A 57,671-nucleotide genomic window follows, 5' to 3' on the forward strand; every position below is an offset into this window, starting at 1 on the left:
CGGCATTGACCAGATAGACGTAGTCCCCTGGCGCGCCACTCTGCACGGCGGGTGTCGGCACCAGCACCGCGTTCTGCAGCGTGTCGACCAGCAGTTTGACGTTGACGAACTCGTTCGGAAACAGTACCTCGTCGTCGTTGGGGAACGTCGCGCGCAACGTCACGGTACCGGTACTGGTGGCCATCTGGTTGCCGAGTGCGTACAGCGCGCCGGTGCCCAGCTGCGTGGTGTTGTCGCTGTCATAGACCGTGACCGGCAACTTCGCGCCGGCAGTATTGAAGCGCTTCAGCACCTGGCTCAACGAGTTCTGCGGCACCGTGAATTGCACCGTGGTCGGCTTGATCGTGGTGATGGTCACGATGCCAGGCGAGGTCGATTGGGTGACGTAATTGCCGGGATCGACCAGGCGCAGGCCGACCCGCCCGGCCACCGGTGCGGTGATGTGGCAATACGCGATGTCGAGATCGAACTGCGCGATGTTTGCCTGATCGGCCTTGACCGCGGCCTCGTCCTGCTGGACCGTGAACTGCTGGTCGGCATAGGTCTGTTCGGCAATCGATTTCTGCGCGTGCAACTGCGCGTAGCGGGCGAGGTCGGCACGGGCCTGGGCCAGGCTCGCCTGATCCTTGCCGGCCTGGGCCTGGGCCTGCTGCTTGTCGATTTCGTACTGGCGCGGGTCGATCTGGGCGAGGAACTGTCCCTTGGTCACGTCCTGGCCTTCCTGATAACCGACCGCCGTCAGATAACCGCTCAGCTGCGGCAACACGTTGACGGTGGCGATCGGCGTCACCGTGCCCGGCTCGCTCAGGATTTCCGGCATGTTGCCCAGGGTGGCAGTGGCGGCGCTGACCACTTGCGCCGGTGTGCCGACTTTTGTGGTCTTGCCACTGAACAGATGGAACACGACCAGGGCGACCAGCGCGACGATGACCACCACAACGATCAGCCGGCCACGCTTTTTGTGCGAGTGTCCCGCTGCTTTCGGGGTGTCGGCACTCATAAACCATCTCCCGGGTGTTCATTACTCCACCACGTAGTAGAGCACTTTCACTTGTCAAAACGGCGTCGTCCCGGAAGACAGAATCGCCCGTCACCATAAACGGCAAGATGCTTTCTAACGCTTCGCTGCGCGTGTGGTTGACGCAAGAATTTGCATCGTGCCGCTGGTGAATCTGCCGGCCTGCCATTCCAGCGGACCGGCGTTGCCGCGGCCACGGTGCTTTGAGATTGCCTTGGCCGCACGACGGCCGGTGCGTTTCAAGGCTCGCGCCGTTTCACCAGCTTGATCTCGAACAGTTTCGGCCAGCGCTTGCCGGTGACAAACAGGCGATCGTGCGCGGCGTCATAAGCAATGCCGTTGAGCACGTCGTTGCCGGGGTCCGGCAACTTGCTGACGTCGAGCAGGCCACTGAGGTCGATCCAGCCGACCACGTGGCCAGTGGCAGGATCGATCCTGGCAATCCGGTTGGTCAGCCAGACGTTCGCGTAGATCTCGCCCTTGACCCATTCCAGCTCGTTGAGATTGGTCACCGGCTGGCCATCGGCCATCACCATGATGCTGCCGGTGGTGGCCAGGCTTTCCGGGTCGAGGATGCGTATCACCGTCGAGCCGTCGCTCATGTACAGATGCCGGTTGTCGCGGGTGAGCGCCCAGCCTTCACCGGGATAGGTGAAGGTGTGCTGCAGTTTGAAGCTGGCCAGGTCGTAGACGAAACCGAGCTGGGTCTGCCAGGTCAGCTGCACAAGCCGGTCCTTCCAGTCCACGATGCCTTCGCCGAAATACTGCGACGGCACGTTGTAGCGTTGCACCACTTCACCGGTCTTCAGCTCCACCTTGCGCACGGTCGACTGGCCGGTTTCGCCGGTGCTCTCGTAGAGATAGCCGTCCTTGTAGAACAGGCCCTCGGTATAGGCGCCGGTATCGTGCGGATAGACGTGCACGACCTTGTAGCCGTAGACCGGTATGTTCGCTGCCCACGTCGTGTGCGTGCAGGCGAGCAGGGCGAATGCGAGTGTCCAGGCGAGCCATCGGTTCATGGGCGGATGCTTGGTGAGAGAGGAAGGGCGGATAGTTTGCAGGTACTCATCGATGGTCCCGCACGATATCCAGCAGAGGTGCCAGCTGTGCTTCGAAGTGCTTCCAGCGTGCAATCGACGATCGATAGATCGGCTTGCGCACCTGGGCGATGCTGGCGGTCCTGACGACGCGTTTGTTCCGGTGGAAGTCGAGGCAGCGTTCGTCCCAGGGCAGGCCGAGGTAGTCGAGCAGCCGCCGCGCCTGGCCCTCGGTATCGGCCACCATGTCTTCGTAACGCAGGTCCAGCATGGTGCCGGCCGGCAGCACGCGATGCCAGTGCTGCATCAGCTGGATGTAGCGTACGTAGTAGCGACCGACGGTGCCGAGGTCATAGGTGAAGTCGAGATGGTTGCCCTCGAACAGGCGCGCGTAGCACGAGAAGCACGAATCCATCGGATCGCGCATGGCATGGATGATCTTCGCCTGCGGCAGCATCAGGTGGATCATGCCCACGTGCAGATAGTTGGCCGGCAACTTGTCAGTAATGCGTTCGGCCTCCGGCGCCAGTCGCCATGCGCGCTCCGTGTACGCTTCGCCCAGGCGGTGGAGTTCATCGGCCGACAGCGTGGTGACGACCTCCGGATAGATGCCTGTGCGTTCGCCTGATTTTGTGTCGAGCGAGTGCACCACGTCGTCCAGGTCGGTCAATTCGCCGGCGCCGTAGATACCCGGATGCGTGGACAGGATCTGTTCGATCAGCGTGGTACCTGAACGCGGCATGCCGACGATGAAGATCGGCGCCTTGCCGGCGCGGCTGGTCGGTGGCCGGTTGGCGAAGAAGGTTGTGCTGAACACCGATTGCAGGTGTTTCACCAGCGCGATCTCGCGTGTCTCGTCGTGCGGTAATTGTGCGTGTTGCAGTCGATTGCCTTCCTCATAGGCGGCAAACGCATCGTCGTAACGGCCAGCATCCTCGCGCATCTTGCCGAGCGCGAACCAGTAGCTGATGCGCCCGCTCAATGGCAACGCGGGGAGCTGTTGTTGCTGGCCTTCGAACAGGCTGAGGTGTGCATCGTCGGCAGCATACGTCCGAAACGGCGCCAGGTTGCAATGCGACTGCAGGAAATCCGGCTTGATCGCTATCGCGGCCTCGAAACACTGGCTGGCTTCCTCCAGCCGACCCTGTTTCTTCAGGCACAGGCCAAGGTTGTTGAGCGCCATCAGGTGACTTGGCTCGATCGCCAGCACATGCCGGTAGCTGCGCTCGGCGTCGAGTTGCCGGTGCTGGTGACGCAGCATGTTGCCGAGATTGAAATGCGCTTCGGCCAGCTCGCCATTGAGCGCCAGAGCCTGGCGATAGCTGGCCTGCGCCTCGTCGATGCGTCCCTGTTCGTGCAGTGCATTGCCGAGGTTGTTGTGCGCCTCGGCGGAGTCCGGGGTGATCGCCAGCGCACGGCGATAGCAGGCCTCGGCTTCGGCCATGCGACCCTGGCCGCGATACACGATGCCGAGGCTGTTGTGCACCTGTGAATCATCCGGTCGGGTCGTCAGTACGCGCAGAAAATGCGCCTCGGCTTCCGCGGGTTGGTCGAGTGCCATCAGGATATGGCCGAGCCTGGCGTGCGCTTCGGTGAAATCCGGCCGAATCGCCAGCGCGCGCCGATAGCTGTCCGCCGCATCCATCAATTGTTCCTGCGCGCCCAGTGCATGGCCAAGGTTGCAGTGGGCTTCGGCGTAGTCCGGCTTGATTGCGGCCGTCTGCCGATAGCTGTCGGCGGCATCGGCGTGGCGCCCGAGTGCCATCAGGCTGTTGCCCAGGTTGTAATGCGTGCTGGCATCGCCCGGCAACAGTGCGGTGGCTTGTTGCTGGGCGACCACGGCTTCGGCGATGCGCTTCTGCGGCTTGAGCGACGCACCCAGCGCCTTCCAGGCGAAACCGCTGCCGGGAAAGCGGGCGATCAGTTTGCGTGCCAGCGCTTCGGCTTCAGCGTGATGTTGCTGGTTGATGAGATTGACCAGCGCGTCCATGTCCTGCCGGCTGGGCGAGTCGACCACGATCGTTGACGCACTTGTATCGTGCGGTCGGTGTGGCGCCTTCTCATCGTGCGGCATGAAAGTCCCTGGCGATACGTGAGGTAAGCCGGCCTGCGTCAGCCCAGCGGGCGCACGCGGAAGTTGCGCCCCTTGATCTTGCCGGCGCGCAATCGTTCCAGCGCCTTGTTCGCCAATGCGCGGCTGATAGCCACGTAGGCGCGGGTGGCGAACACATCGATCTTGCCGATGTCCTTCGCATCGAGTCCGGCGTCGCCGGTAAGCGCGCCGAGGATGTCGCCGGGACGCAGCTTGTCCTGCCGGCCGGCGTCGATCACGAGGGTCTTCATCGGTGCCAGGTGCAGGGTCTTGCCACGCGCCGGCGCGATCTTCAGCGTGCGCCACGGCAATGGCATGCCAGTCAACTCCTCGATGTTCGCTGCCTTCGGCCGTTCGCGTGACGAGCACAGCGTGATCGCCAGGCCCGACTGCCCGGCGCGGCCGGTGCGGCCGATCCGGTGCGTATGCGTCTCCGGGTCGTGCGCGATGTCGTAACTCACCACCAGCGGCAGCGCGACGATGTCCAGCCCGCGCGCGGCGACATCGGTGGCGACCAGCACCGCGCAGCTGCGGTTGGCGAAACGTACCAGCACTTCGTCGCGGTCGCGCTGATCCATGTCGCCATGCAGGGCCAGCGCGGAAAAGCCGCGGCGATCGAGTTCCTGCGCCACCGCATCCACTTCGCGGCGCATATTGCAGAACACCAGCGCATGCTCGCCGCGTTCGCTGCCGAGCAGCTGCGCCAGCGCGTCGAGCTTCTGCGCCGGCTCCACCTCGATGAACTGCTGCTCGATCGCCGGCTTCGCCTCGACCGGCGCTTCCACCGTGATCTCGACCGGATTCTTCTGCACGCGCTGGCTCACCGCGCGGATTTCGTCCGGATACGTCGCCGAGAACAGCAGCGTCTGATGATGCTTCGCGATGCGCCCCACGATGTCGTCGATCGCCTCGCTGAAACCCATGTCGAGCATGCGGTCGGCTTCGTCCAGCACCAGTACCTTGATGCCGCCGCCGTGCAGGCTTTCGCGCTTCAGATGTTCCTGCACGCGGCCGGGGGTGCCGACCACGATGTGCGGGTCATGTGTAAGAGACGCTAGTTGCGGCCCCAGCGGCATGCCGCCGCACAGCGTCAGCAGCTTCACATTCGGGATGTTCGCCGCCAGCTTGCGGATCGCCTTGCTGACCTGGTCGGCCAGTTCGCGGGTCGGGCACAACACCAGCGCCTGCAGCCGGATCGTGTCCACATCGATCGATTGCAGCAGGCTCAGCCCGAACGCCGCAGTCTTGCCGCTGCCGGTCTGCGCCTGCGCAATCACGTCACGACCCTCCAGCATCGGCGGCAGGCTTTGCTCCTGCACCGGCGTCATGGTGGCGTAACCGAGCGTTTCGAGGCTGGCGAGCAGGGCGGGTTTGAGCGGGAGCGTGCTGAAGGCGGTCATTCGCCTATGATCGCACGACCGCCTCGCTGCGCTGCGGCGACTTGCATCCGGCCGCCAGCTCGCCGACCCTGTGCGGCTATCGCCTAAGTGATTACCGTCATGGATATCGTTTTCATCGAAGACCTGCGCATCGATACCGTCATCGGTATCTACGACTGGGAGCGCCGCGTGCGCCAGACACTGTCGTTCGATATCGAGATGGCTTTCGACAACACCGTGCCGGCAGCCAGCGACGACATTGCGCTCACGCTGAACTACAAGGACGTCTCCAGGCGCCTGATCGAGTATGTGAGTGAGTCCAGCTTCGGCCTGGTCGAGACGCTGGCCGAGCGCTGCGTGGCGATCATTTGCGAGGAGTTCGGGGTCAGCTGGGTGCGCCTGAAGCTGTCCAAACCCGGTGCGGTGCGCGGTGCCAAGGCGGTCGGCGTGCGGATCGAACGCGGCACGCGGCCGGACTGATGGCACGGGTTTACCTGAGCCTTGGCTCCAACCTCGAACCGTGGCGCCATCTGCCGGGGGCGATCGCTGCGTTGCGCGAGCGCTTCGGCACGATCACGGTGTCGCCGGCATATCGCAGCAAGTCGGTGGGCTTCGACGGCGCGGATTTCGTCAATCTGGCGGTGGGGCTGGATACCGAGCTGTCGCCCGAGGCGCTGAACGACTGGCTGCACGCGCTGGAAGATAGTCACGGTCGTCGTCGCGACGTGCCCCGCTATTCCGACCGCACGCTGGATATCGATATCGTGTTCTACGATGCGCTGGTGCTCGATGGGCCGGGGCATCTGCAGATTCCGCGCAAGGAGTTGCAGCATGCGTTCGTGTTGCGGCCGATCGCGGATATCGCGCCGGCATTCCGGCATCCGCTGAGTGGCCGCAGCATGGCCGAGTTGTGGGCGGCGTTTCCGGTGGAACACGAGCCGCTGATCGTCGAGCCGCTGACGGACTGAGCGGTCCGCACTGTTGCGGATTGATGGCTAGTGCTAGAAAGACAACTTCACAATCCACGGACGCGGGGGCGACGCACATGGCTGGAAAATTTGCACGCAGTTGGGCTTTGATGAAGGCGAGCGCAACAGTGTTGCGCTCGGACAAGTCATTGCTGGTGTTTCCGTTGCTGTCGGGGCTGTGCACGCTGCTGGTAGCGGCGAGTTTCCTGATCCCGGTCGCGGTGATGGTGATCGGTGGCGAGCATGCCGGGCAGGATTTCCACCAGCGCATGTCGGTGGGTGCGTATCTGCTGATGTTCGCGTTCTATCTGGTGCAATATTTCGTGATCATCTTTTTCCAGACCGCGTTGACCGGTGTGGCCTTGATACATCTGCGTGGCGAACCGACCAGCGTGGCGGCGGGGTTTGCACTGGCGCGTTCGCGGCTGCCGCACATTTTCGGTTACGCGTTGATTGCGGCCACCGTCGGTCTGGTGCTGCGCATGATCCAGGAGCGGCTCGGCCTGATCGGCCGGCTGGTGGTCGGCTTCCTCGGGCTGGCCTGGACCGTGGCCACGTTTCTGGTGGTACCGATCCTGGCCAGTCAGGATGTGGGTCCGGTGGATGCGGTCAAACGCAGCGTGGAATTGCTCAAGCGCAGCTGGGGCGAGAACCTGATCGGCAACGGCGGCATCGGCGTGGTGTTTGGCCTGCTGATGTTGCTGGCGGTGCTGGTGGCAGCCGTACTGGTTGGCGGCGCGTTCGCCTCGCAATCCATCGTGGCAATCGTGTTCGCCGTGGTCGTGGTGGTGCTCGGGTTCATCCTGCTCGGGCTGATCCAGTCGTCGCTGCACGGCATCTATGCCGCGGCGCTGTATCGGTATGCGGAATCCGGCGAAGCCAGCGTGGGTTTCGATCCGGCGCTGCTGGAACACGCCTTCCGCAGCAAGCAGAAGTAAGCGTGATGTGTGGCGATTCCTATATGCAGGGATCGCCACTCACACCGATAGCGTACGGCCGCCATCCACGCGGATGATCTGGCCGGTGACGAACGGCGCATCGCGCAGCAGCCACAGCACAGTGCCGGCCACATCGTCCGGCGAGCCGGCCCGTTGCAACGGCGTGCGCGCCAGCATCGCCTGCTGGTCGGCATAGGGCTTGCCGTCGCTGGGCCACAGCACCGCGCCGGGAGCCACGCCGTTGACGCGTATCTCGGGGCCCAGTTCCAGCGCCAGCGAGCGCGTCATCGCGGCCTGTGCGGCTTTCGCCATGCAGTACAGCGTGTGTTGCGCCAACGGGCGTTCGGCGTAGATGTCCAGCAGGTTGACGATGCCACCGCGTGCTTCGCGCAGTGCCGGTATCGCCGCCTGGCTGAGGAAGAACGGCGCTTGCGCGTTCGAGGCGAACAACTCATTCCATTGCGCCGGCGTCGCGGTGCCCAGCGGCGTGGGATAGAACGCCGAGGCGTTGTTGACCAGCGCATCGAGCCGGCCGTAATGCGCCAACAGTTGTTCGATCAGTGCCGGCAATGCCGGGATATCGGCCAGTTCGGCCTGCAGCAGCAAGGTGCTGCCGCTGCGCTGCTTTTCCAGCTCGTCGGCCAGCGCACGCGCGTCGTCGACCGAACGGCGATAATGCAACGCCAGGTCGTAGCCGGCTGCGTGCAGCGCACGCGCGATCACCGCACCCACGCGGCGACCGGCACCGGTGATCAACGCGACGGGTCGGTCATGGCGTGGCTTCATGCGTCGGCTCCTGCGGCAATCCAGTGGCCCAGCTTGCCGCAAAGCATGCAGTGCGTCATCCGCTGGCGGACAGTCAGTCCGCTTTCGGCTTGCGCGGATTCCTGCTCGCGGCCTTGCGTGCGGCACTGGCGACCTTGCGCGCGGCGCCGGTGGTCGCCTTGTCGACCAGCTTGTCCATTGCACGGCGCACCGGCGAGGTCTTTTTGCGGGGCGCGGCTTTGGCGGGTTCCGCCGTGGCGGCTGCGGCCTCTTCTTCGTTTTCCATCACGACGTCACCACTGAACAAGGCGATCGCAGTGCTGGCGACCTGTCCGGTGTCGTAATACGCGTAGGCGCCGACACCGAGCGCGCCGATCACCGGCAGCCAGCGCGACAGGCCTTCGCTCACCGTGCGCTGGGTCAGCTTCACGCCAATCTGCTTCGCCACGCGTTGGGCGACGCCATAGGACATCCGGCGGAACACCAGTCGATCGCCCATCTGCACAACCAGGTCGCGGAACGCCTGCGCGGCGGTGTGGCGAAACAGGCACCACAGCATCTGTTCGCGGCCCAGGCTGTGATTGCGACCGTAGGCGGCGGCGATATCGCTGACCATCTGGCCCTGGATCTTCCAGATCGCGATCAGCTCCGGCAGCAGGGTCAGCCACCCCAGCGGCCCGGGTGGCAGCGCCAGCGAGCCGGCGGTGAGCGCGGCGCGCTGGGCCGCGCGCTGGGCCAGCCGGCGCGCCTCGGTCGCGGGATCCTTGCTGCTGCCGATCTTGCTGTCCGGCACCTTGCTGACGAAATCGAGGATCGCCTGGGTCACCCGGTTGTGCTCGACCGGTGCGATGACGGCGGGAACTTGCTCGCTGTGCTTGACCATGCGGGGCTCCGTGGAGATTGCCGCCGTGAACTGGCGTGCATCCATGCAGTCTAGATGAGCCGTGTGAAGCTGGACTCAATGGCTGGCGCAGGCCGGTGGGCAGCAGTCTTGCCCGCAGGCATGACTTCTGGCGGTGGCAGATGGAACGGGTGTTTAGTAATGTTATAACATTACACAATTACTCACCCCATTGCTCCTTGCTGGAACCCTCCGATGAAGCCATCCCTGCTTGCCCTGAGTCTTGCCGCTGCGTTGGCCACGGCCGCCGTCCATGCCACGGATACGCCGGCGGCGCCGACGGCTGCCACTGCCACCGGTACCGATGACCCGGCGGACAGCGGCACCGGCAACGATCAGCCCACGACCAGGGATCTGAGCACGGTCGAGGTGTCCGCCAGGCTGGACCAGGCGCGCAACACGTTGTCGCCGGATACCGGCAGCAGCCAATACGTGATCGACCAGAAGGCGATCGCCCAGCTGCCGCTCGGTGCAGCGACGCCGATGAATCAGGTGCTGCTGCAGGCGCCGGGCGTGGTGCAGGATTCCTATGGTGGTCTGCATGTGCGCGGCGACCACGCGAATCTGCAATACCGCATCAATGGCGTGATCATTCCCGAGTCGATCTCGGGCTTCGGCCAGAGCCTGGACGCGCGCACGATCCAGAGCGTGAGCCTGCTTGATGGCGCGCTGCCGGCGCAGTACGGCCTGCGCACCGCGGCCGTGGTCGACATCACCACCAAGAGCGGCAGCACGCTAGGCAATGGCGGCAGCGTCGGCGTGACCACCGGCTCGTTCGGCACGTTCAATCCGAATGTCTCGCTATGGGGCAGCAGTGGTCCGTGGAGCGCGTTCTTCACGGCGAACTACACGGAGAACAATGTCGGCATCGAGAACCCGACGGCCAGTCGCACGCCAATCCACGACCACACCAACCAGACGAAGGCGTTTGGCGATGTCAGCTACCTGATCGACAGCGACACGCGGCTGAGCTTCCTGTTCGGCGTGGCCAACAACCGCTTCCAGATTCCCAACAATCCGGACCAGACGCCGCAGTTCGGCTATCTGGATACGGTCGGCTTCAACTCCGCCAATCTGGACGAGCAGCAGAACGAACAGACCCGCTTCGGCGTGCTGGCCTTGCAGGGCAAGTTCGGCACGACCGACTATCAGGTCTCGCTGGGTCAGCGTTACAGCGGCCTGCAATATCTGCCTGATGACATCGGCGACCTGATGTTCAACGGTGTCGCCGGCGCGATCAACCAGAGCGATCGCGCCAGCACGCTGCAGGTGGATTTCTCCACGCCGATGGGCGACAACCACACCTTGCGCTACGGCTTGTACGGTAGCTTCGACCATGCCAGCACCAACACCAATTCACTGGTGTTTCCGGCCAATCCGGATGGCAGTCAGGCCAGCACGGTGCCGTTCAACATCTTCACCGGCGATCGGATCACCGCCAGGACCTGGTCCGCCTACGTGCAGGACGAGTGGAGCATCGGCCAGAACTGGACGGTGAACTACGGCCTGCGCGGCGACCAGTACCAGGCGTTCAATACCACCGCCAGCCAGTTGAGCCCGCGCCTGGGCATGGTGTGGCAGGCCACCGCCAGCACCACCGTGCATGCCGGTTACTCGCGCTACTTCACGCCGCCGGCGACCGAGCTGATTTCCTCGACGGATCTCGCCGCGTTCGCCGGGACCACCAACGCGGTGAAGAACTATGGCGACAACACGCCGCTGGCCGAGCGCTCCAACTACTTCGACGTCGGCGTCTCGCAGAATATAGGCAGCGACTGGACGCTGGGCCTGGACACCTACTACCGCACGGTGAGTCGCCTGCAGGACGAAGGCCAGTTCGGTGCGGCGCTGGTGTACTCCACCTTCAACTACAAGTACGGCCGAGTCGGTGGCGCGGAGTTCACGGCGAACTACAACGCCGGTCCGCTGTCGGCCTATTTCAACTTCTCCTATACCAAGGCGATGGGCAAGGACGTGATGACCAGCCAGTACAACTTCAATCCGGAGGATCTGGCCTACATCGCCAACAATTACATTTATCTCGACCACGACCAGAAGTTCACCTCGTCTGGCGGCCTCAATTACGCGCTGAGCGATGCCACCAAGGTCGGCGCCGACTACCTGTTTGGCACTGGCCTGCGCAAGGACGGCAGCGTGCCGAACGGCGGCACCCTGCCGGACTACTTCCAGCTGAACTTCAATGTGTCGCACGACTTCACGTTCGATCATTTCGGTCAGCTGCACACCCAGCTGGCGCTGATCAATGCGCTGGACCGGACCTACGAGCTGCGTGACGGCACCGGCATCGGCGTCGGTGCACCGCAGTTCGGTCCGCGCCGTGGCCTGTATCTGAACCTGCAGAAAGATTTCTGATCCAGGCACGGTCGGCTTTTGTGGGAGTGACTTCAGTCGCGATAGCTTTTGGGAGACCACCGAGAGCATCGCGACTGAAGTCGCTCCTACAGGGGATTCGCGGCTGCGGGTATATGCCTAGGATGTGGGATGTTTCCATCCGCTATGCTTGCCGCGCTTTTCACTACCGGCAAGCCCGATGCCTTCCCGCCTCCCCGATCCCAGCGCCGACGAACGCGCGCATTCCGATCATCTGCTGCAACTGCTGCGCGAGCAGATCGCTTCGCACGGGCCGCTGCCGTTTGCGCAGTACATGGAGCGTTGCCTGTATGCGCCGGGGCTGGGTTACTACAGCGCGGGCAAGACCAAGTTCGGCGCGGCCGGCGATTTCGTCACCGCGCCGGAACTGGGCGAACTGTTCGCGCGGTGCGTGATCAAGGCGGTGCAGCCGGTGCTGGCGATGTTCGGCGACGAGGCGGATTTTCTGGAACTGGGCGGCGGCAGCGGTGCGTTTGCCGAAGCGGCGCTCAAGGCGCTGGCCGACGGCGGCACGCTGCCGCGCCAATACCTGATCCTCGAACCCAGTGCCGATCTGCGCGAACGCCAGCGCGAGCGTCTGCACGCGAATCTCCCGGTCGAACTCCACGCCCGCGTGCAATGGCTGGATCGTCCGCCCGAGCAGGACTGGCGCGGCGTGCTGTTCGCCAACGAAGTGATCGACGCGTTGCCGGCCACGCGCTTTGCCATGCGCCATGGCGAGATCTACGAAGAGTACGTGGCACTCGATGGTGAAGGTCGTCTACTGCGTATCGATCGTCCGGCCGATGCACTGGTGGCCGGTGCGGTGCGCCATGTCGAGCGCGACCTCGGCGCCGACTTCCCCGAGGGCTACCGCTCGGAAATCCTGCCGCAGCTGCCGTACTGGATCCAGGCGGTGGCCGGATCACTGACCGCAGGGCTGATGCTGTTCGTCGACTACGGTTACGTGCGCCGCGAGTTCTATCTGCCCGAGCGCGACGACGGCACCTTGATGGCGCATTACCGCCATCACGCGCACAACGATCCGCTGTATCTGCCGGGCCTGAACGATCTCACCGCCTCGGTCGATTTCACCGCGCTGGCCGAGGCCGGCAACAGTGCCGGTTTCGGCGTGGCCGCCTATCTGCCACAGGCACAGTTCCTGATCGGCGCCGGCCTGCAGGAGATCTTCGAAAGCGAGCAGGCGAAGATCGCCGACGAGCACAGCCGCTACCGATTAGCCCAACAGGTGAAGCGGCTGATGCTGCCCGACCAGATGGGCGAGCGCTTCCAGGCGATGCTGCTGGCGCGCGGCCTCGACGTGCTGCCGCTGCCGGCCGAATTGCTGGCTGCCGATCAGGGCGGCCGGTTGTAGTCACAGCGGCGGACCCGGCGTCGTCGGCTGACGGCACCGGGCGATGACTCGCTCAATGCGTGATTGCCGTCGTACCGGCCGTTGCCGGCACTGAGGCCGAGCTGGCAGGCGCTGGTGCCGAAGTGGCGGGTGCTGGTACCGACGTGGCGGGCGCTGGCAACGGCAGCGGCTGCACCGGCATCGAATCGCTCGCTCGGCGTACCAGCTGACCGCGTTTGAACATATCGCTGGCGACCTGGTAGTAGGCGATCGTCTGGTCGACCATCGCCTGGTTCACCGGCTGGATCGGCGTCGCGTCGCCGGTGGCGTAATCCGGTTTCATCTGCTCCAGCTTGCGCCGCGGCTCCAGCACGGTGAGCACGTCGTCGCGCAGGTAGCCGAGCTTCTCGTAGGTGCCGGGCAGGGCATGCCCGCCGCCCGCGGGCAGCTGGAACACGTCCTGGCCGAAGAAGCGCGTGCGGTAGCTGAAGTTGAGCATGCCGAGCAGGGTCGGCGGGATGTCCAGCTGGCCCATCAGGGTGTGCACGCGCTGCGGCGGGAAGTTCTTCGGCGAATAGATCCACAACGGGATGTGGTAGTGGTTGATCGGTATGGCGGTCTTGCCTGCGCTGGAGGCGCAGTGGTCGGCGGTGATCACGAACACGGTGTTGTCGAAGTAAGGCTTGCTGCGCGCTCGCTCGATGAAGTCCTTGATCGACCAGTCGGTGTACGCCACCGCCCCCTGACGCGACGGCGCCACCTGCGACACGCGCCCGGCCGGGTAGGTGTACGGCCGGTGGTTGGAGGTGGTCATGATGTGCAGGAAGAACGGCTTGCCGGCCGCCTGCGCGTCGTCCATCTGCTTCAACGCCAGCGTGTACAAGTCCTCGTCGGCCACACCCCATACGTTCTGGCTGTGGATCACCGCATCCTTCGGGATGTCGCCGCGATCCACCGTCTTGTAGCCGTTGTGGCTGAAGAAGTAGTTCATGTTGTCGAAGTAGCCGTAGCCACCGTAGACGAAGTCCGACTGGTAGCCGCGATCGTTGAAGATGCTGGCTATCGAAAACAGATTCTCGTTGTTGTGCTCGCGGATCAGCGAATCGCCGGGCGTCGGCGGCACCGACAGCGACAGCGCTTCCAGCCCGCGCACGGTGCGTGTGCCGTTCGCGTACAGGTTGTCGAAGAACACACTCTGGCTGGCCAGCGAGTCCAGATACGGCGTGAGGTTTTCGGTGTTGCCGAACGTGCCCAGGTAATCGCCGGACAGGCTCTCCACGCTGATCAGCACCACGTTGAGATGCTTCTCCGGCCCAACGTGGGTGATCGCGCGGGTGAGATCCTTCGGGTCGTCGCTGGTGAAGCTCGCGTTCGGCGCCTTCAGATTCTCGCGCAGGATGCCGAATGCCTTGTCGTCCGGCAGGGTCTGGTAGAACTTCGCATAATCGAGATGGCTGCTGCGGAACGCGGCGAAGAACTGGTAGATGCCGTTGCCGGCCAGCTCGTCGACGTAGCTGTTGCCGGTGCGGTCCTTCATGCCGCTGTTGACCGCAAACAGCGAGAGCACGGTCAGCACCAGCCACCACAGCGCCAGCTTGCTGCGTTGCCAGAAGCGGCTGCCGCCATCGCGCGTGCGCAGACCGCGTTTGGTCAGCAGAAACACCACCAGCGCGGCCACCATCAGCAACGCGAGCCAGCGCCCGATCGGGTAGGACTCCTGGATATTGCCGATCACCTCGGTGGTGTAGACCAGATAATCCACCGCGATGAAATTGAAGCGCACGCTGAACTCGTTCCAGAACACCAGTTCGGAGGCCGCCACGAAGAACAGTCCGTACAGCAGCACCAGGCCCATCACGTACATCGCCCACTGCCCGCTGCGCGCGGAGTACGCCAGTGCCGGCATCGGCAGGAAGAACAGGAACAACACGATCAGCGGCCACGACTCATGCACATGCACATGCCACAGCAGGAACACCAGGCCGAGGCAAGCCGCGTACAGCAGCGCCATGCCGAGCAGGTACAGCAGCCACAGGCCGACGCCGGAAATCGGCGCGCGCCGTGCCGGCACCAGCCACAGCATCAGCACCATCGGCCATGCCACGTAGATGAAGGTGACCAAGTCGTAGCCCAGGCCCACGCCGAAGGCGTACAGCAGGTTCAGCGGCGTGTGCGGCACGTCCTGGCCGGACATCACCAGCAGCGCCACGCGGGTGACGAAGGAGATCGCCACGAAGGTGATCGCCAGCCACCAGAGTGGACGGAAACGCTGACGCAGGGGTGAGACAGGGGTGAATGCGCGGGGCACGGGTAGCTCCAGCAGAACGTGAGATCGACGGATGCCCGCTGCGGGCAATCTTTATCCGGGCTTTATACCGCGGATCAGCTTTTCGAGTGGTTAGTTTTCACGGTGGCGATCGCGTCGGTGCGGGCCGCGGCCATGGCTTCGCCGATCGCCGGACCGGCCAGACCTTGTTCGACAAACGCACTCGCATCGACGGACGCTGCTGCGGCACACGCTTCGCGCAGGTACGCGGCCTGCGGATAAGCGTCGTCTTCGTGACCGAGCCGACCGCGCTTGTCGGCCTCGCAGGCGGCGAGGAAGGTGTCCAGCCGCGTGGGGCGACGCAGTGCATCGAGCGCGCCGAGCAGCTTCAGTACCGTGGCCGGCTTCAGTTCGAACGCGCGGTGCGCATTCAGATGCTCGCGGCAGACCAGCTCGGCCAACGCGGCGTGTTCGGTCGGCACCTTCAGTCGTGTGGCCAGTGCGCGAAGCGGCGCCACGCCGCGATGCTCGTGGCCGACATGGCGCGGCAGTTCGTCGGCTGGCGTCAGCGCCTTGCCGAGGTCGTGCGTGAGCGCGCAGAAGCCGACCAGGTCGTCGCCCGGTGCCAGCCGCGCCGCGGCATCCAGCACCATCTCCAGATGCACGCCGGTGTCGATTTCGGGATGGAACTCGGCGCGCTGCGGCACGCCATACAACGCATCGATTTCGGGAAACAGCACGGCCAGTGCGCCGCATGCGCGCAGCACCTGCAGGAACGCCGATGGCCGCGGTTCGCTTAGCGCCTTGCGCGTCTCCGCCCAGACGCGCTCGGGCACCAGATGGTCCACCTCGCCGTCGTCGACCATCTGTCGCATCAACGCCATGGTTTCGTCGGCCACCGTGAAACCCAACGGTGCGAAGCGCGCGGCGAAGCGCGCCACCCGCAGCACGCGTACCGGATCCTCGACAAACGCGGGCGACACATGCCGCAGCACGCGTGCCTCGATATCGCGCACGCCGTGATACGGATCGGTCAGCACGCCTTGCGCATCTTCGGCGATCGCATTGATGGTGAGGTCGCGCCGCGCCAGATCCTGCTCCAGCGTCACGGTAGCATCGACCTGGAACACGAAGCCGTGATAGCCGCGCCCGGTTTTGCGCTCGGTGCGTGCCAGCGCGTATTCCTCGCCGGTCTTCGGATGCAGGAATACCGGGAAATCCTTGCCCACCGGCTTGTAGCCCAGCGCAAGCAAGTCTTCGGGCAGCGCGCCGACCACCACATGGTCGTGATCGACCACCGGTCGTCCCAGCAATTTGTCACGGACCGCGCCGCCGACCAGATAGGTGTGCATACCGGGATTCTGCCATGCGCGCCGGGGCAGCTGTGCGCATAACCGCTGCGCGCTTTATGCGGCCATCGCCCTCACGTAAGCTGACGCAGGGATTACCACCGGAGGACAGGCGAGAGTGATGGCAGGACCTCCTCATCCGCTGATGCAGGGTCGTGCCGTGGGGCTACCGCCGGCAGCGGCCGCCCTGCTGGAGGCTGCCACTGTTGCGCTGGATCGTCAGGAGCCGGCAGCGGCCGAGGCAGCACTGGCTCGCGTGCTGACACTGCAGCCTGATTGTGCGGAGGTGTGGCGCATGTGCGGGCTGCTGCAGCATTTGCGTGGCGACTACCCGCAGGCGTTGGTGCTGCTGCGACAGGCGCAGGACCTGCGGCCTGCCGACGCGCTGATCCAGATGAATCTTTCAATGTCACTGTATGCCAGTGGCGAATCCGAGGCTGCCGTGGCATGCCTGCAGCGGGCTTGTGCGATGGTGCCGGATTTTGCGCCGGGCTGGTTCAGCCTTGGCGAGATGTACCTGTCGCAGGGACGTCCCGCCGGCGCCATCACCGCCTTGCAACGGACGCTGGATATCGACCCGGGGCATGTGCCGGCGCGGATCATGCTGGCACAGGCCGAGGCTGGCCTCGGCATGGCCAAGCTGGCAAGCGCGAACTACCGCGAGGTGCTGCGTCGCCAGCCCGGCCAGTCGACGGCGTGGTTCGAGCTGGCCAGTCTCGACGTCGAGCCTTTCAGCGCGACCGACGTCACTCGGTTGCAGCGGGCACTGCGGCGGCCCCACGCGACCATCGCCGCACGCGTCGCGCTCGGTTTTGCGCTGGTCCGGGCGCTGGAGGATCAGGCCGATCCGCCGGCGGCGCTGCGTGCACTGCACAAGGTCAACGCCTTGCAGCAGCGACAGCTGAACTGGAACCCCGCGTTGGCGAGTGCGCAGGTCGATGCGCTCACCAAGGCTTTCCCCGAACCCATGCAGGGCGCGGCGGATGCGACGCAGGGTGACGGGGTGATCTTCATCGTGGCGTTGCCGCAATCGGGCTCCCTGCTGACCGAGCAGATCCTTGCCGCGCATCCGCAGGCGGTTGCTGCCGACGAGGTAGTCGATCTGCGGCAGATCCTCGATGCCGAGTCGGCAGGTCGTCGACAACCGTTCCCGCAGTGGGTGGGTTCGGCGACAGCGGCCGACTGGTCGCGGCTGGGGCAGGCTTACTTGGCGCGTATCGAGCGCTGGCGTGGACACAAGCCGCGTTTCATCGACCGGAACTCGCTCAACTGGCAACTGGTGGGCGCGGCCCTGGCGATGTTGCCGGGTGCGCGCGTGGTGAACAGTCGGCGCGAGGCGTTCGAAAGCTGTTTTGCCTGCTATCGACAGTTTTTCGTCAGCGGCAACGACTTCAGTTACGACCTCGATCACATGGTCAGTTACTGGCGTGATTACGATCGGCTCAGCCGGCACTGGCAGCAGCTGTTTCCCGCGCGTTTCCTTGAACATGACTACGAATCTTGGTTGGCCGATCCCGCAGCGCGGGTGCGCCGGTTGCTCGAATTCTGCGACCTGCCGTTTGATCCGGCCTGCGTTCAACCGGCGCGGGCAGCGAATGGCGCACACGTGCCCGGCGGCATTTCGACCGAGCAGCTGCTGCGCCGGGACAGTGCGCGCAGCGCATGGTATGGAGACAGCCTGCAACGGCTGCGTGCCTTGCTGGAGTCGGTCGCTTCACCCTGACCGAAGCCAGCTTGCCCAGCGCCACACTTCGCTTTGGCATCCGTTCAGTCCGGCGACTCTGGCCAGATGACCGCGCTGATATTCTGGCGCGCACCCTCCACGTGGAATCCCGATCATGCGGTTGCATAAATTGTTTTGGGTGTTGTTGCTATGGCCTGTGCTGGTATCCGCGCACCATGCCGACAAGAACGCGCGCGGTCTGCACGATGTCACCGTGCTGATCATCCGGCACGCCGAGAAACCCGACCAGGGCAATGCCCTCAGTCCACGCGGCGAGCAACGCGCGGCAGCCTACGCCAGCTATTTCGATCCGCTGCAGCTCGATGGCAGCACGCTGCTGCCGCAACGCCTGATTGCCACCCGCGACAGCAAGGCGAGCATGCGTCCGCGGCTCACCTTGACGCCGCTGGCCGCACGCCTGCAGCTGCCGATCGAGCAACCCTGGGCCGACGATCAGGTCGACGACCTGGCCAAGGCCTTACGCAAGAAGAACGATGCGCCGGTGGTGCTGATCGCCTGGCATCACGGCCATATCGTGAAACTGATCGAGGCGCTGGGTGGCGATGCCAAACAGTTGCTGGGCCGCAAGACATGGCCGGGCGATGTCTACAACTGGGTGGTGGTGCTGCACTTCGATGGGCAGGGTCGGTTGAGCGAATCCACCAGCCGGCTGGTCCAGGAGCATCTGCTGCCGGGTGATTGAGCGAGGATGGGTGGCGATTCAGTGCCACCGTCGCTTTTCTCGCTCGATGAAGGCGAAATCAGCGCCGGAATGCCCGCGCTTCATTCAATCGCTTTTGCAGCAGTGACCCACCCAGCAACCGCGGCAGCCACGGCGTGAACGGCTGCGGCACGATGCCCAGCGCGGCGTAGCCATCGGTCTTGCCGACCGAGTCGGTGCGCAACGAGCGGAAGTTGTCGAGCGAAAACGGTGTGCCGGGCAACAGGCCGGCGACCTGCGCCTGCAGCTGGCCCAAGCTGTCGTGCAGCGGGATGATCGGCGTACGCAGGCCGGCGGTGTCGCGAATCCGGTGCACGATCTCGCCAAGTGTCAGCACCTCGGGGCCGTATAGCTCAAGGCTGCGGCGCTGGCCGAGCTTGGCGCTGCCGACGCAGCGGGCGATCGCCTCGGCCACGTCGCCGACGTAAGTGGGTGCCATGCGTGCCTTGGCGCGTGCCAGCGGCAGCATCGGCATGCGCCGCAGCAGGACGGCGAAGCGACTGACCAGACCGTCGCCCTCGCCGAAGATCACGCTGGGCTGGTAGATCGTCCAGTCGAGCCCGGATGCCTTGACCAGCGACTCGGCCTCGCCACGCGTCTTCAGATACTGCGAGAGGCCCTGGCCGGCTTTCAGCGAGCTCATCTGATGCAGCCGGCCGACACTGCTGGCATGGCAGGCCGCGATCAGGCGCCTGGTCAGCTCCACGTGCGCGCGCTGGAAGCTGTGCTTGCCACTCGGGTTGAGGATGCCGATCAGGTTGATCACCGCGTCGGCGCCTTCAAGCTCACGGCGCAGCACCTCGTCGTTGTAGACATCGGCGCTGCGCACGCGCACCTGCGGTAGCACGCCCAGTTCACGGTGCTGCTCGCGGTTGCGGCTGAGCAGCACGATGCGATGGCCGTCGGCGGCGAGCCGTGGCACCAGGTGGCTGCCGACGAAGCCGGTACCGCCGAGGATGACGAGTTGCTGTGCGGCCATGCGAATCGATCCTCGGGGCGGGCAGGGCTCTATGGTGAAGCGTGTGGTGTAGAGGCGGCGTTAGCCGGTGCGCTGACCGTCGGGGGTGGCGGACAATCGATCGTCTTGCGCAGCGTTGAGGCGTCTGGCAGTCCATACGGCTGACCGATCGCGGTCAGTCGCGTACTCAGCGGCACCGCGTTGCCGTGCAGGCGCCAGTCGTACATCACGCTGAAGTCCATCACGCGTGCCACGTATTCGCGGGTTTCCTTGAACGGGATGGTGGCGATGAACAGGTCCGGCGCCAGCTGGCTGCGTGCGGCTACCCACTGGTCGACCCGGTTCGGGCCGGCGTTGTAGGCGGCGCTGGCCAGCCATGGCGCGCCGTTGAAGCGCTCGGCCATCTGTGCCAGGTAGCGCGTACCCAGTTCGATGTTTACGCTGGGGTCGTACAGCGAGTCGCCTCCATTCCAGTTCAGCCCGTTGCGCTGGGCGACCAGCTCGGCGGTGGCCGGTACCAGTTGCATCAAGCCGCGCGCGTCGGCGCCGGAGCGGGCGTCGCTCACCCATGCGCTTTCCGCGCGCAGGATGCCGTAGGCCCAGGCGGGGTCGATGCCGGCCTGTTCGGCCTGCGCTACCACGCCGTCCTGGCTGGCGAGCGGGAAGCGCAGCGTGTAGTAGCGCATCGCCTCGCCGTGATTGAGGGTGAATGCCGCGCGGTCGTACCAGCCGCGGGCGTCCGCCAGTTTGACGGCCAGCACTTGCGTGCGTTCGTCGGCGCCATCCAGCGCGCGTGCCCATTCGCGCCGTGCCAGCTTCGGCAGGTCCACCGCGAACAGCTCGAACGCGCGCAGCAGATTGGGTTGAGCAAGCAGCGCCTGCTCCTGCTGCGAGTCGTCGATCGGTGTACGCGGGCAGATCGCGTAGGGCTGGCCGAGCTGGTCGGCGGCGAGGAAGCCGAAGAACGTGGTTTCCCTGGCGAGGTTGGCATACAGCGCCTGTGCCTGTCCGGTCTGGCCGGTGGCAGCCAGCGCGCGCGCGCGGAAGTAGCGCCACTCGCCGTCCTGCTGCTGGCTGGCCGGCATCGCATTGATCGCCGCCAGCACCGCCGGCCATTCCTGCTGCGCCAGCGCCACGCGCACACGCCATTCGCGGCTCGCATCGGATTGCGCGGCGGCGGGCAGGGCGATCAGCCGCGCCAGCGCGTTGTCGTCGAAATCGGTGGCATGGAACAGCGCCAGTGCGTGCAGGATCTGGTTGCGTTGTGGTTCGCTGAAGTTGAAACGTGACTGCAGTTGCTGCCATGCGCTGTCGGCGCTGTCGGACTGGCGTCGCGCCAGCCGGCTCAGCGCCAGCGTGACAGCCTGCGTGTTACGCGGGGTATCGGGCCAATTGACCGCTGCCGCGGCGGCACCGGCCGGATCGCGCAAGGCCTGTGCGAGTTGCTGCGCGCTGCTGCGGTCGTCCGGCGGCAGCCAGTTGGCGAGGCTGGCGACGGTGCCACCTTGACCGGCATCGACGGCACGATCGATCCGCGTCCACAACCGGGCGCTGGTCAGCAGGCCTTGATCGTGTGCGGCGCTCAGTATCGGGTCGCAGGCACTGGGCAGGTTCGGCTTCGTCCACAGCGCGGCCAGATCCTTGTCGAAATCCAGGGTGCTTCCATTCGCCATTCGTGCCTGCAGTGCGTCGCAGCTCAGTGCGTCGTTGAGGCCCGGTTGGTACAGCGCGAGAAAATCGTCCCAGTCCTGGCGCCGTGCCAGTTCCAGCAGGAAATCGCGGCGCAGGTCGGCGGCAGGAATCCAGTCCGGGTATTGCTTGAGGTATGACTCCACGGCGGCGCGATCGATCTGCTGGATGTCGTGCTCGAGCGCGGCAGCCTGCAGGTACGGATACAGCGGATAGTCGCGCAGGTCGGTAGCCATGCTGCGCCAGCCGTCACCGCCCTGCTGGGCGGCGGCATAAGCCTGCTTGAATGCGGCGCGCTGGGCGGCGGTAGGTTCGCTGGCCGCTGCGCCGGTGGCGGCGAGCAGCCAGCCGGCGGTCAACAACAAACCGGCCAGCAGCGTGCGCCGCGAGGGTGAACGAAAAAACATGCGAGCTCCTGCGTCGATCCAGTGGCAGTTTAGTTCATGCCTTCGTGGCGCCAGGTGAACACGGGCCGTCGGCGCAGCGGGAGGCGCCTGTTAAGCTGACGCGCTTCGTCATCAGGATCATCGGAACCGGCATGTCGTCAGCCTCTACGCCCGTCAATCAGCGGCACGCATTCGCCTGGCTGGTGCTGGCCTTGCTGGCACTGGCGGGGGCGTACTGGTGGTGGGCGATCGGTCGTCCGGTGACATTGCCGGATGCGCCGTCGGCGCGCATCGCGTGTGTGTCGTACGCGCCATTCCGCGAGGCGGGCGAAACGCCGCTGGATCCGCACGCATTCATCAGCCCGGCGCGCATCGATGAAGATCTGCGTGCGTTGTCGCAGCGTTTCGATTGTGTGCGCACGTATTCGCAGGGGCAGGGTCTCAGCGCGGTGCCTGAGATCGCCAGCCGCTACGGCATGAAGGTGCTGCTCGGCATATGGCTGGGCGCCAACAAGCAGATGAACGAGCAGCAGGTCCGGCTCGGCATCGCTACCGCGCGCAAATATCCGCAGGTGCTGCGCGGCGTCATCGTCGGCAACGAGGTGTTGTTGCGTGGCGAACTGTCTTCGGCGCAACTGGCCGGTTATCTGCACGAAGTGCGCGCCGCGGTCAGCGTGCCAGTGACGTATGCGGATGTGTGGGAGTTCTGGCTGCGCCATCCCGAGCTGGCCAGCTCGGTCGACTACCTCACCATCCATGTCCTGCCGTACTGGGAGGACACGCCGGTGTCGCCGGAACGCGCGGTGCAGCACGTGGCGACGGTGTACGCGAAAGTGCAGCAGGCGTTTCCCGGCCGTCGCGTGATGATCGGCGAGACCGGCTGGCCCAGCGCCGGACGGCCGCGCCAGGCGGCGAGTGCCAGCGTGATCAACGAGGCGCGCTACCTGCGCGAATTCCTGGTCTACGCGGCCACGGTGCAGATGCCGTACAACGTGATCGAGGCGTTCGACCAGCCGTGGAAACGCGCGCAGGAAGGCACCGCCGGCGGTTACTGGGGCATCTTCGATGCGCAGGCGCGACCGAAGTTCGCGATGGTCGGTCCGGTGACCGAGGAGCCGCGCTGGTGGATCGGCTGGCTGGCCGGTGTGGCGGGCGCGTGGCTGTTTGTGCTGGTCGGCATATGGCGTCGCCGGTGGACGGGCTGGCGCGGTTGGCTCGCCTTGAAGCTGGCCGGGTTTGCCAGTGGCTGCGCATTGGCCTGGCAGGTCCGGCAGATGCTGTACGCCTGTCGTGATCCGTGGGAATGGACGGCGTCGCTGATCGCCTGTGCGCTGGCCCTGTTCAGTGCGTTGTGGCTGGCGCGCTGGATCGCTGCGCGGATGGCCGATGTCATGCTGGTGTCGTTGCCGCGCTGGCTGCGCTTCGGCTGGCTGTTCGTGCTGGCGTTCTACGGCTTGCTGCTGGTGTTCGACGGCCGCTACCGCGATTTTCCGCTGGGCCTGTTCATGCTGCCGTGCGTCGGCTATGCGTTGACTGGCTGGCTGTCCGATCGACGCGAGGCGTCGATGCCGTGGCTGGAGGAGCGTTTCCTCGCCATGTCGGTGTGCTTGCTGGCGACGGTCGTGCTGGCGCAGGAAGCGTGGCTGACACCGGTGGCGTGGCTATGGCTCGGACTGAATCTGTTGATCGCGTTGCCGGTGCTGCTCGAGTGGTGGCACGGACGTCGGCGTCTGCAGACGCAGCAGGCGTAGACAACCGATCAGCAGCGCCAGCGCGCCCGCCTCGTAGCAGTACAACAGCAGCGCGAAAGCACCCAGGGCGGCGGCCAGCCACGCCAGCGACACGCGCCGGCTCAGCAGTGCCATTACGGCGGCGAGCAACGCGACGGCGCCATAGACATCGTGTAGGAAACCCAGCACCAGCCATTGCCGCCACTGGCACCACAGCGGGCTATGGTTGCCACTGCACAACTGGCCGATCGCGCTGGATTCGATCAGGTCATAGCGCAGCCATGCCGCCCCCAGCGCCACTGCCAGCAACGACAACCATGCAAGCAGCGGTCGCCACGCGCGCGCCATCATCGGTGGCGGTCCGACGCGGATGACTTGCCGCCGACATGCGCCGGCAGGCAGATTTCCGCCGCCAGGGGCAGGTGATCGGAGAACGCCTGCGGCAACGTCCAGACCTTGTCCAGCCGCACCGCCGCCGAGGTCAGGATGTGGTCCAGCGCGCGGCGCGGCTTCCAGCTCGGGAAGGTCGGTGTCGATTGTGCCGGCGGCTGCAGGCTGCATTTGTTGAACAGGTGATCCATCTCCGCGCTGCCCGGCTCGGTGTTCAAATCGCCCATCAGCACCGCGTGCGGGAAATCCTGCAGAAGCTCGGCGATGAAGCCGAGCTGGCGCGTGCGCGCGGGGGCGCTCAGCGACAGATGCGCAACCATCACGGCCAGCGCGCTGCCGCCTTCGCCGAACTGCGCCAGCAGCGCACCGCGACCGGGGATGCGGCTGGGCAGCGGGTAATCCAGCACCGAATGCGGTTGCAGCCGGCTGATCAGCCCGTTCGCCGAATGGGCCAGCCGCGCCATCGCGCGGTTCGGCTGATGGCTCCAGTACGGCATGCCGGCGGTTTCGGCGAGATAACGGGTCTGGTTGAGGAAGCCCGAGCGCAGGCTGCCGGCGTCGGCTTCCTGCAGGCCGATCACGTCGAACTGCGGCAACACCTCGGCGAGCCGGTCGAGGTTGTCCATCTTGTTGCGCCCTGGCAGCACTGCATTGATGCTGCGGGTGACGTATTCACTGTAACGCTGCACGCTGGCACCGGCCAGGATGTTGCAGCTCAGCAGGCGCAGACGGCGCTCGGCAGGGGCGGCTTGGAGAATGGCGGCGCGGGTCATCGCAACACACTGCACGGGGAGGGGATGCCGACGGTCACGCAAATGGTGCCGTCAGCGGAACACTGTCATCAGCATGCTCTACACGAAGTGAACCGCGCGCCAGCCGTGTCCTCGCCGGCGCGCGGATAGTCAGCTTACTTGCCGCTGAGTTCGCGCTTGGCCAGCCACAGGGCCACGGCGGCCATTTCGTCCGGGGTCTGCACATTGGCCACGCGGTACTTGCCGTCGACCACGATGCTTGGGGTGCCATCCACCTGCCAGCGCTGGATCAGGTTCAGGTCGGTCTTAAGCGCTGCGGTCGCCTCAGGGGAGGTGGCGATCTGCATGAACTTGTCGCGGTTGACGCCTTGACGGGCATAGAAATCGGCCAGTTCGTCCATCGAACTGATCGGATAATGCTCATCGAACTTGTCCTTGAACAACTGCAGGTGCGTGCGCTCGACCACGCCAAGCTGCTTGGCCGCGTAATACGCACGCGCATACGGGACCCATTCGGCATTGAACGGTGCCGGCACCAGCTTGAATTCCACCCCGGCCGGCAGTTGCTTGCGCAGCTGCTCGGCGATCGGCGCGAAGTGCGCGCAGTGGATGCAGCCGTAGGAAAACACCTCGACCACTTCCACCTTGCCGCTGCTGCTGTAACGCTGGTGCGGACCGGGCAGCGTCACGTATTCGTTGCCTTCGGTGTACGGCGCCGCTGCGCTGGACTGCGCAGTGCAGGCGCTGGCCAGCAGCAGGCCGCCGAGCAGGAAGATGGCACGCAATCGGGTCATTCGCTTGAACATGGAGAGTTCTCTTCGCAGGGCGGTCGCTTGGACGCCGGTCAGGTTAACCGAATCGCTCCGGTCCGCGGCTTACTTGCCAGCCGCTTCCTTGGCCACCAGCCACTGGGTCAGTTCGACGGCCTGTGCGTAGCCACCGGCATTGCCGACATCGAAGCGATACTTGCCGTTGATCACCATGGTCGGGGTGCCGGTAACGCCATAGGCTTTGACCAGGTCGTCGGCCCGCTTCATCTTGATGTTGACGGCGAACGAGTTGGCGATCGCGACGAACTGCTGCGGATCGGCGCCGAACTTCGCGTACACCTTGGCGACGTCCTCGATGGTCGGCAGGGCCGCCGCGGGCTTCAGGCCGGTGCCGGCGGCATTCATCGAACTGAGTTCCTTGGTCTTCCACACCGCGTCGTACATCGCGTCATTGCCCTTGTCGGCAACGTCCATGGCTTGCGCCGTGAAGTACGCACGTTGCAGCAGCGGCCAGTTTTCCTGCGGAATGAACGAGGCCGGCACGTACGTCATCACCGCATCCGCTGGCAGGCTGCTGGCGATCTGGTTGGCCGTGGCGTGGAACGCGTTGCAGGACGGGCAGCCGTAGGAGAACACCTCGGTCACTTCGATCTTGCCCGGATGGCTGGTCGGCTGCGCGGGCTCGATCAGGAAGTAGTTCTTGCCCTCGACCCACTTGCCGTTGTCGACGAAGGCGGCGGCAGGGGCTGCAGGTGCAGGCGGCGGCGTGGCCGCGCTGGCGCTTGGCGCGGCGCTGGTCGCCGCTGCCGCCGGCGTGGTCGTGGTGGCCGCGCTGGCTGGTGTCGGGCTGCTGGTGGCCGGAGCGGTGGTCGCTGCGCTGCTGGTCGCCGCTGCGGCTGGCTGGGCATTACTGCCGTTGTCATGGCTGCAGGCGGCAAGCGCGAGCAGGGCGGCACACAGGAACGGCAGACGCTTCAACATGGCTTACCTCTAGGGAAAGATCCGATCGGACTGATCTGAATCAGGCTGATCTGAATCGGGGTAGGGCTGAAACCGACAGCGCCGACCTCTCGGTCGGCGCGTGGATCGATCAGATCAGGGTGTGGCGGCAGCCGGCTGGCTGTCGGCGCTGTGCAGGCCCTCGATGTAGCTGGCCAGTGCGGCGATATCGTCGGCGTCGAGCTTCTGTGCGATCGACGGCATGATCTGCGAGTGCGCGTCGGTACCCCAGCTGGTGCCGTCATGCCAGGACTTCAGCGTGGCCTGGATGTACTGCGCGTGCTGGCTGGTCAGCTCGGGATACATCGCGCCCGGATTGCCGTGGCCGTCGATGCTGTGGCAGGCCATGCAGGCGGGGATGTCGCGCTTGGTATCGCCCTGACGGAACAGCGTCTCGCCTTTTTCCACCAGGGCCTGATCGGCCACGCCGGGCAGCGGGGTCTTGCTGGCGAAGTAGGCACCGATGTCATGCATGTCCTGCTCGGACAGTGGCGTGGCCATGCCCAGCATGATCGGGTTTTGCCGCGTGCCGGCCTTGAAGTCGGTCAGCTGGCGGACGATGTACTGCTCGCTCTGGCCGGCCAGCTTCGGGTATTGCGCGTCGCTGGAGTTGCCATCGAGGCCGTGACAGGCGCCGCAGACGGCAGCCTTGGCCTGGCCGGCGGTGGCATCGCCCGGCTTGATGGCGGCTTCGGCGGTCGGTGCGGCTGCCATGCTGCTCGTGTTCGCAGGCGTGGCAGCCGTGCTGGCAGCGGCTGGCGCGGCGGTTTTCGGCTGCGCATCCTGGGCCATCAGCGCACTGGCGGACAGCGCGAACACGAGGGCTACGGCAGACCCGAGAACAGCGGGTCGAAAACCAGCGGAGCGAAAACTCATACACTTGACTCCCGAAAGACTTGCAAACACTGCCGTCGATTGCAGCCATCAGGCCTGCAGCAGGCAGAAACCGCAGAATTATCCCTGTGCCACCGTACCTTGGTCAAACCATTCCCATGTCGAATCCCCTGCAAGGCGCGCAGTTTGTGCTCGCCGCCCATCGCATCAGCCAGTTGCCCGCCGATCAAGGCGCCGAAGTGGCGTTCGCCGGTCGCTCCAATGCCGGCAAGTCCAGCGCCCTGAATGCGCTGACCAATCACAAAGGGCTGGCGCGCACTTCCAAGACGCCCGGCCGCACCCAGCAGATGGTCGCGTTCAGCCTGCCGCCGCCGGTCCAGGTCGATGGCCAGCCACCGCTGGATGTGCGCCTGATCGATCTGCCCGGCTACGGCTACGCCAAGGTGCCGCTGGAGATGCGCGAGCACTGGAAGCTGGAGATCGACGCGTATCTTCATCAGCGCCGCAGCCTGCGCGGGCTGGTGCTGATCGTCGATATCCGCCATCCATTGAAGGAGTTCGACCGGCTGATGCTGGAGTTCTGCTTCGCCACCCAGCTGCCCTGCCATCTGCTGCTGACCAAGGCTGACAAGCTGTCGCGCGGCCAGGCCACGCAGGCGCTGGCCGCGTTGCGCAAGCAGTTTGCGGCCGAAGGCTTGCATGCCACCGCACAGGTGTTTTCCTCGTCGGCTGGTACCGGTGTGGATGAAGCGCGACAGGCGGTGATGACCCTGCTGCGGCAGCCGCGCGAGGGTGCGCCTCAGGGGCGCTAGCGCTGACGCTTTCCTGTAGGAGCGGTTTCAGCCGCGATGCTCTTGACCGGTCACCAGGAAAAGCATCGCGGCTGAAGCAGCTCCTACAAATCGGGGCAATCAGCCGCGCACGGCTTCCATGAACACCGCGCATAGCGCCTGCATGCCGGCGCGATCGTCCTCGTCGAAGCGATCGATCACCGGGCTGTCCACATCCCATACGCCGAGCAGGCTGCCGTCGGTCTTGACCAGCGGCACCACGATTTCCGATTGCGAGGCGGCGTCGCAGGCGATATGCCCGTCGAACGCATTCACGTCGCGCACCAGCTGGGTTTCGCGTGTCTGTGCCGCCGTGCCGCAGACACCGCGGCCGAGCGCGATGCGAATGCACGCCGGCTTGCCCTGGAACGGGCCGACCACCAGCTCGGTGCCGTCGAACAGGTAGAAACCGGCCCAGTTCAACTCGGGCAGGCTGTGGTAGACCAGCGCGCTGAAATTCGCTGCGTTCGCGATCGGGTCGCGTTCGCCGGCGAGCAGGCCGCGTGCCTGCTGCACCAGGTCCTCGTAATGTTCCCGCTTGCTGGCGTGAACAGGTGACTTCAGTTCGAACATGAAGTGATCCGTAGTCAAAGTACTTATTATGCGCCGGGTGAACCGTGCCCAGGCATGTGAATGGCGATGGATGGAACGGATCGCCATGAAACCTCATCCGACATGGGATTGGACTTGTCCGAGATCAACTGCAGTGTCTTCATCGCCGGCACCGATACCGGCATCGGCAAGACCCACGCAGCGTGCACGCTGCTGCATGCGTTGCGTGCCGCCGGCCACACGGCCTGCGGCATGAAGCCGGTGGCCAGCGGTTGCGTGGGCACGCCGGAGGGCTTGCGCAATGACGATGCGCTGGCATTGCAGGAAGCCGGCAGCGCGGTGTTGCCGTATTCGCTGATCAATCCGGTCGCGCTGCGCGATCCGTTGTCGCCGCATCTGGCGGCTGCGCATGATGGCGTGGAAATTTCACTGCTGCCGCTGCGCCGGGCGTTCGAGCAACTGACTGGCAGCCATCAACGCGTAGTGGTCGAAGGCGTCGGCGGCTGGCTGGTGCCGCTTGCGCCGCAACTGTTCGCGGCGGATATCCCGAAGCAATGGCAGTTGCCGGTGATCCTGGTGGTCGGGCTGCGGCTGGGTTGCCTCAACCATGCGCTGCTCAGTGCGCGGGCGATCGAGGCGGACGGTTGCCGGCTGCTCGGCTGGATCGGCAACCATATCGATCCGCACATGGCTGCGCTGGAAGAAAACCTGGCGACCTTGGGCGAACTGCTGCCGGCGCCATGCCTCGGCGTGCTGCCGCATGGCGTGGCGCCAGCGGTGGCAGCCGTGTACCTGCATGCGGCCGTGGCGGCCTTGGACTGAACTTCACATCCGCTGTGCTTGGATGGCGTGGATTCCCATCGCCGGAGGCCATATGACCCGCAATCACTACTACCTTTCGATCGCCGATCTGGCGCATGCGCGCGGCGCCGATCCGCGCTTTGCCTATGACGGCGCCGGCCCGAACGATTTCGCCGCTGCGTTGCAGCAGGCGTTGCGCGACGACGACCTGTTCCAGCGCTGGCGTGGGGCACAACCGGACCCAGATGCGGTGGATACGGCGCTGGGTGCCACCGATCCCGTGGCGCAAGTGAGCGCCAGGGTCGCCGACCTGCATACCGAGGTCGATCTGGTGACCGACCTGCCGATGAGCGTGGTACGGCATCGCTTGTATCTGCTGATCGGCGCGGCGTGGCAGCTGCGCGACATGCGGGCTGCCTGAACGGACTGTCTGAACCAGGGCATCGCCGGCATGACTTGTGGGCTTGGAGAAACCGCCCGGGACTGGGTACAGTCGGAAGTTCCGACTTACTGTGTCCGACCATGGACGCGCCACTTGGGGTAGCCAGATGTTTCGTCTCCGCTTGATTGTGATTGCCACCACGATGGCCCTCGCCGCCTGTTCGCAGCAGCCGAACGGGGCCGCCACCTCACCCGCGACGACCGCCTCCGCGGCTCCCGCCAGCAGCGCCGCACCGGCCGCCACCGCCATGACCAGCAACCCGTTCTTCAACGCCAGCACGCTGCCGTTCCAGGCGGCGCCGTTCGACAAGATCCATGACACCGATTACCAGCCGGCGATCGAAGAGGGCATGAAGCAGCAGCTGGCCGAGATCGAGAAGATTGCCGACAACCCGGACGCGCCGACGTTCGAGAACACGTATGTGGCGATGGAGAAATCCGGCGTCATGCTGAATCGCGTGATGGCGGTATTCGGAGCCGTGACCGGCGCCAACACCGACGACGCCTTGCAGAAGGTGCAGGAAGACGAGGCACCCAAGCTGGCCGCGCATGAAGACGCGATCTACCTCAACAGCAAGCTGTTCCAGCGCGTCGAGGCGGTCTACAACCAGCGCGACACGCTCAAGCTCGATCCGGAATCAGCGCGCCTGGTCGAGGTGGTCTACAAGAACTTCGTGCATGCCGGCGCCAAGTTGTCCGATGCCGACAAGGCCAAGCTGAAAGACCTCAACAAGGAAGAGTCCACGCTCAGCACGTCGTTCACCAACAAGCTGCTGGCCGCGACCAAGAACGCTGCGCTGGTGATCGATGACAAGGCCAAGCTGGCCGGCCTGTCCGATGCCGAGATCGCTGCCGCCGAGCAGGCTGCAAAAGATCGCAAGCTGGACGGCAAGTACGTGTTGACGCTGCAGAACACCACCCAGCAACCCGAGCTGCAGGACCTGAGCGACCGCGATACCCGCCAGGCGCTGTTCGAGGCCTCGTGGAACCGTGCCGAGAAGGGCGACACCAACGACACCCGCAAGATCATCGAGCGGCTGGCGCAGCTGCGTGCCGAGCAGGCCAAGTTGATCGGCTTCCCGAACTACGCGGCATGGAAGCTGGATGACCAGATGGCGAAGACGCCGGAAACGGCGATGACCTTCATGGACAAGCTGGCACCGGCCGCGGTGGCCCGCGCGAAGAAGGAGTCCATCGACATCCAGGCGCAGATCGACAAGGACCAGGCCGCGCTCAAGCAGCCCAGCTTCAAGCTGGCGCCATGGGACTGGAACTACTACGCCGAACAGGTGCGCAAGGCGAAGTACGACCTCGATGAAGGCCAGATCAAGCCGTATTTCGAACTCGACAACGTGCTGCAGAACGGCGTGTTCTACGCCGCCAACCAGCTGTACGGGTTGACCTTCAAGGAACGCCACGACATCCCGGTGTACCAGCCCGACGTGCGCGTGTTCGAGGTATTCGACAAGGATGGCACCTCGATGGCGCTGTTCTATTGCGACTACTTCAAGCGCGACAACAAGAATGGCGGCGCCTGGATGGACAACATGGTCGCCCAGTCCAAGCTGCTCGGCACCAAGCCGGTGATCTACAACGTCGCCAACTTCAGCAAGCCGGCCGCCGGCCAGCCGGCACTGCTGTCGTTCGACGACGTGATCACGATGTTCCACGAGTTCGGCCATGCCTTGCACGGCATGCTCGCCGACGAGCAGTACCCGACCCTGTCCGGTACCGCCACCGCGCGTGACTTCGTCGAGTTCCCGTCGCAGTTCAACGAGCACTGGGCCACCGATCCGAAGGTGTTCGCCAACTACGCGAAGAACTACAAGACCGCCGAGCCGATGCCGCAGGCCCTGGTCGACAAGATGAAGAAGGCCGGCAAGTTCAACTCGGGCTACGGCATGACCGAGCTGACGGCCGCCGCCCTGCTCGACATGAACTGGCACATGCTCGGTGCCGATGCGCCGCTGCAGGATGCCGACCAGTTCGAAACGGCCGCGCTCAAGAAGGACGGCATCGACCTCAGCTACGTGCCGCCGCGCTACCGTTCCAGCTACTTCCAGCACATCTGGGGCAACGGCTACGCCGCCGGCTATTACGCCTACCTGTGGACGCAGATGCTGGCCGACGATGCCTTCATCGGCTTCAAGGATCACGGTGGCCTGACCCGCGAGAACGGCGACCGCTTCCGCGCGATGATCCTGTCGCGCGGCAACACCGAAGAGCTGGCGAAGCTGTACAAGGACTGGCGCGGCCAGGATCCGAGCATCGAGCCGATGCTGATCAACCGCGGCCTGAAGGACGCGCCGAAGAAGTAAGCGGCACGCAGGTACGCAGGGCAGCGTGACTGCTCCCTGGCTGCAAACAGGCCCGCCATGTGCGGGCCTGTTTCTTTTCGGGCGCTGCGCATCGGCGGCGATGCCCGCAGGGAGTGTGCCCGCATGGAATAATCGGGTCTCTCCCGACACGAGTAGCGCACGCATGGACAGCCATCATTTCCTGCAGACCGCGGTGGTGTTCCTGCTCGCCACGGTGATCGCGGTGCCGTTGACAAAGCGCTTCCGGCTGGGCTCGGTGCTGGGCTACCTGCTGGCCGGCGTGGTGATCGGGCCGCAACTGCTGGGCCTGGTCAGCGATACCGAGGGGGTCGCGACGATCTCCGAGTTCGGCGTGGTGCTGATGCTGTTCGTGATCGGGCTGGAGCTGTCGCCGCAGCGGCTGTGGGTGATGCGTCGTTCGGTGTTCGGTACCGGCTTGCTGCAGGTGCTGAGTTGCAGTCTGGCGATCGGCGCGGTGGCGTACTACCTGTTCGGGCTGTCCGGCAACGCGGCGGCGATCGTCGGCGGCAGTCTGGCGCTCTCGTCCACGGCGTTCGGTCTGCAGATCCTGGCAGAGCGCAAGGAGGCCGGCTCGGCCTACGGTCGCCAGGTGTTTGCGGTCTTGCTGTTCCAGGATCTGGCGGCGATTCCGCTGATTGCCGCGTTGCCGTTGCTGGCCTCGGCAGGCACGCACAGTTTCGATCTGCTGGCGGTATGGCGTACGGTAGGCGTGATCGTGGCCGTGGTGGTCGGTGGTCGCTATCTGCTGCGACCGGTATTCCGTTTCGTGGCGCGTGCCGATTCGGTGGAGGTGTTCACCGCCACGGCGCTGCTGGTGGTGATGGGTGTCGCCCTGTTGATGGAACTGGCCGGGGTCTCGGCGACGCTGGGTGCATTCCTTGCCGGCATGCTGCTGGCCGATTCGGAATACCGGCACGAGATGGAATCGAACATCGAGCCGTTCAAGGGACTGCTGCTGGGCCTGTTCTTCATCAGTGTCGGCATGTCGATGGATCTGTCGCTGCTGCTGCATCGGCCCGGCCTGGTGTTCGGCCTGGTCGCGGCGCTGTTGCTGTTGAAAGGGATCTTGCTGTGGCCGTTGGGGCGTTTGCTGGGCGGACTCAATCGTTCCGACACCCTGCGCCTGCTGGTGCTGCTGGCCTGTGGCGGTGAATTTGCGTTCGTGGTGCTGCGGCAGGCGGCGGAGCTAGGTCTGATCGACGTCGGTCAGCGCGACGCGCTGGTGCTGACGATCACCCTGACGATGGCACTGACACCACTGCTGGTGGTGCTGGCGGCGAAAGCGCTGAACCTGAAACCGAAGAAGCCGACGCGCGAGTTCGACACCATCGATACCGCGCCGCCGCGGGTGATCATCGCCGGTTTCGGTCGGGTCGGGCAGATCATCGCGCGCGTGTTGCGTGCACAGGGCATTCCGTTCGTGGCGCTGGAGCATTCGGCCGAGCAGGTGGATTTCTCGCGCCGCTTCGGCACGGGCAACCTGTTCTTCGGCGATCCGGCGCGGCCGGAGCTGCTGCGTGCGGCGCAGGCGGACAAGGCCGAGGTGTTCGTGCTGGCGACCGATGATCCGGAGGCGAACCTGCGCACCGCGCGGCTGGTGAAGCGGCAGTACCCGCACCTGAAGATCATCGCGCGCGCGCGCAACCGCCAGCATGTATTCCGCCTGATGGATCTCGGGGTGGACGATCCGGTGCGCGAGACGTTCCATTCCAGCCTCAAGATGACCCGCAAGACGCTGGAGGCGCTGGGCTTGTCGCACGAGCTGGCGGTCGACCGGGTGGAGCGGTTCCGCCGCTATGACGAGGATCTGCTCCGGAAGCAGTCACTGGTCTATGACGATGAAACCAAGCTGATCCAGAGCACCCGCGATGCGCTGGTCGATCTGCAACGGCTGTTCGAGGCGGATGCCGAACCCGATGCCGAGCGGGAGCGCCAGCGCGCTGGCGACGTGCCACTGCGCGGCGCCGACTGAGTGCAGTTTGCGCTGTGCTGGCGCATGCTGCGTCAACCGGCTGACGAGACCGACGTTGGAGAGAGATATGCCTACGACTCCCAGCCCCGCGCCGAGCGGCCCCGTCGTGATCCGTCTTGGTCGCCTCGGTGACACCATCCTGCTGCAGCCGCTGTTGCATAAACTGCATATGCGTTATGGCCAGCCGTGCCGGTTGCTGGCGTTGGGAGACTGGTCACCAGCGCTCTACTCGGCGCAGCCGGAAGTGGTCGGATGCATTCCGCTGGATTCGCAATACGGACCCATCTGGATGCGTCCGCAGCGATGGCGTGCGGCACAGGCGTTGCGACGCCTGCGTGGGGCACCGTTCTACATCAGCGAGCCGGTAGAGCGTGCGCGCACCAAGGTGCGCCCGATGCTGGCGCTGGCCGGCGTGCCGACCGAGCATTGCACGTTCATCGAAGACATTCCGTTGATCGAGCATGAGCACTGGGTGGACTTGCTGCTGCGTTTCGGCGACACCACCCCGGCCGCATTCAGCGCCAGCAGCGTGCCGCTGACGTCCCCGGTTCCAGCGGCGCCGCTGTTGCGTACCAGCGCGGCCGAGCGCGCCGACCGCGATGCCTGGCTGCGTGCGCAAGGCCTGAGCGGGCGCCAGCTGGTCCTGCTGCAGCCTGCGAACAAACGCACCATGCGCTGGAACGGCGTGCGTGCCGCCGAGGATGACGACAAGTCCTGGCCGGTCGAGCGCTGGGCGGCGTTGGCGCGCAGCATCAGCTACCGATTGCCGCAGGCGCAGGTGCTGTTCTGCGGTTCGCCGGCCGAGGCTGGCTACCTGGATACCCTGCTGGCGGTCACCGATACGGTGTCGCCGCGGATCGAGGCCGCCATCTTGCCGATCGGCCGTCTGAAGGCCCTGCTGGAGATCGCTCACAGCATGATCTCGGTGGACACCGGACCGGGCCATCTGGCCGCTGCCATGGGCTGCCCGCTGGTGGTGCTGATGGGTGCCCGCGAGCCCGAATTGTGGACGCCGCGCAGCGGCTCCGGCAGTGACGTGGTGGTTCTCGGCGGCCTGCCGGCGATTCGGCGGGTGGACGAGATCGAAACCGCACAGGTAGTGCACGCCTGGCGCTCACTGCGACGGCGCAGCGCGGTAGCCGTCGCTGCCGAAAACGTTGCCGAGGCGAGCGCCTACTCGGCTGGCTGCGCCGGCTGACGCAAGGTCTGCCGCACGCTCGGGATCGCACTGCTGCGGGCAGCCAGTTCGTGCGCGATATCGATATAGCCCAGCTGGCGCGCCACGTCGGCGGCGGTGCGGCCAAACGCATCGGCAGCCGCGCGATCGGCACCACGCGACAGCAGCACGCGCGCCGGCGGCAGCAGGGCATGCATGGCGCAGGCGTGCAGCGCGGTGACGCCGCGCTGGTCGGCGTGTTCGACCTTGGCGCCGGCTTCCAGCAGCAAGGGCACCAGCGCGCCGATATGGGTGGCATCGCAATCGCTGCCGGGCCGCAGTTGCGCGCCCAGCAGCAGCAGCAGCGGAGTCTTGCCTTCGTTGTCCGCATGGTTGATGTCGGCGCCGTGCTTGAGCAGGCCATCGAACAGCCGGCGTGCGCGCAGGCTGTCGCTGTGTTCGAAGCCGAATTGCGCGGCGGCATGCAACGCGTTGCGACCGCCGGCATCGACCGTGTTGACCTCGGCACCGGCGTCCAGCAACTGTTCGACGATCTCCGGATAACCCATCGCGGCGGCCACCATCAGCGCGGTGGCATCGTTCGGCAGGCGCTGGTCGGCGGCGACCTGGTGTTCCAGCAGCAGGGCGACCAGGGTTTCGCGCCGTGCGGCGACCGCTGCGGCCAGCGGCGTCACGCCACTATGCGCGGCCAGCACGGAGTTGGCGCCGGCATCGAGCAGGCAGGCGGCGACCTCGCGATGGCCGGCGCCGCAGGCGCGCAGCAGCGCCGAGGCACCTTGCTCGTCCTGCGTGTCGACCGCGAAACCCAGCTCCAGAAGACGCTGTACGGTGCTCAGTGCACCGGCGGCGGCGGCGGCAGGGAGATCACCGGCGCGCAGCGGGCGGCTGGGTCGCTGCCAGTCGCGCCAGTCCAGCCAGCGCTCCACCGCCGGATGTTCCAGCGCCAGTCCGAGTGGTGTTTCACCGTTCGCGTCGGCCGCTTCGGGATTCGCGCCGTGGGCGATCAGCGTGCGCACCAGCGGCAATGCCTTCGCGCCATGCTCGAGCGCGGCAAACAGCGGGGTGCGGCCGTCGCGGTCGCGGGTGTTCGGATCGCAGCCGCGCAGTAGCAGGGCCTGCAGCAGATCAAGCTGCGCGTTGACTACAGCCAGATGCAGCGGCGTGCGGTCGCGCGCGTCCGGACCGAACGGATCGGCACCACGTTCGAGCAGGTTCAACGGCAACGCGGCGCTTTGCGCGGCTCCGTTCAGATGCGACAGCGCCTGGGCCAGCAGGCCTGCACCCGCCGGGCTGGCGCCGGCCTGCAGCAGGTCGTCGAGTGCCTCGGTCGAGTTCGGCAGCTGCGCCAGCAAGGCATCGAACAGACGCATCCCGAGTGGCGGCCGCGTGGGTGCGGCATCGGTTTCGGCATCGTCGCGCCGCGGTGCTTCCAGCCGCGCCTCCGCATCGAGGCCGTGCTCGAGCAGCCAGCGCCGCGCGGCGGTGAGGCCCGGCGTGGCCAGGTCCAGATACAACTGCGCCAGCTGCGCTGGTGACCATTCGCGCACACGTTCGGCAAAGCCCGACACGATCGCCCAATGCCCGAAGCGCAGCGCATCCAGCAGGTGCGCCGGGGTGTCGGCGCCTTCGGCTAGCAGGTCCTGGCTGAGACTGGCGGGCAACGGCGTGTCCGGATCGAGCAGGGCGACCAGATCCCAGCGTCCGCCGGCGGCGGCGTGATCGAGTGCGCTGCGGCCGTCGCTGCCAGGTGCTTTCGGTTCGGCGCCCAGGGCGAGCAGCGCACGCACGGTCCCGCCCTGCGCGTGTGGCGACTGGCAGGCCAGGGTAAGCGCGTCGCGGCCGTGCTGGTCGCGCGCGCGCGCGTCGGGCTGCGCCTCGGCCAAGAGTTGCACGATGCCGCCGGCGCCGGCGCGGGCCGCCTCCATCAGCGCGGTGCTGCCGTGCTGGTCGGTCAGGTTGATGTCGGCACCGGCAGCGCACAGCGCGCGGGCGATCTGTTCGTGGCCTTCGGCCGCGGCACTCAACAGCGCATGCCGATGACGTGCATCGACCGCGTTGACGGCAGCGCGGTGCTTGAGCAGCAACTTGACGCCGCTGGCGTCGTCGTCGGCGATGCCGGCGGCGGCAACCAGCGCCGGTTCGCCCTCGGCCGGCGTCGGCTTGGCGCCATGTTCCAGCAGGAACTTCGCCAGCGGCCAGTTGGCGGCACGGCAGGCGGTCGCCAGCGGACTGATGCCGGCCTGGTTCAAGGCATTGATCGGCGCAGCGGCATCCAGCAGCATCGCCGCCACGCCCGGCTCGGCGCTGAGCACCGCGCCATGCAGCGCGGTGTTGCCGTCGGCGTCGGTGGCCAGCGGGCTGGCACCGTTGGCGAGCAGGGTCAGCACCGCCTCGGCACGACCGTGCCAGCTGTCGCGAGTGGCGGCCAGCAACGGTGTGAGGCCGCCGCTGGCGCGATTTACGTCGGCACCCTTGGCGATCAGTGCACGAAGCAGCCGCGTATCGGGCAGCAAGGCGGCCAGCATCAGCACCGGGCGCTGGTCGCGATCTTCGGTGGCAGGTACGGTATTGGGGTCGGCACCGGCCTCGAGCAGAGCGAGGGCACGCTCGATGTCGCCGTCACGGGTGGCAGCCAGCAACGCCGCGGCCTGTTCGGGCGTGCCCGCAGTCCGCTCCTGCTCGCTCAACACAGGCCGTGGAACACTGGAAGCAGCATTCGTTGACATCGCTGCCTGGTCGCTACGTCGACGCGGCTCATACCGCTCGAACAGCAGCGCGCGCAGCGTGCGATTGGCGATGACCAGACAACCCAGCGGCAGCAGCACGATGCCATACAGCGCCAGCGCAGCGATGCGCGGTTCGGCCGGCAGTACGCCCACCAGGCCGGTCATCGCGATCGCGCCAAACGCCAGCACCAGCAGCGCTAGCGCAGAGGGCAGGAAGTGGCTGAAGAAGCGTTCTTCATGCGACAGGTGACGACCAAACGCGATGCTGCGCAGGGTCGCGGTGAAAATCCATGAGCCATCGCGCTGGCTCGGATAAGCATCGTCCCATACGAAGACCAGCCCGAACGCGGGCCATAAACGCCACAACGCTGCCAACGCCAGCACCAATGCGGCCGCCAGCAGCAGTACTGCACCGAGGCTGGGTGTCTGACTCAGCTGCAGCATCGGCCACGCGACGAGTACGAACACCAGGGCGGTGTAGCCTGTGAACATCACCAGATGCGCGGCGCCGCGGCGCAGCACGGTACGGCCGAAATGCGGCTCCGGGTCGAAACCTATCGCATGGCAGATGGCCGCCATGGTCAGCGCATTGGCCAGCAGCAACGGAATCAGGGTCAGCGGATGGGTGGTCAATCCAGCGGCTGCGACGGCGACCAGACCGGGGATGAACCAGGCAAGAGCTTGCACGAGAGGAGGGCGGCGGCGCGATTTGGGTGGGGTCATGGCGACAGTATAGAAATCGTTGGATGTGCAGACGGTAACCAAGTGTTAACGCCGAGGGTTTATCGCGCGCGCAGTTGATGATGTGCGACTCACTCGTCCCGGCCGTCCCGCGGAGAATGCGTATAGGCGAGGTGGTTGGCCGCCGCCAGCGTTTCCTGTGGCGGCAGCTGAAGGTGCCAGCCCTGCGTGCGCAGGTGCTCGAGTACCTGCGCGGTATCTTCATTCGGCAACTTGCGTTGCGCGTCCAGCTGCACCTCCATCACGAAGCGCAGTTCACCCAGCAGCAGCAGCAGCGACTCGGGCAACACATCGAATGCGTCGCGCTGCGCCAGCCACAGGTAACTGTCATTCTTGCGCAGACTCGCATAGACAAAACATGGCATGGCGATCACCGAACAGGCTTGAGGAGGGACGGATGCCCGGGAAGTCGATGAGGGTAGCAGTGCGGCCGCTCACTTGCCTGCCATGCTGATCTGCCGGCACTGATCGGCCCGTACCACCCGGCCTGATGTCCATCGACGCTTCTTGTCATTGCTGCGCAAGCACTTGCAACACTTTGGGCGAGCGGGCAAAGTGCCGCTCACGGGCTTCAAACGCGCGTATGAATTTTGCCTTGCGCCACCCCGGCTACCTACCCGATACGCACTACCTATAAGCAGGAGCAATCGATGCACATGTCTTTCCGTACCCTTGCGGGCGCCGCCCGCCCGCTTGCGTTTGCCACGTTGAGCGTGGCCATTGTCGGTGCCCTGGTTGCACCGAGCACCGCCAGTGCGAGTGCCTTTCAGCTCAAGGAAAACAGCGCGGCGGGTCTGGGCCGTGCCTATGCCGGCTCCGTCACCGCCGGCAATGATGCCTCGGTGGTCGCCAACAATCCGGCGGCCATGAGCGATCTCAACGGCACCTATCTGCAAGCCGACATGACCGCGATCAATTTCGGCTCCACCTTCCATGGCACCGCCACGGATGCGTTTGGCCGCCCGATCAGCGGTAGCAATGGCGGCGACGCTGGCACCACGCTGCCAGTGCCGGCGCTGTTCTTCACCACCAAGGTCAGCGATCGCGTGCACGTGGGTGCTTCGTTCGATGTGCCGTTCGGCTTCCAGACGCAATACGACCAGAACTGGATCGGTCGCTACAACACGATCAAGTCCAAGTTCCAGTCGCTGGATACCACCCTTTCGGCATCCTTCGACGTCACCGACACGTTCAGTCTAGGTGCCAGCGTGATCGCGGAAAAGACCAGCGCCGAGCTGACCAATGCGATCAACTACAACACGGTCGGCCTCGGCCTGATCCAGCAGGCGGCAGCGGCTGGCCAGATCAGTCCGGCGCAGGCGCAGGCACTGGCCGCACAGGTCGGCGCGGTGGTGCCGCCGGGTTCGGACGGTTATGCCCGTATCACCGGCAACAACTGGGCCTATGGCTGGCAGCTGGGCGCCTACTGGAAGCCGACCACGCAGGACAAGCTGGCGTTCGATTACCGCTCGAAGATCTCGCACACGCTGCATGGCACGGCCAATTTCACGGTGCCGGACAATGTCGTCGCCCTGCTGTCCAATCCGGCGGTGGCGCCCCTGCTTGGTGGCGGCATGCCGTTCACGCACACCAACGGTACCGCCGACTTCACCAATCCCGCCACGGCCGACGTGAGCTACTGGCATCAGGAAGAGAAGTACGGTTTTGGCGCGGATGTGGCCTGGACCCAGTGGGATCTGTTCAAGCAGTTGCAGGTGACCTACGCGAATCCGGCCCAGCCCACCAGCACGCAGGCCTTCAACTGGCACAACAGCTGGTATGTCTCGCTCGGCGGTGAGTACTACCTCAACGACCAGCTCACCCTGCGCGCTGGCGTGGGCCTCGACACCACGCCAACCACGGCTGCATACCGCGAGCCGCGTGTGCCTGACGAAACGCGCAAACTCGCCACGGTCGGCATCGGCTACAAGCTCAGCCAGCATTTCGAGATCAATGCGTCCTACGCGCATATTTTCGTCAACAAGGCGGCCATCAATGGCGCGGAAAGTGCCACCCTCGATACGTTGTCCGGTTATTCCAATGACTACGGCAACCTGCTGAGCCTGTCGGCGCAGTACAAGTTCTAGTTCTAATTGCGGCAACACGAAACGGACGTCCGAACGAAAACCTCCCCGCGCAAGCGGGGAGGTTTTTTTGTGCGATCAGGCCCGGCGCGGTGGCCCGTGTTCAGCCACGCTTGAGCAGCAACCCCAGCATGCGGCGGAAGCGCGCGCCGTAGGGCGGATTGAGCAGGCCGACACCGTTGAAGCGCGCCTGCCGGAACACCGGTTTCAGATGCGAAAACGTGCGGAAGCCGGCTTCGCCGTGATAGCCGCCCATGCCGGAGGCACCGACGCCGCCGAACGGCAGGCCATGCTGTGCGATGTGAAACAGCGTGTCGTTGAGGCTGACCCCGCCGGCAACAGTGCGTGCCAGCACCTTGTCGATCAGTGACCGATCCTGCTCGAACAGGTACAGCGCCAGCGGATGCGGATGGGCGGCTACGTAGGCGATCGCTTCGTCCAGCGAATCGTAGGGAACCAATGGCAGCAGCGGGCCGAAGATCTCCTCCTGCATCACGCCCATGCCGTCATTGACCTCGCTCAGCAGTTGCGGTGGCAGCAGGCGGCGTGCCGGATCATCCGTGGCCTCGCTCAGCGGATGCACCTGCGCACCTGCTGCTACTGCGCCATCACGCAATCCGACCAGGCGTTGGTACTGGCGCTCGGAAGCGACGCTGGCGTATTGCGTGCTTTGCGCCAGCTGCGGATACATCCTGGTCACCATGCTTCGGGCCGCGTCGATGAAATCCGCCACGCGTGCGCGCGGCAGCAATACGTAGTCCGGCGCGATGCAGGTCTGTCCGGCGTTGACCAGCTTGCCGAATACGATGCGTTCCACCGCCTTATCGAAGCGCGCGCCGGGGCCGATGATCGCCGGCGACTTGCCGCCCAGCTCCAGCGTCACCGGGGTCAGGTTCGTGGCGGCCGCACGCATCACGTGGTGACCCACCGCGGTGGAGCCGGTGAACAGCAGGTGGTCGAACGACAGTGCGGAAAATGCCTGCGCCACCTCGGCATCGCCGGTGACCACCAGCACCTCGTCGGGCTGGAAATAGCGGGCCATCTGCTCGGCGAACAGCGCCGAGAAGCGCGGCGTGTATTCGCTCATCTTGACCATCGCACGATTGCCGGCGACCAGTGCGTCGACCAGCGGGCCGATCGCCAGATACAGCGGATAGTTCCACGGCACGATGATGCCGATCACACCTAGCGGCTGCGGTATCAGCGCATTGCGTGCCGGCAGGAATGCGAGGCCGGCCAGCGAGCGCCGTGGACGCATCCAGCGACGGCCATGGCGCAGCGCATGGCGGATGCCGGAGAGGCTGGGAAAGAATTCCAGCAGATCGGTTTCTTCCGCCGGACGCTGGCCGAAGTCGGCCGAAATCGCAGCCGCGAAGGCGCTACGCTGCTCGCGCAGCATCGTATCCAGCGCACGCAACCGCTTCGCGCGCGCATCCCAGGTGGGCATCGGATCAGCCGCATGCGCGGTGCGCATGCGTTGCAGGCTTGCAGTGAGATTCGGGTCGGGGGTGCTCATCGGGCTCTCGATAAACCGTAGAGCCTATCCATAGCACACCGGCCATCCGGACGGTGTGGCGAGTCGTCCATGACCCGCACCGACGGCTCGGCTCGGGTCGCTTACTCGCCGATCGTCAGCAGCGAGGCGTTGCCGCCGGCGGCGGTGGTGTTGATGGTGAGCGTGCGCTCGCCGGCGAAGCGCAGCAGGTAGTGCGGGCCGCCCGCCTTGGGGCCGGTGCCGGACAGGTTCTCGCCGCCGAACGGCTGCACGCCGACCACCGCGCCGATCTGGTTGCGGTTGACGTAGCAGTTGCCGACGCGGGCGTGGCTGGCGATGTAATCGACGGTGTCATTGATGCGGCTGTGGATGCCGAGGGTGAGGCCGTAGCCGGTGGCGTTGATCTGGTCGACCACCTGCTTCAGCTCGCTGCCCTTCCAGCGGATCACGTGCAGCACCGGGCCGAACACTTCGCGAGTCAGCGTGGCAAGCGACGGGATCTCGTAGGCGCGCGGGGCGAAGAAGGTGCCGTTGGCGGTAAGCGCCGGATCGAGCTTCACTTCGCCGATCTTCTTCGCTTCCTTGTCCATGCGCGCTGCGTGCTCGACCAGGATCTTCTTCGCGTCCTCGTCGATCACCGGGCCGACGTCGGTGGACAGCTGGCCCGGGTCACCCACCTTCAGCTCGCCCATCGCACCGGCGAGCATCGCGCAGACCTTGTCGGCGATGTCTTCCTGCACGAACAGCACGCGGGCGGCGGAGCAGCGCTGTCCGGCGGACTGGAACGCGGAGGCGATTACATCCTTGACGATCTGTTCGGGCAGCGCGGAGGAGTCGGCGATCATCGCGTTCTGGCCGCCGGTCTCGGCGATCAGCGCGGCTATCGACGCATTGCGCGCAGCGAGGGCGCGATTGATCGCCCAGGCGGTCTCGGTGGAGCCGGTGAAGGCGACGCCGGCGACGCGCGGATCACGGGTCAGTGCGGCGCCGACGGTGGCGCCGTCGCCCGGCAGATACTGCAGCACGTCGGCGGGCACGCCGGCATCGTGCAGCAGCTTGATCGCGGCATAGCCGATCAGCGAGGTCTGCTCGGCCGGTTTGGCGATAACGGCATTGCCGGCGGCGAGCGCGGCGCTGACCTGGCCGAGGAAGATCGCCAGCGGGAAATTCCACGGGCTGATGCAGACGAACACGCCGCGGCCGTTGAGGAACAACTGGTTGCTCTCGCCGGTTGGGCCGGGCAACTGCTCGGGCTGACCGAACAGGCGGCGCGCCATGGTGGCGTAGTAGCGCAGGAAGTCGGCCGCCTCGCGGATCTCGGCGATCGCGTCGGGCAGGCTCTTGCCGGCTTCGCGCACGCACAGTGCGATGAACTCGCCGCGATGCGCTTCGAGCTGCTCGGCAGCGTGTTCGAGGATCGCGGCGCGGCTGGCCGCGGGCAGGCGATCCCAGCCGAACTGCGCGGCGACCGCGTTGCTCAGCGCTTTGTCGACGGTGGCGCTGTCGGCGCTGACGTAGCTGCCCACGCTTTGGCGGCGGTCGGCCGGGTTGGTCACCTGCACGGTCGGGCCGTTGGCGTTGGCGCCCGGGACCAGCGGTGCCGCGGTCCATGGGCCAGCGTTGGCGGCGACCGCGTCGGCCATCGCTTTCAGTTCGTTGTCGTTGGAGAAGTTGACGCCCATGGAATTCTTCCGAAGTTCACCGTAGAGATTCACCGGCAGCGGGATGCGCGGGTGCGGAATGGAGGCGAAGCCGCGCACGGTTTCGCACGGGTCGGCGACCAGGGTGCGCACCGGCACGCTCTCGTCGACGACGCGGTTGACGAAGCTGGTGTTGGCGCCGTTTTCGAGCAGGCGCCGCACCAGGTACGGCAGCAGATCTTCGTGTGTGCCGACCGGCGCATACACGCGGCAGGGCACGTTCAAGTTCTGCGGACCGATCACTTCGGCATACAGGTCGGTACCCATGCCGTGCAGGCGCTGGTACTCGTACGGACGACCCTGCGCGACGTGATGCACGGCGGCGATCGAGTGCGCGTTATGCGTGGCGAATTGCGGGTAGATCAGTTCGACGCCGGCGTTGAAAAGACGGCGGGCGCAGGCCAGGTAGGACACGTCGGTGTTCGGCTTGCGCGTATACACCGGATAACCGGCCAGGCCGTTTTCCTGCGCGCGCTTGATCTCGGCATCCCAGTAGGCGCCCTTGACCAGGCGCACGTACCAGCGACGATTGGCGGCGCGTGCGGTCTCGATCAACCAGTCGATCACGAACGGGGTGCGCTTGGCGTAGGCCTGTACCACGATGCCGAGACCGTTCCAGCCTTGCAGCGAGGGATGCGCGAACACGTCGCCGATGATGTCCAGCGACAGCTCAAGGCGTTCGGCCTCTTCGGCGTCCACCGACAACGCGATGCCGTATTTCATTGCCAGCTGCGACAGCTCCAGCAGTTTCTCGCTGAGCTGGCGATGGGCGAGTTCGCGCTTGGCCACTTCGTAGCGTGGATGCAGCGCGGACAGCTTCACGGAGATCGACGGCGCGTCGGTATGGTTCGCGAACGGGCCGCGTGCACCGATCGCGGCGATCGCATTGCGGTAATCCTGCTGATAGCGCTCGGCGGTCTCGCTGGTCAGCGCGGACTCGCCCAGCATGTCGTAGGAATAGCGGTAGACCGCGTATTCCTTCTTCGCGCAGCGATCCAGTGCCTCGTCGATGGTCTGTCCCATCACGAACTGGTGGCCCATGATGCGCATCGCCTGACGCACGGCGAGGCGGATCGCCGGTTCGCCGGCACGGCCGACCAGCCGCTTCAGTGCGCCGGTGAAATCGTGGCGGGTGTCTTCGGCGAGATTCACCAGATGTCCGGTGAGCATCAGGCCCCAGGTCGAGGCGTTGACGAACAGCGACTCGCTCTGGCCCAGGTGCTTCTTCCAGTCCGCATCGCCCAGCTTGTCGCGGATCAGCTTGTCGGCGGTGGCCTTGTCCGGAATGCGCAGCAAGGCTTCGGCCACGCACATAAGCAGCACGCCCTCTTCGGAGGAGAGATCGTACTGGCGCATGAAAGATTCGACCGCGCTCTGGTCCTTGGCGCGCAAGCGCACCCGGCTGACCAGCTCGGCGGCGAGGTCGATCACCTTTTCGCGTTCGACCGGCGGCAGGGTGGCCTGGGCGAGCAGGTCGTTGACCGCTTCGGTTTCGTCGCGCAACCAGGCGGCGGTGATGCGCGCGCGGGCTGGCCCGGCGCCGGCGGGGAGTTCGGGGCTGAGGATGGGTTGGGTCACAGGGGAAGCCGGTGCGGTTGCAGGGACGGTGGGTAAACGCGGAATTGTACGCCGGACACAGCGCACAGGGTGCACGAACCGAAGCGTTTGCCGGCGCTCCGGCGGCGGTTCGGACTGCTTGCCAAGTGTGTCGTTGGGGTGCCGGCCAGCGCGAATTGGCGGCACCATCCGGGTTCGATGGGTGCGACATTCTTGCCCGCTGACTCGCCGCGGCCTATCATTCCGCTGTTCCAGGCACGCCGGATCTCCATGATCGTGCTTCGACCAGCTGCCGCCGGCCTGCCGTGCGTGACGATGTGGCTCAAGCCCAATCGCACGCTCAGCCGACGAGGGTTGCGTCGATTGATCGTGGTTCTGGTAGCGCTGGCGCTGATAACGGCAGGACTGGGTGCGTGGCAGGGGAATGTATTTGCTCCGCTGTTTGCCCTGGTTGAATCCGCCGCCGTGGCTGTCGCCTTGAGCGTGGCCTGGCGGGCCGGCGACCGCAGTGAGCGCATCACCCTCGACGCTTCGTCGCTGGAGGTGCAATCCCTGCCAGGTCGCCGCAGTGTGCGTTTCCAGTCGTACTGGGTGCGCGTGCTGCTGGAGCCGGGCAATGGGCGCCAGCGCCTGCTGCTGTCATCGCACGGGCGCAAAATGGAAATCGGCGCTTTTCTGGCGGAACAGGAACGCGTCGAGCTGTCGAAGAAACTCGTGGTGTTGCTGGCTGATCTCAACGGCCCGTTGCGCAAATAGGTTCAACAAAGGTGCAAGACATGACATCTGGCGGCATCAGGCGATCATTCACGGCATGGGCGACGCTTGCCCTTGCGCTGTTCGGCGGCGTGGCTCAGGCCGATCCGAGTCCGTACCAGCTGAACATGGAGCGCGGCGCGAGTACCTGGTCACAGGTGCCCTATGACCTGAACAACATCTCGCTCGGCGTATGCGTGGTGATCGGCATCCTGGTGTTCGGTGCGATGTTCATTGCCATGTTCCGCTTCCGCAAGTCGCGCGGCGCGGTGGCCGAGAAGTGGTCGCACAACACCATGCTGGAAGTCGTGTGGACCACGATCCCGGTGATCATCCTGATCGTGTTGGCCTATCTGGCGACCGGCGGAATCACCTCGTGGTCCGATACCACCGGTTCGCAGATGACGGTCAAGGTCACCGGCTACCAATGGAAGTGGCGCTACGACTACGTCGATTACCTCGGCAAGCCGATCAGCAAGGTCGGCTTCATGTCCAAGCTCGATACGCAGAGTGACCAGACCCGTCAGCTCGACTCGGGCATGGATCCGTACGCGGTCAAGGTCGGCGACGAGAACACCTACCTGCTGAACGTCGACAAGCCGCTGGTGGTGCCGGTCGACACCAAGATCCGCTTCGTGATCACCGGTGCCGACGTGATCCATTCCTGGTGGGTGCCGGCGCTGGGCTGGAAGCTCGATGCGATCCCCGGAATCATCAATGCGGCCTGGACCAACATCACGGTGCCGGGTACGTATCGCGGCCAGTGTGCCGAGCTGTGTGGTCAGGATCACGGCTTCATGCCGATCGTGGTGGTGGCCAAGTCAAAGGCGGATTTCGCCACTTGGCTGGCGGAGCAGGAGGCGCAATCAGCCGCACCTGCCGCGGCTCCGGCAGCAGCATCGACGGCTGCTGCCCCGGCGGCGGCCGAGACCGCTGCGGCACCTGCCACGGCCAAGTAAGGCTGATTCCCAGCAACTCGCAGTCTCATTGCAGTCGCATTCAATATTTTCAGGTTAGAGGTGCAAGGCCATGTCACACGCAGCCACCCATGATCAGCACGATGATCACCACGGCGCGCCGAAGAGTTTCTTCCAGCGTTGGTGCATGTCGACCAACCACAAGGACATCGGCACGCTGTACTTGGTCTTCGCGCTGGTGATGTTCTTCATCGGCGGCAGCTTCGCGATGCTGATTCGTGCCGAACTGTTCAAGCCGGGCCTGCAGCTGATGCAGCCGTATTTCTTCAACCAGCTGACCACGATGCATGCGCTGGTGATGATCTTCGGCGCGATCATGCCGGCCTTCGTCGGCCTCGGTAACTGGATGATCCCGTTGATGGTTGGCGCGCCGGACATGGCGTTGCCGCGCATGAACAACCTGTCGTTCTGGATCCTGCCGTTCGCCTTCACCCTGATGCTGTCCACCCTGTTCATGGCGGGCGGTGGCCCGGCCGGCGGCTGGACGATGTATCCGCCGCTGTCGCTGCAGAGCGACTCGCTGGCCTACGTGGTATTTGCGATCCACCTGATGGGCATCAGCTCGATCATGGGCGCGATCAACATCATCGCGACCATCCTCAACATGCGCGCGCCCGGCATGGAACTGCTGAAGATGCCGGTGTTCGTGTGGAGCTGGCTGATCACGGCGTTCCTGCTGATCGCGGTGATGCCGGTGCTGGCCGGTGCGGTGACGATGCTGCTCACCGACAAGTACTTCGGTACCAACTTCTTCAACCCGGGCGGCGGTGGTGACCCGGTGCTGTACCAGCATATCTTCTGGTTCTTCGGGCATCCCGAGGTGTACATCATGATCCTGCCGGCGTTCGGGATCATCTCGGAGATCATCCCGACCTTCGCGCGCAAGCCGATCTTCGGCTACAAGGCGATGGTGTTCGCGATTGCCTCGATCGCCTTCCTCTCGTTCATCGTGTGGGCGCATCACATGTTCGCGGTCGGCCTGCCCATGGGCGCCGAGATCTTCTTCATGTACGCGACGATGCTGATCGCGGTGCCGACCGGCGTGAAGGTGTTCAACTGGGTCAGTACCATGTGGGGCGGCTCGATGACGTTCGAGACGCCGATGCTGTTCGCGATCGCGTTCGTCATCCTGTTCACCATCGGCGGTTTCTCCGGCCTGATGCTGGCGCTGGTGCCGGCCGACTTCCAGTACCACGACACCTACTTCGTGGTGGCGCATTTCCATTACGTACTGGTGACCGGTGCACTGTTCGCGATCATCGCTGCCACCTATTACTGGCTGCCGAAGTGGAGCGGCCGGATGTACAGCGAGTTCTGGGGCAAGATGCACTTCTGGAACTCGGTGATCTGGGTCAACGTGCTGTTCTTCCCGCAGCACTTCCTGGGTCTGGCGGGCATGCCGCGCCGCATCCCGGATTACAACGTGGCGTTCGCCAACTTCAACATGATCAGCTCGATCGGCGGCTTCCTGTTCGGCGCTTCGCAGCTGATCTTCCTCGGCGTGCTGATCCATGGCGTGTGGTTCTCGAAGAAGAAGGCCACTGATCGCGTGTGGGAAGGTGCCAAGGGTCTGGAGTGGACGGTGCCGTCGCCGGCGCCACATCACACCTTCGAGGTGCCGCCGGTGATCCACGACGACGAGCTGGCGCACGGCCACGTCAACGATTGAACAACCATCAGGGGGTCCGTGCCGGAAAGCGGCCGGGCGTCCAGAGAAGCCGATCCACATGACGCAACCGAAGATGCAGCAGCCCGTGCTTGATCCGTCCGATGCGGACCGCCGCAAGGGTGTGCGGCGTACCGTGACGATTCTGGTGGTGATCGTGGCGGCGTTCTTCCTGGTGTCGTTTGTGCAGATCGTGCTGATGAAATAGCAGTACCGCAGTCGCGACACGTTTTCTTCAACCGGTCGGGTTTGACGACCGGCATGCAGTTCCCCGGTCGGCCTGACGGGGTTAAGTCATCAAGAGAAATCCACGGGGTCTCACCATGGGTCAGCAGCACGACGCTTACTTTGTTCCGGCCAAGAGCTACTGGCCGTTCGTGGCCGCAGTGGTCATGTTCACCACCGTGTTCGGTGCCGCACACTGGCTGAACGCGGAGCCCGGGGACGCCGGTTTCGGCAAGACCGTGCTGACTGTCGGCGTGATCGGCGTGCTGGGCATGTTCTTTGGCTGGTTCCGCTCGGTGATCAACGAGTCGCTGGCGGGCGACTACAACCACCAGGTGGACACCTCGTTCCGCATGGGCATGATGTGGTTCATCTTCTCCGAGGTGATGTTCTTCGGCGCGTTCTTCGGCGCGCTGTTCTACATCCGCATGTTCTCGGTACCGTGGCTGGGTGGCGAAGGCCACGGCACGCTGACCCATCAGTTCCTGTGGAGCGATTACGCGGCCTCATGGGGCGCCAATGGCGGCAATGGCCCGGAGCATGCCGGTGGCGCGTTCTCGACCGTGCCGGCGTGGGGTCTGCCGCTGCTCAACACGCTGATCCTGCTCAGCTCCAGTGTCACCGTGACAATCGCGCATCACGCCTTGCGCGCAGGGCATCGTGGCAAGATCCTGTTATTCCTCGGCCTCACCGTGCTGCTGGGCGCCCTGTTCCTGAACTTCCAGGCGCATGAGTACATCGAGGCCTACAAGGAACTGAACCTGACCCTGCACAGCGGCGTCTACGGTTCGACCTTCTTCATGCTGACCGGCTTCCACGGCCTGCACGTGACCCTGGGCACGATCATGCTGGCGGTGATCTGGTTCCGCGTGTTGAAGGGCCATTTCAACAAGGATCATCACTTCGGTTTCGAAGCGGTGGCGTGGTACTGGCACTTCGTCGACGTGGTCTGGCTCGGCTTGTTCATGTTCGTCTACATCCTCTAAGCCGACACAAGCTGACCCATCAAGCAAATAGCCCGCCATCCAGCGGGCTATTTGCTTTGGGTGTGCCGGTAACTGTCATGAGTCGAGGCGAATATGGCGGCTCAGGCGTCGAGTCGGGTTCAACCTACGCTCTGGCGGCGGCGATTTGCACGCTGCCTGAGGCTGAAAGCTGTGAGCCCTGGAGTGATCCGGCTTCATGCGCTGGATGAGGCTCTTGGCCTATGACGGATAGATAGTCGGCAGTGTTCGGCTTTTCGGTTATGTTCTCTACCCCTGATCTCGGGGGAAGCTTCTAGCTTCGTCGAGGCGTAAAATTGTGACTCCGTGACCTTGTGAAATTCATGTGTTTGATATAGGGATTTCCGGCTCAGGCACATAAACATCATGATTTGAGCTGGCCAAGGCGCAGTTCTTGCATGACGTATACACCTGCAATTGGAACTGGGGGGAAGGACATGTTTCGTTTTCTGCACCGCCAGACCATGCGCTGGCTTCTGCTGCTGGGTCTGGGCGAGTTGTTGCTGCTGGGCGTTTCACTGACGCTGGCAACCTACCTGCGCTATTTCAATCAACCGGACGAACAAGTCCTGTATGCCCACCACCTGCAGGAACGCTCATTGGCGTTCGCGGTGGTCATCCTGCTGGGCCTAGTAGCGCTTGGCCAGTATCAGTCGCATGTGCGCACCAGCTGGTTCGGCCAATTGGCGCGTCAAGTAGTGGGGTTCGTGCTGGGTGGATTTGGCCTGTTCGTGATGTATTACGTCGTACCGCAGGCTCGCGTGGGTCGTGGTGTGCTGGCTATCGCCCTGGTGCTGGGCTTTGCGGCCGTTACCGGATTCCGCGTACTGTTCCTGCACCTGCTGGACGCCAGGGTGCTGCAGCGGCGCGTGGTGATACTCGGCGCTGGCCGGCGCGCGGATGAGATCCACAGTCGCATGCGCCGGCAGTCCGATCGGCGCGGCTTCAGCGTGGTGGGTTTTCTGCCGCGGGCGGGTGAGGCGCTGGCGATCCCGGCTGAGCACTTGCTCAGCCTCGATGTGCCGCTGGCAGTCTGGGTGCTGCGCGAGGAGATCGACGAGATCGTGGTGGGTGTCGATGATCGCCGTGGCGGCCTGCCGATGGAGGAGTTGCTCGAATGCCGGCAGCTCGGCATCGATGTCACCGATCTGACCACGTTTTTTGAACGCGAATCCGGTCGCGTGCAACTGTCCCTGACGGATCCGTCCTGGCTGGTTTTCTCGGGAGGTTTCGATTCCACCCCGTTTCGTCGGCTGAGCAAACGCTGTTTCGATCTGGGCATCGCGGCGCTGGTGCTGCTGCTGACCTGGCCGCTGATGCTGCTGGTGGTGCTCGCGATCCGCCTCGAATCAGGCGCTGGCCAACCGATTCTCTACCGTCAGGAGCGGGTCGGCGTACGCGGCAAGACCTTCGATCTGATCAAGTTCCGCAGCATGCGTACCGATGCCGAAATGGATGGGGTGGCGCGTTGGGCCAGCAAGAACGACGACCGGGTCACCCGCGTCGGCCGCATCATCCGCAAGGTGCGGCTCGATGAATTGCCGCAACTGTGGAACGTGCTCAAGGGCGAAATGAGCTTCATTGGCCCGCGCCCGGAGCGCCCGCAATTTGTCGCCGATCTGACCCAGAACATTCGTTATTACAATCTGCGTCACTGCCTGAAGCCGGGCCTCGCCGGCTGGGCGCAATTGCGTTACCCGTACGGCGCGTCCGAAGCGGATGCGGTTGAGAAGCTGAAGTACGACTTGTATTACGTCAAGAACCACAACCTGCTGTTTGACCTGTTGATCCTGCTCCAGACGGTGGAAGTCGTGTTGTTCGGGCGTGGCGCTCGTTAGGCAACACGACGGAACGGGTAGGGGGTGAAGTCCGGTGATGAGCACTGCATACGCCGCAAGTTGTACGGGCACCTTGCCCCTCAAGTGCTAGGCTGCAGAAGTTCACGCCGACAGTTTTCATGCGTCGGGAACGACGGCGATCGGCCACCCAGGGTTCATCCGATTATGTGGAATCCCCATGTCCCGCTTCGATAACGATCAGCGTGGCCGGATGGGGCATCCAGCAGCGAACGGTTCCGGGACCAACCAACGGCCTGCACCGCATGCAGCGAGAACTCAGATCAGCGAGGCATCACCATCCGGACGACGCGTTCGCATCGCCTGGGGCATGGCTCTCGCGCTGTTGCTGACCACGGTGTCGTTGCTGGCCCATGACAGCGCGCCACAAGGTGCCGCGACGGCGTCGTCACCCATCGCCCCGGCACTGGTCGTGACGCCGCAAGCGCTCACAACACCAGACTCCTATCGCGATTTGACTATGGCTGCACTGACCATGTCGGCCACGCGCGTGGCCGACACATCAGATGGACGACTGGTGTTGGCATCAAGCGCGACCGCCGACGTGACCGCGTTGCCGATCGGCATGGTCAGCCATACGCCTGCCGCACAGCCGGCATGGCACTCGAATTCGGGCATGGGCGTCACTGCCAATGCGGTGAATGCCCCACCCATGACCGCAGCCGCTGCAGTGCAATTGGCGGCACACCCACGCCTGCTCCTTGACCCCACGACCCTGGCCACGCTGCGTCGGCGCGCGGCCGCCCATACGGTGCAATGGCGGGCGTTGAAGGCCACCTGCGATTCCTATATCGGCGGCACGGTCAATTACCCCACGGGGGCCACCTATCCCAATCTTCCCGATCTGGGGCAGGGCTATCAAGGCAGCAGTTACCTGCCTGCGCTGCTGGAGGAAGGGCTGTGTTACCAGATGCTCAAGTCAAGCAATCCGACCGCGGCAGCACGCTATGGTGCCAAGGCCGTGGATATCCTGCTGAAGATGTCCCGCCCGTTCACGACTGCGAGCGGTAATCAGGGTGAGGATCCGTGTACCGACAATGGATATGTCATACGTTTTTACGGCGTCGGCTTCGGACTTGGCTACGACTGGGTGTACGAGCTATTGACCCCGGCCCAACGCACACGGATTTTCACGACCGCGAATGCATGGCTGACGGCTTGGGAGAATCCGAGTTCGTCCGCTTGCGCGAACTTCGAGTTCGTGAATCCGCAAAGCAACTATTTCGCTGGTTATTTCCATGCCAAGGCTGTGATCGCGTTGGCCACTTATGACGAAAATCCGAGCGCGCCTGCGGAATGGAACGACTGGCTGAATATCCAGTTCGGCACGCGTGTGCAACCGTATTACGCCCGGCATCTGCGCGGCGGTGGCTGGCCCGAGGGTTACGGCAATTACGCTCCGCTGGCCATCTTCAACATGAGTCTGCCTGCGCGCGAAGTCAGGACCGCCACCAGGAAGGATCTGGTTCATGCCGCCGCGGCCTATAGCTTCCCGCTCGACAGTGCCGACTATGCCATGCACTTCACGTGGCCATCGCTGGCCTATTTCGATGATCGCGACACCAATCATTCGAATTCAACGCCACAGCCCCCGGGAACAACCAATGTGGGCGTGTTCCAGCAGATACTCGGCGAGCTGATTTATTGGAACTCTCCCAAGGCCAGCGTATTCAACCAGTATCTTGCCGCGGTCAATGCAGCAACTTCCAACTACGGCGCTGCTGATCCCTGGCTGGTTTTCCTGGAAGTGGATCCTGACGCTGCGACGACAGCGTTGAGCACGTTGCCGCTCTCGTATCTTGCCCCTGGAATGAATGCGGTAGCGGCGCGTTCCAGTTGGGGAACCCGTGCAAGCTGGATGTCGTTCCGGGCGGGTCCCTATGTCAACAATCCCGCCCAGGGCGAGGAGTACTTCGATCAGGGTAGTCTTGCGCTGGTCCAGGGTGGCACGCCGTTGCTGCTCAATGCCGGTGGTTGGGCTGTACAAAATCCCAACGGCACGGCCGGGGAGAACGATGTTTACGGCGACAACTATGGCAATTTCAGCGCAAGCAATATCTTTCTCGGCAACCGCGAGCTCTACAACGTCTATTACGTGCGCCACATGAGTGGCAGCTCCCTGGTCGAGCCGTTCGGCCAAGCGGCGTACACCACCGAGACCAAGCAGGTGCGTACGCAAGTGTCGTCGTACGAGGATGGTTCCGACTATGTCTATGTGCTGGCGAAGCATCTGGAAGACATGTATCGCAAGTTCACCGCTGGTGTAGCGGTGGCGGGTTGGGCGCGCCAGATTGTCTATCTGCGCCCGAACCGCTTCGTGGTCTACGACCGCACGATGGATGGCAGCGCGAGCTACGACCAATATCTGGCATGGCATTTCCCGGCCAACCCAGTCGCCGGCACGACGGCATCCGGTGGAAGTCGCCTTGACGTCACCTATAACGGTCGATACGCCGGTGCCATGACCACGGTACTGCCGGTGAAGGCAACGACGACGACGGTGGCACTGTATCCGGATGCCAAACCAGTCAAGGTATGGCAGGTTCAGGTGCGCGCATCAAACTCGAATATCAGCCAGCGATGGCTGACTGTGTTCGATCTGTCGGCATCAGCGTCGATGGTCGCGGCTGCCAGCCCCGTCACCGTCATTCAAGGCGCCATCGTGGGCGTGCAACTCCCAGCCAGTGACGTCAATAGTGTGGTGATCAGCAACGCTGGTGCCGCCGGCACCCGGATCACCGGCAGCATCGGCTACAGCGTGGCTGATGTCGGTGCACATCACATCATCACGGAGTTGGCGCCGAACGCCGGCTACACGGTTACTGCGACCACCAGCGGCAACTTGCAAAACGTCAGCGTGAATCCTGGTGGGAGCGTCATGAGCAGCGGTGCCGGGGTACTCGATTTTTATCTAAGCGCATCCGGAGCAATACAAAAACCACCTGTCGCCATTTCGACCTTGCCGATCAGCTCGCTGCCAGTGTCGGCGTATCCGCATCCGCGGCTTCGCACTGGGTCGTAAGCATTCACTTGCTCTCGACGGCAGCGGTGTCTTGCGGCGAGCACCGTCAGGCAAAGAAGCCGGGTAGGGAAATGATGGAGCGGAACCAATCGGCAGTCAGATACGTTTCAACCGGTACACGTCGGACATCGTAGTCATCCCAGGCAGTGGGACGTCGGAAACCGCCGTAGTAGCTGAACGCATAACGGACTCCGGCTTCGCGCAATGTATCCCGTGTGACGGCATTGAATGCCTCCAAGCCACCCACCGGATAGCTGAAATACCGCATGGGTGCACCGAGCTCCTCGGCCAGACGGTTACCGCAACCCATGATCTCTTCACGCTGCCGCTCGCGAGTCGTTCTGGCGAGTACGGGATGGGTGATGGTATGCCCGCCGATGGTCATTCCGGCCCCATGCATCTCCCGGAGCATGTTCCAGTTCATCCAGAGGCTCTCACTGACCTCCATCCCGCACCGACCTGACCCAGTAGCTCGCGCGATCGCATCCAGGTACGCCTGGTTGGCATCGGCAGGCATCGCTTTGTAAGCGCGCAAAAGTGTCCGAACGGCATTTTCCCGATCCAAACTGTCAAACAAAACCGAGCCAGGGAGCCAGTCGGGCAGTTCGATGGCGTCTCGCGGACTTGTTCGGACCATCCACGCGATCTCGTCCCACCACGGTAAACGCGGAGTGTCGATGAACCCGGTGGTGACGAAAAACGTGGCCGGAACACCTTCCGACTTGAGGATCGGAAATGCCACCTCGTAATTGTCCCGATACCCATCATCGAAAGTGATCATGCCGTACCGGCCACGCCCCGAAGCCAGGACGCGCGGCAAGTCATCAGGCGAGATCATTTCGAGGTGCGACTTGCAGAACCGGAGCTGGTCGGTAAAGGTTTCGGCGTCCGCACTCCAGAGGCCCCTGTCGAACTTGGAGGCGCTGCCATCACCTATGCGGTGGTAGTTGAGGGCGAGCACCCCTGACCATGGTGACGCCCAGCCAAGCAGAGAGCGAAGCCCGCTTTGAGACAGGAGGCGAGTTGCGAAGGCCTTCTTCACGGCGTGCTCCGCCGCACGAAGTGCAACCCTTTGCGGATGATGCACGCGGCGAATCGAACGCAGATGTGGACGGCCATCCGCACAGTCGGTCGCGATATTCGAATCTCTGTCAGCGGGTTCGCTCTCGTCGCCAGCCGCTCTTTGTATGAGGCCGATCCCCGCAGGAAATCATAGGCAGTTACGCCATTATCGATGAGTGCTTTCATGAGCAGAAGATGGGCCAGGTTACCGGGGCTGCGCAGGGGACTGGCGACCTCTAGGCGCATGCCCGATTGATAGAAGTCGAACGTCTGCCCCGTGACAAATCCATACAGAACCACGACCGGTTCTGACGCAAGCGACAGCCGAGCCAGTATCACGCGCCCAGTCGGCAGCCATTGTGAGGTCAGGCCGTGGTGGAATTCGACGAACCGTGGCGCCCCAAATACTCCCGGCTTTCCATCGGCAGTCCACCTTTCCTGGTGCAATCTGACCAAGTCGTCGAACGCGCCAGCGAGTTGGTCCACGTTGATTACCTCGAACTGCACACCGGCGCGCTTTCCCTCCCGCATCAGGCGGCGGACGTGTTGCCGACTGTTTGAGGAAAGCCGATCGAGATAGGCCTCGAAGCCGCCTGTGAGATCTGCGACCAGGCATGCTCCACGCGAGAATCGCTGGGCATCGTGCGGAAGACTCTGCATTCGCAGCAGCGGCGTGTTTTCCGGGAGGTCAAGGAATTCCAGGCGGTCCCAGTCCATGCGCCCGATCTCTTGCCACACGGCATCAACGCAAATGACCTCCTCGCTTGGCAGATAAAGGATATTGAGGTAATCCGGACAGGTTTCTTCGAACTCTGCTTCCCCTGTCGAAATGAATTCGAGGTAGCGAACGCCCAGAAGACCGCCTCTTCCACGGTGAATATATAAAGGGATGGCACCGATAAGCTGCTGCGCACGCCAAACGGTCACGATCCGCAGCTCACCGGCTCGGAGCGCAGATTTGTATACCTGCCACCAGCTCCGCAACCAGGCAAAGTCGAGTGGGGTCGAGGCGGTGGGGCTGGCTGCGTACAGAGTATCCCAATCATGACGAATGGCATCCCAGCCGGCTTCGTCCCGAATCACCCTGGTGGTTACCTGTCCGTCAGGTGAAAGACTTGTCGCATCCCATCCCGACCGTCTGAGCAGGTAGCGAAAGCGGTTGAAAATGACGAGGTAAGCAATTTGAGCCACCGGCAGGAATCCAGCTTTTTCGACCCCTTTAACCGAAGCCGTATTGTGGGTGCTGACATCAATCAGGAACTCGGCCATTTCCTCACGGCCGAGGATGTGTCGCATGGCGAG

At 64.5% G+C, this 57,671-nt stretch carries 45 protein-coding genes (2 of these 45 cut by a window edge); 23 read left to right on the top strand and 22 right to left on the bottom strand.

All coding sequences use genetic code 11. From position 1 onward, the window contains the following. The 4 genes from B0E48_RS15205 to dbpA all read right to left on the bottom strand — a co-directional run. A protein-coding gene (locus B0E48_RS15205) for an efflux RND transporter periplasmic adaptor subunit (RefSeq protein WP_077518998.1) crosses the window boundary here: on the bottom strand, positions 1 to 1,000 show its 5' portion. It extends 260 nt beyond the left edge of the window; the window shows 1,000 of its 1,260 coding nt (coding positions 1-1,000); it begins with the start codon at positions 998 to 1,000; its stop codon lies beyond the left edge, outside the window. 257 nt (positions 1,001 to 1,257) lie between these two features. Then, entirely contained in the window at positions 1,258 to 2,037 is a 780-nt protein-coding gene (locus B0E48_RS15210) for a glutaminyl-peptide cyclotransferase (protein WP_077518999.1), read from the bottom strand. A gap of 46 nt (positions 2,038 to 2,083) precedes the next feature. After that, the gene (locus B0E48_RS15215) at positions 2,084 to 4,129 is read right to left on the bottom strand and encodes a tetratricopeptide repeat-containing sulfotransferase family protein (RefSeq protein WP_077519000.1); all 2,046 of its coding nucleotides are present in this window, start codon (positions 4,127 to 4,129) and stop codon (positions 2,084 to 2,086) included. Positions 4,130 to 4,167: 38 nt separating this feature from the next. Next, entirely contained in the window at positions 4,168 to 5,547 is a 1,380-nt protein-coding gene (dbpA, locus tag B0E48_RS15220) for an ATP-dependent RNA helicase DbpA (protein WP_077519001.1), read from the bottom strand. 99 nt (positions 5,548 to 5,646) lie between these two features. On the opposite strand from dbpA, the gene folB reads away from it, so the two are divergent. From folB to B0E48_RS15235, 3 genes are all read left to right on the top strand, one after another. Next, positions 5,647 to 6,006 carry a dihydroneopterin aldolase gene (gene folB, locus B0E48_RS15225; RefSeq protein ID WP_077519002.1) on the top strand — a complete coding sequence of 120 codons (360 nt, stop codon included), beginning with the start codon at positions 5,647 to 5,649 and terminating at the stop codon, positions 6,004 to 6,006. Next, positions 6,006 to 6,494 (top strand): 2-amino-4-hydroxy-6-hydroxymethyldihydropteridine diphosphokinase, encoded by a 489-nt coding sequence (gene folK, locus B0E48_RS15230; RefSeq protein WP_077519003.1) that lies wholly within the window; start codon positions 6,006 to 6,008, stop codon positions 6,492 to 6,494. Before folB ends, folK begins: the two co-directional genes overlap by 1 nt. 110 nt (positions 6,495 to 6,604) lie before the next feature. Further along, on the top strand, positions 6,605 to 7,432 hold the full coding sequence (locus B0E48_RS15235) for a DUF6159 family protein (RefSeq protein ID WP_254423988.1): 828 nt from the start codon (positions 6,605 to 6,607) through the stop codon (positions 7,430 to 7,432). A gap of 39 nt (positions 7,433 to 7,471) precedes the next feature. Here B0E48_RS15235 and B0E48_RS15240 read toward each other — a convergent pair whose 3' ends face one another. Further along, positions 7,472 to 8,218 (bottom strand): pteridine reductase, encoded by a 747-nt coding sequence (locus B0E48_RS15240; RefSeq protein ID WP_077519005.1) that lies wholly within the window; start codon positions 8,216 to 8,218, stop codon positions 7,472 to 7,474. A gap of 73 nt (positions 8,219 to 8,291) precedes the next feature. Then, the gene (locus tag B0E48_RS15245; RefSeq protein WP_077519176.1) at positions 8,292 to 9,080 is read right to left on the bottom strand and encodes a hypothetical protein; all 789 of its coding nucleotides are present in this window, start codon (positions 9,078 to 9,080) and stop codon (positions 8,292 to 8,294) included. Between the two features lie 213 nt (positions 9,081 to 9,293). Between B0E48_RS15245 and B0E48_RS15250 the strand changes: the two genes are divergently transcribed. Both B0E48_RS15250 and B0E48_RS15255 read left to right on the top strand, forming a co-directional pair. Next, the gene (locus tag B0E48_RS15250; protein ID WP_077519006.1) at positions 9,294 to 11,471 is read left to right on the top strand and encodes a TonB-dependent receptor; all 2,178 of its coding nucleotides are present in this window, start codon (positions 9,294 to 9,296) and stop codon (positions 11,469 to 11,471) included. 178 nt (positions 11,472 to 11,649) lie between these two features. Beyond that, positions 11,650 to 12,843 (top strand): SAM-dependent methyltransferase, encoded by a 1,194-nt coding sequence (locus tag B0E48_RS15255; protein ID WP_077519007.1) that lies wholly within the window; start codon positions 11,650 to 11,652, stop codon positions 12,841 to 12,843. Between the two features lie 52 nt (positions 12,844 to 12,895). Here B0E48_RS15255 and B0E48_RS15260 read toward each other — a convergent pair whose 3' ends face one another. Next, complete coding sequence (locus B0E48_RS15260) at positions 12,896 to 15,130, bottom strand: LTA synthase family protein (protein WP_139350314.1); 2,235 nt, start codon at positions 15,128 to 15,130, stop codon at positions 12,896 to 12,898. A 74-nt stretch (positions 15,131 to 15,204) separates the two neighbouring features. Continuing rightward, positions 15,205 to 16,440 carry a multifunctional CCA addition/repair protein gene (locus tag B0E48_RS15265; protein WP_077519008.1) on the bottom strand — a complete coding sequence of 412 codons (1,236 nt, stop codon included), beginning with the start codon at positions 16,438 to 16,440 and terminating at the stop codon, positions 15,205 to 15,207. A gap of 118 nt (positions 16,441 to 16,558) precedes the next feature. Here B0E48_RS15265 and B0E48_RS15270 point away from each other — a divergent pair, with 118 nt between their 5' ends. Both B0E48_RS15270 and B0E48_RS15275 read left to right on the top strand, forming a co-directional pair. Then, positions 16,559 to 18,160, top strand: coding sequence for a tetratricopeptide repeat-containing sulfotransferase family protein (locus tag B0E48_RS15270; RefSeq protein ID WP_254423989.1), 1,602 nt, complete (start codon positions 16,559 to 16,561; stop codon positions 18,158 to 18,160). 115 nt (positions 18,161 to 18,275) lie between these two features. Beyond that, the gene (locus B0E48_RS15275) at positions 18,276 to 18,863 is read left to right on the top strand and encodes a flagellar basal body-associated protein FliL (RefSeq protein WP_077519010.1); all 588 of its coding nucleotides are present in this window, start codon (positions 18,276 to 18,278) and stop codon (positions 18,861 to 18,863) included. A 58-nt stretch (positions 18,864 to 18,921) separates the two neighbouring features. Here the strand turns inward: B0E48_RS15275 and B0E48_RS15280 are convergent, their stop codons facing one another. Both B0E48_RS15280 and B0E48_RS15285 read right to left on the bottom strand, forming a co-directional pair. Beyond that, entirely contained in the window at positions 18,922 to 19,860 is a 939-nt protein-coding gene (locus B0E48_RS15280; protein ID WP_077519011.1) for a complex I NDUFA9 subunit family protein, read from the bottom strand. 29 nt (positions 19,861 to 19,889) lie between these two features. Beyond that, on the bottom strand, positions 19,890 to 21,935 hold the full coding sequence (locus B0E48_RS15285; protein WP_077519012.1) for a transglycosylase SLT domain-containing protein: 2,046 nt from the start codon (positions 21,933 to 21,935) through the stop codon (positions 19,890 to 19,892). Positions 21,936 to 22,066: 131 nt separating this feature from the next. On the opposite strand from B0E48_RS15285, the gene B0E48_RS15290 reads away from it, so the two are divergent. Then, positions 22,067 to 23,665: a glycoside hydrolase family 17 gene (locus tag B0E48_RS15290; RefSeq protein ID WP_077519013.1), complete on the top strand. Its 1,599-nt coding sequence runs from the start codon at positions 22,067 to 22,069 to the stop codon at positions 23,663 to 23,665. Here the strand turns inward: B0E48_RS15290 and B0E48_RS15295 are convergent. From B0E48_RS15295 to B0E48_RS15315, 5 genes are all read right to left on the bottom strand, one after another. Next, complete coding sequence (locus B0E48_RS15295; protein ID WP_077519014.1) at positions 23,576 to 23,995, bottom strand: hypothetical protein; 420 nt, start codon at positions 23,993 to 23,995, stop codon at positions 23,576 to 23,578. The two genes, B0E48_RS15290 and B0E48_RS15295, sit on opposite strands and share 90 nt — an antisense overlap. Further along, positions 23,992 to 24,807 (bottom strand): endonuclease/exonuclease/phosphatase family protein, encoded by an 816-nt coding sequence (locus B0E48_RS15300; protein WP_077519015.1) that lies wholly within the window; start codon positions 24,805 to 24,807, stop codon positions 23,992 to 23,994. Before B0E48_RS15300 ends, B0E48_RS15295 begins: the two co-directional genes overlap by 4 nt. Before the next feature lie 134 nt (positions 24,808 to 24,941). Further along, positions 24,942 to 25,592 (bottom strand): thiol:disulfide interchange protein DsbA/DsbL, encoded by a 651-nt coding sequence (locus B0E48_RS15305; protein WP_077519016.1) that lies wholly within the window; start codon positions 25,590 to 25,592, stop codon positions 24,942 to 24,944. 69 nt (positions 25,593 to 25,661) lie between these two features. Continuing rightward, positions 25,662 to 26,537 carry a thiol:disulfide interchange protein DsbA/DsbL gene (locus B0E48_RS15310; protein WP_077519017.1) on the bottom strand — a complete coding sequence of 292 codons (876 nt, stop codon included), beginning with the start codon at positions 26,535 to 26,537 and terminating at the stop codon, positions 25,662 to 25,664. 114 nt (positions 26,538 to 26,651) lie between these two features. Further along, positions 26,652 to 27,431 (bottom strand): c-type cytochrome, encoded by a 780-nt coding sequence (locus B0E48_RS15315; RefSeq protein WP_077519018.1) that lies wholly within the window; start codon positions 27,429 to 27,431, stop codon positions 26,652 to 26,654. Positions 27,432 to 27,547: 116 nt separating this feature from the next. Here B0E48_RS15315 and yihA point away from each other — a divergent pair, with 116 nt between their 5' ends. Further along, complete coding sequence (yihA, locus tag B0E48_RS15320) at positions 27,548 to 28,201, top strand: ribosome biogenesis GTP-binding protein YihA/YsxC (RefSeq protein WP_077519019.1); 654 nt, start codon at positions 27,548 to 27,550, stop codon at positions 28,199 to 28,201. Positions 28,202 to 28,300: 99 nt separating this feature from the next. Here yihA and B0E48_RS15325 read toward each other — a convergent pair whose 3' ends face one another. Then, positions 28,301 to 28,792: a GAF domain-containing protein gene (locus B0E48_RS15325; protein ID WP_077519020.1), complete on the bottom strand. Its 492-nt coding sequence runs from the start codon at positions 28,790 to 28,792 to the stop codon at positions 28,301 to 28,303. Positions 28,793 to 28,915: 123 nt separating this feature from the next. On the opposite strand from B0E48_RS15325, the gene bioD reads away from it, so the two are divergent. The 5 genes from bioD (at position 28,916) to B0E48_RS15350 (ending at position 35,522) form a co-directional block, all read left to right on the top strand. Beyond that, positions 28,916 to 29,593 (top strand): dethiobiotin synthase, encoded by a 678-nt coding sequence (gene bioD, locus B0E48_RS15330; protein ID WP_077519178.1) that lies wholly within the window; start codon positions 28,916 to 28,918, stop codon positions 29,591 to 29,593. 52 nt (positions 29,594 to 29,645) lie between these two features. Further along, a complete protein-coding gene (locus B0E48_RS15335; RefSeq protein ID WP_077519021.1) occupies positions 29,646 to 29,993 on the top strand; it encodes a hypothetical protein in 348 nt (115 codons plus the stop codon). Between the two features lie 127 nt (positions 29,994 to 30,120). Continuing rightward, the gene (dcp, locus tag B0E48_RS15340; RefSeq protein ID WP_077519022.1) at positions 30,121 to 32,331 is read left to right on the top strand and encodes a peptidyl-dipeptidase Dcp; all 2,211 of its coding nucleotides are present in this window, start codon (positions 30,121 to 30,123) and stop codon (positions 32,329 to 32,331) included. Positions 32,332 to 32,494: 163 nt separating this feature from the next. Next, positions 32,495 to 34,324: a monovalent cation:proton antiporter-2 (CPA2) family protein gene (locus tag B0E48_RS15345; protein WP_077519023.1), complete on the top strand. Its 1,830-nt coding sequence runs from the start codon at positions 32,495 to 32,497 to the stop codon at positions 34,322 to 34,324. Positions 34,325 to 34,391: 67 nt separating this feature from the next. Next, positions 34,392 to 35,522 (top strand): glycosyltransferase family 9 protein, encoded by a 1,131-nt coding sequence (locus tag B0E48_RS15350; RefSeq protein ID WP_077519024.1) that lies wholly within the window; start codon positions 34,392 to 34,394, stop codon positions 35,520 to 35,522. Here B0E48_RS15350 and B0E48_RS15355 read toward each other — a convergent pair. Together B0E48_RS15355 and B0E48_RS15360 are read right to left on the bottom strand one after the other, a co-directional pair. Then, the gene (locus tag B0E48_RS15355; protein ID WP_077519025.1) at positions 35,498 to 38,950 is read right to left on the bottom strand and encodes an ankyrin repeat domain-containing protein; all 3,453 of its coding nucleotides are present in this window, start codon (positions 38,948 to 38,950) and stop codon (positions 35,498 to 35,500) included. The two genes, B0E48_RS15350 and B0E48_RS15355, sit on opposite strands and share 25 nt — an antisense overlap. An 89-nt stretch (positions 38,951 to 39,039) precedes the next feature. Continuing rightward, positions 39,040 to 39,333: a YcgL domain-containing protein gene (locus tag B0E48_RS15360; protein ID WP_077519179.1), complete on the bottom strand. Its 294-nt coding sequence runs from the start codon at positions 39,331 to 39,333 to the stop codon at positions 39,040 to 39,042. Between the two features lie 291 nt (positions 39,334 to 39,624). On the opposite strand from B0E48_RS15360, the gene B0E48_RS15365 reads away from it, so the two are divergent. Beyond that, a complete protein-coding gene (locus B0E48_RS15365; protein WP_254423990.1) occupies positions 39,625 to 41,055 on the top strand; it encodes an outer membrane protein transport protein in 1,431 nt (476 codons plus the stop codon). Positions 41,056 to 41,155: 100 nt separating this feature from the next. On the opposite strand, the gene B0E48_RS15370 is transcribed toward B0E48_RS15365, so the two are convergent. Both B0E48_RS15370 and putA read right to left on the bottom strand, forming a co-directional pair. After that, entirely contained in the window at positions 41,156 to 42,568 is a 1,413-nt protein-coding gene (locus tag B0E48_RS15370; protein ID WP_077519027.1) for a coniferyl aldehyde dehydrogenase, read from the bottom strand. 101 nt (positions 42,569 to 42,669) lie between these two features. Beyond that, positions 42,670 to 45,825: a bifunctional proline dehydrogenase/L-glutamate gamma-semialdehyde dehydrogenase PutA gene (gene putA / locus B0E48_RS15375; protein WP_077519028.1), complete on the bottom strand. Its 3,156-nt coding sequence runs from the start codon at positions 45,823 to 45,825 to the stop codon at positions 42,670 to 42,672. A gap of 294 nt (positions 45,826 to 46,119) precedes the next feature. Here putA and B0E48_RS15380 point away from each other — a divergent pair, with 294 nt between their 5' ends. The 7 genes from B0E48_RS15380 (at position 46,120) to B0E48_RS15405 (ending at position 55,307) form a co-directional block, all read left to right on the top strand. Continuing rightward, positions 46,120 to 46,560 carry a DUF2244 domain-containing protein gene (locus tag B0E48_RS15380; RefSeq protein WP_077519180.1) on the top strand — a complete coding sequence of 147 codons (441 nt, stop codon included), beginning with the start codon at positions 46,120 to 46,122 and terminating at the stop codon, positions 46,558 to 46,560. A gap of 20 nt (positions 46,561 to 46,580) precedes the next feature. Beyond that, complete coding sequence (gene coxB / locus B0E48_RS15385; protein WP_077519029.1) at positions 46,581 to 47,516, top strand: cytochrome c oxidase subunit II; 936 nt, start codon at positions 46,581 to 46,583, stop codon at positions 47,514 to 47,516. A 70-nt stretch (positions 47,517 to 47,586) separates the two neighbouring features. Further along, positions 47,587 to 49,203 (top strand): cytochrome c oxidase subunit I, encoded by a 1,617-nt coding sequence (ctaD, locus tag B0E48_RS15390; RefSeq protein ID WP_077519030.1) that lies wholly within the window; start codon positions 47,587 to 47,589, stop codon positions 49,201 to 49,203. A 58-nt stretch (positions 49,204 to 49,261) separates the two neighbouring features. Next, positions 49,262 to 49,408: a hypothetical protein gene (locus B0E48_RS17815; protein ID WP_168170373.1), complete on the top strand. Its 147-nt coding sequence runs from the start codon at positions 49,262 to 49,264 to the stop codon at positions 49,406 to 49,408. Positions 49,409 to 49,523: 115 nt separating this feature from the next. Beyond that, positions 49,524 to 50,411: a cytochrome c oxidase subunit 3 gene (locus B0E48_RS15395; RefSeq protein ID WP_077519031.1), complete on the top strand. Its 888-nt coding sequence runs from the start codon at positions 49,524 to 49,526 to the stop codon at positions 50,409 to 50,411. A gap of 455 nt (positions 50,412 to 50,866) precedes the next feature. After that, complete coding sequence (locus tag B0E48_RS15400; protein WP_077519032.1) at positions 50,867 to 52,267, top strand: TIGR03013 family XrtA/PEP-CTERM system glycosyltransferase; 1,401 nt, start codon at positions 50,867 to 50,869, stop codon at positions 52,265 to 52,267. Positions 52,268 to 52,595: 328 nt separating this feature from the next. Then, positions 52,596 to 55,307, top strand: coding sequence for a hypothetical protein (locus B0E48_RS15405; RefSeq protein ID WP_254423991.1), 2,712 nt, complete (start codon positions 52,596 to 52,598; stop codon positions 55,305 to 55,307). Positions 55,308 to 55,353: 46 nt separating this feature from the next. On the opposite strand, the gene B0E48_RS15410 is transcribed toward B0E48_RS15405, so the two are convergent. Together B0E48_RS15410 and B0E48_RS15415 are read right to left on the bottom strand one after the other, a co-directional pair. Continuing rightward, entirely contained in the window at positions 55,354 to 56,349 is a 996-nt protein-coding gene (locus B0E48_RS15410; RefSeq protein ID WP_077519033.1) for a polysaccharide deacetylase family protein, read from the bottom strand. After that, entirely contained in the window at positions 56,346 to 57,638 is a 1,293-nt protein-coding gene (locus B0E48_RS15415; protein ID WP_168170377.1) for a GNAT family N-acetyltransferase, read from the bottom strand. Before B0E48_RS15415 ends, B0E48_RS15410 begins: the two co-directional genes overlap by 4 nt. Here B0E48_RS15415 and B0E48_RS17820 point away from each other — a divergent pair. Further along, positions 57,606 to 57,671: the 5' portion of a hypothetical protein gene (locus B0E48_RS17820; RefSeq protein WP_168170378.1), read on the top strand. The gene runs 708 nt beyond the window's last position; the window shows 66 of its 774 coding nt (coding positions 1-66); the start codon lies at positions 57,606 to 57,608; the stop codon falls past the right edge of the window. The genes B0E48_RS15415 and B0E48_RS17820 overlap by 33 nt on opposite strands.

The organism is Rhodanobacter sp. C03 (assembly GCF_002001175.1).
GTDB lineage: Bacteria > Pseudomonadota > Gammaproteobacteria > Xanthomonadales > Rhodanobacteraceae > Rhodanobacter.

Coding starts and splice junctions, on each gene's coding strand:
- B0E48_RS15210 (WP_077518999.1), bottom strand. CDS start 2,037: ATGAACCGATGGCTCGCCTGGACACTCGCATTCGCCCTGCTCGCCTGC.
- B0E48_RS15215 (WP_077519000.1), bottom strand. CDS start 4,129: ATGCCGCACGATGAGAAGGCGCCACACCGACCGCACGATACAAGTGCG.
- dbpA (WP_077519001.1), bottom strand. CDS start 5,547: ATGACCGCCTTCAGCACGCTCCCGCTCAAACCCGCCCTGCTCGCCAGC.
- folB (WP_077519002.1), top strand. CDS start 5,647: ATGGATATCGTTTTCATCGAAGACCTGCGCATCGATACCGTCATCGGT.
- folK (WP_077519003.1), top strand. CDS start 6,006: ATGGCACGGGTTTACCTGAGCCTTGGCTCCAACCTCGAACCGTGGCGC.
- B0E48_RS15235 (WP_254423988.1), top strand. CDS start 6,605: ATGAAGGCGAGCGCAACAGTGTTGCGCTCGGACAAGTCATTGCTGGTG.
- B0E48_RS15240 (WP_077519005.1), bottom strand. CDS start 8,218: ATGAAGCCACGCCATGACCGACCCGTCGCGTTGATCACCGGTGCCGGT.
- B0E48_RS15245 (WP_077519176.1), bottom strand. CDS start 9,080: ATGGTCAAGCACAGCGAGCAAGTTCCCGCCGTCATCGCACCGGTCGAG.
- B0E48_RS15250 (WP_077519006.1), top strand. CDS start 9,294: ATGAAGCCATCCCTGCTTGCCCTGAGTCTTGCCGCTGCGTTGGCCACG.
- B0E48_RS15255 (WP_077519007.1), top strand. CDS start 11,650: ATGCCTTCCCGCCTCCCCGATCCCAGCGCCGACGAACGCGCGCATTCC.
- B0E48_RS15265 (WP_077519008.1), bottom strand. CDS start 16,440: ATGCACACCTATCTGGTCGGCGGCGCGGTCCGTGACAAATTGCTGGGA.
- B0E48_RS15270 (WP_254423989.1), top strand. CDS start 16,559: ATGGCAGGACCTCCTCATCCGCTGATGCAGGGTCGTGCCGTGGGGCTA.
- B0E48_RS15275 (WP_077519010.1), top strand. CDS start 18,276: ATGCGGTTGCATAAATTGTTTTGGGTGTTGTTGCTATGGCCTGTGCTG.
- B0E48_RS15280 (WP_077519011.1), bottom strand. CDS start 19,860: ATGGCCGCACAGCAACTCGTCATCCTCGGCGGTACCGGCTTCGTCGGC.
- B0E48_RS15285 (WP_077519012.1), bottom strand. CDS start 21,935: ATGTTTTTTCGTTCACCCTCGCGGCGCACGCTGCTGGCCGGTTTGTTG.
- B0E48_RS15290 (WP_077519013.1), top strand. CDS start 22,067: ATGTCGTCAGCCTCTACGCCCGTCAATCAGCGGCACGCATTCGCCTGG.
- B0E48_RS15295 (WP_077519014.1), bottom strand. CDS start 23,995: ATGATGGCGCGCGCGTGGCGACCGCTGCTTGCATGGTTGTCGTTGCTG.
- B0E48_RS15300 (WP_077519015.1), bottom strand. CDS start 24,807: ATGACCCGCGCCGCCATTCTCCAAGCCGCCCCTGCCGAGCGCCGTCTG.
- B0E48_RS15305 (WP_077519016.1), bottom strand. CDS start 25,592: ATGTTCAAGCGAATGACCCGATTGCGTGCCATCTTCCTGCTCGGCGGC.
- B0E48_RS15310 (WP_077519017.1), bottom strand. CDS start 26,537: ATGTTGAAGCGTCTGCCGTTCCTGTGTGCCGCCCTGCTCGCGCTTGCC.
- B0E48_RS15315 (WP_077519018.1), bottom strand. CDS start 27,431: ATGAGTTTTCGCTCCGCTGGTTTTCGACCCGCTGTTCTCGGGTCTGCC.
- yihA (WP_077519019.1), top strand. CDS start 27,548: ATGTCGAATCCCCTGCAAGGCGCGCAGTTTGTGCTCGCCGCCCATCGC.
- B0E48_RS15325 (WP_077519020.1), bottom strand. CDS start 28,792: ATGTTCGAACTGAAGTCACCTGTTCACGCCAGCAAGCGGGAACATTAC.
- B0E48_RS15335 (WP_077519021.1), top strand. CDS start 29,646: ATGACCCGCAATCACTACTACCTTTCGATCGCCGATCTGGCGCATGCG.
- dcp (WP_077519022.1), top strand. CDS start 30,121: ATGTTTCGTCTCCGCTTGATTGTGATTGCCACCACGATGGCCCTCGCC.
- B0E48_RS15345 (WP_077519023.1), top strand. CDS start 32,495: ATGGACAGCCATCATTTCCTGCAGACCGCGGTGGTGTTCCTGCTCGCC.
- B0E48_RS15350 (WP_077519024.1), top strand. CDS start 34,392: ATGCCTACGACTCCCAGCCCCGCGCCGAGCGGCCCCGTCGTGATCCGT.
- B0E48_RS15355 (WP_077519025.1), bottom strand. CDS start 38,950: ATGACCCCACCCAAATCGCGCCGCCGCCCTCCTCTCGTGCAAGCTCTT.
- B0E48_RS15360 (WP_077519179.1), bottom strand. CDS start 39,333: ATGCCATGTTTTGTCTATGCGAGTCTGCGCAAGAATGACAGTTACCTG.
- B0E48_RS15365 (WP_254423990.1), top strand. CDS start 39,625: ATGTCTTTCCGTACCCTTGCGGGCGCCGCCCGCCCGCTTGCGTTTGCC.
- B0E48_RS15370 (WP_077519027.1), bottom strand. CDS start 42,568: ATGAGCACCCCCGACCCGAATCTCACTGCAAGCCTGCAACGCATGCGC.
- B0E48_RS15380 (WP_077519180.1), top strand. CDS start 46,120: ATGTGGCTCAAGCCCAATCGCACGCTCAGCCGACGAGGGTTGCGTCGA.
- coxB (WP_077519029.1), top strand. CDS start 46,581: ATGACATCTGGCGGCATCAGGCGATCATTCACGGCATGGGCGACGCTT.
- ctaD (WP_077519030.1), top strand. CDS start 47,587: ATGTCACACGCAGCCACCCATGATCAGCACGATGATCACCACGGCGCG.
- B0E48_RS17815 (WP_168170373.1), top strand. CDS start 49,262: ATGACGCAACCGAAGATGCAGCAGCCCGTGCTTGATCCGTCCGATGCG.
- B0E48_RS15395 (WP_077519031.1), top strand. CDS start 49,524: ATGGGTCAGCAGCACGACGCTTACTTTGTTCCGGCCAAGAGCTACTGG.
- B0E48_RS15400 (WP_077519032.1), top strand. CDS start 50,867: ATGTTTCGTTTTCTGCACCGCCAGACCATGCGCTGGCTTCTGCTGCTG.
- B0E48_RS15405 (WP_254423991.1), top strand. CDS start 52,596: ATGGCTCTCGCGCTGTTGCTGACCACGGTGTCGTTGCTGGCCCATGAC.
- B0E48_RS15415 (WP_168170377.1), bottom strand. CDS start 57,638: ATGGCCGAGTTCCTGATTGATGTCAGCACCCACAATACGGCTTCGGTT.